This window comes from Niabella yanshanensis (assembly GCF_034424215.1).
Taxonomy (GTDB): domain Bacteria; phylum Bacteroidota; class Bacteroidia; order Chitinophagales; family Chitinophagaceae; genus Niabella; species Niabella yanshanensis.
Window position 1 is genome coordinate 2,133,841 of the sequence record NZ_CP139960.1, and the last position, 57,671, is coordinate 2,191,511.

53 protein-coding genes and 1 tRNA gene (2 of these 54 only partly in view) are annotated in these 57,671 nt (G+C 43.1%); 31 read left to right on the top strand and 23 right to left on the bottom strand.

Going from position 1 to position 57,671, the window contains the following annotated elements; translation table 11 throughout:
* Together U0035_RS08575 and U0035_RS08580 are read right to left on the bottom strand one after the other, a co-directional pair.
* Window positions 1-1,392 carry the 5' portion of a M20/M25/M40 family metallo-hydrolase gene (locus U0035_RS08575; protein WP_211316346.1) on the bottom strand. Its footprint begins 189 nt before the window's first position, so the window shows 1,392 of its 1,581 coding nt (coding positions 1-1,392); the start codon lies at window positions 1,390-1,392; its stop codon lies beyond the left edge, outside the window.
* 199 nt (window positions 1,393-1,591) lie between these two features.
* Window positions 1,592-2,086, bottom strand: coding sequence for a DinB family protein (locus U0035_RS08580; RefSeq protein WP_114789582.1), 495 nt, complete (start codon window positions 2,084-2,086; stop codon window positions 1,592-1,594).
* Window positions 2,087-2,209: 123 nt separating this feature from the next.
* Here U0035_RS08580 and deoC point away from each other — a divergent pair, with 123 nt between their 5' ends.
* From deoC to U0035_RS08595, 3 genes are all read left to right on the top strand, one after another.
* Entirely contained in the window at window positions 2,210-2,878 is a 669-nt protein-coding gene (gene deoC / locus U0035_RS08585) for a deoxyribose-phosphate aldolase (RefSeq protein ID WP_114789583.1), read from the top strand.
* A gap of 44 nt (window positions 2,879-2,922) precedes the next feature.
* On the top strand, window positions 2,923-3,390 hold the full coding sequence (gene tnpA / locus U0035_RS08590; RefSeq protein WP_114789584.1) for an IS200/IS605 family transposase: 468 nt from the start codon (window positions 2,923-2,925) through the stop codon (window positions 3,388-3,390).
* 467 nt (window positions 3,391-3,857) lie between these two features.
* Window positions 3,858-4,367, top strand: a complete 510-nt coding sequence (locus U0035_RS08595; protein WP_114789585.1) for a hypothetical protein — start codon at window positions 3,858-3,860, stop codon at window positions 4,365-4,367.
* 3 nt (window positions 4,368-4,370) lie between these two features.
* Here U0035_RS08595 and U0035_RS08600 read toward each other — a convergent pair whose 3' ends face one another.
* The gene (locus U0035_RS08600; RefSeq protein WP_114789586.1) at window positions 4,371-7,058 is read right to left on the bottom strand and encodes a 4-alpha-glucanotransferase; all 2,688 of its coding nucleotides are present in this window, start codon (window positions 7,056-7,058) and stop codon (window positions 4,371-4,373) included.
* A gap of 426 nt (window positions 7,059-7,484) precedes the next feature.
* Between U0035_RS08600 and U0035_RS08605 the strand changes: the two genes are divergently transcribed.
* Genes U0035_RS08605 through U0035_RS08615 form a run of 3 tightly spaced genes read left to right on the top strand, consistent with a single transcriptional unit; the run spans window position 7,485 to window position 9,608 of the window.
* Window positions 7,485-8,003 carry an LVIVD repeat-containing protein gene (locus tag U0035_RS08605; protein ID WP_114789587.1) on the top strand — a complete coding sequence of 173 codons (519 nt, stop codon included), beginning with the start codon at window positions 7,485-7,487 and terminating at the stop codon, window positions 8,001-8,003.
* A gap of 24 nt (window positions 8,004-8,027) precedes the next feature.
* Window positions 8,028-8,774 carry an LVIVD repeat-containing protein gene (locus U0035_RS08610; protein WP_114789588.1) on the top strand — a complete coding sequence of 249 codons (747 nt, stop codon included), beginning with the start codon at window positions 8,028-8,030 and terminating at the stop codon, window positions 8,772-8,774.
* Window positions 8,775-8,777: 3 nt separating this feature from the next.
* Window positions 8,778-9,608, top strand: coding sequence for a hypothetical protein (locus U0035_RS08615; RefSeq protein WP_114789589.1), 831 nt, complete (start codon window positions 8,778-8,780; stop codon window positions 9,606-9,608).
* 76 nt (window positions 9,609-9,684) lie between these two features.
* On the opposite strand, the gene U0035_RS08620 is transcribed toward U0035_RS08615, so the two are convergent.
* The 6 genes from U0035_RS08620 to thrS form a co-directional block, all read right to left on the bottom strand.
* The gene (locus U0035_RS08620; protein ID WP_114789590.1) at window positions 9,685-10,521 is read right to left on the bottom strand and encodes a sugar phosphate isomerase/epimerase family protein; all 837 of its coding nucleotides are present in this window, start codon (window positions 10,519-10,521) and stop codon (window positions 9,685-9,687) included.
* A 67-nt stretch (window positions 10,522-10,588) separates the two neighbouring features.
* Entirely contained in the window at window positions 10,589-11,224 is a 636-nt protein-coding gene (gene infC / locus U0035_RS08625) for a translation initiation factor IF-3 (protein ID WP_114789591.1), read from the bottom strand.
* Window positions 11,225-11,471: 247 nt separating this feature from the next.
* Window positions 11,472-14,609, bottom strand: coding sequence for an efflux RND transporter permease subunit (locus U0035_RS08630; RefSeq protein ID WP_114789592.1), 3,138 nt, complete (start codon window positions 14,607-14,609; stop codon window positions 11,472-11,474).
* A gap of 69 nt (window positions 14,610-14,678) precedes the next feature.
* The gene (locus U0035_RS08635; RefSeq protein ID WP_114789593.1) at window positions 14,679-15,788 is read right to left on the bottom strand and encodes an efflux RND transporter periplasmic adaptor subunit; all 1,110 of its coding nucleotides are present in this window, start codon (window positions 15,786-15,788) and stop codon (window positions 14,679-14,681) included.
* Between the two features lie 28 nt (window positions 15,789-15,816).
* Complete coding sequence (locus U0035_RS08640; protein ID WP_114789594.1) at window positions 15,817-17,166, bottom strand: TolC family protein; 1,350 nt, start codon at window positions 17,164-17,166, stop codon at window positions 15,817-15,819.
* A gap of 254 nt (window positions 17,167-17,420) precedes the next feature.
* Window positions 17,421-19,361: a threonine--tRNA ligase gene (thrS, locus tag U0035_RS08645; protein WP_114789595.1), complete on the bottom strand. Its 1,941-nt coding sequence runs from the start codon at window positions 19,359-19,361 to the stop codon at window positions 17,421-17,423.
* A gap of 169 nt (window positions 19,362-19,530) precedes the next feature.
* Here thrS and U0035_RS08650 point away from each other — a divergent pair, with 169 nt between their 5' ends.
* The 8 genes from U0035_RS08650 to U0035_RS08685 all read left to right on the top strand — a co-directional run bounded on the left by U0035_RS08650 (window position 19,531) and on the right by U0035_RS08685 (window position 28,987).
* Complete coding sequence (locus tag U0035_RS08650; protein WP_114789596.1) at window positions 19,531-20,229, top strand: outer membrane beta-barrel protein; 699 nt, start codon at window positions 19,531-19,533, stop codon at window positions 20,227-20,229.
* A gap of 142 nt (window positions 20,230-20,371) precedes the next feature.
* Complete coding sequence (locus U0035_RS08655; RefSeq protein WP_114789597.1) at window positions 20,372-23,392, top strand: sensor histidine kinase; 3,021 nt, start codon at window positions 20,372-20,374, stop codon at window positions 23,390-23,392.
* A gap of 85 nt (window positions 23,393-23,477) precedes the next feature.
* Window positions 23,478-23,699: a hypothetical protein gene (locus U0035_RS08660; RefSeq protein WP_162817763.1), complete on the top strand. Its 222-nt coding sequence runs from the start codon at window positions 23,478-23,480 to the stop codon at window positions 23,697-23,699.
* A 5-nt stretch (window positions 23,700-23,704) separates the two neighbouring features.
* On the top strand, window positions 23,705-24,334 hold the full coding sequence (locus tag U0035_RS08665) for a response regulator transcription factor (RefSeq protein WP_114789599.1): 630 nt from the start codon (window positions 23,705-23,707) through the stop codon (window positions 24,332-24,334).
* Window positions 24,335-24,402: 68 nt separating this feature from the next.
* Window positions 24,403-25,956, top strand: coding sequence for a hypothetical protein (locus U0035_RS08670; protein ID WP_162817764.1), 1,554 nt, complete (start codon window positions 24,403-24,405; stop codon window positions 25,954-25,956).
* Between the two features lie 29 nt (window positions 25,957-25,985).
* Complete coding sequence (locus U0035_RS08675; protein ID WP_162817765.1) at window positions 25,986-27,269, top strand: hypothetical protein; 1,284 nt, start codon at window positions 25,986-25,988, stop codon at window positions 27,267-27,269.
* 16 nt (window positions 27,270-27,285) lie between these two features.
* Entirely contained in the window at window positions 27,286-28,380 is a 1,095-nt protein-coding gene (locus U0035_RS08680; RefSeq protein ID WP_114789602.1) for a serine hydrolase domain-containing protein, read from the top strand.
* Window positions 28,381-28,390: 10 nt separating this feature from the next.
* The gene (locus U0035_RS08685) at window positions 28,391-28,987 is read left to right on the top strand and encodes an outer membrane beta-barrel protein (protein ID WP_114789603.1); all 597 of its coding nucleotides are present in this window, start codon (window positions 28,391-28,393) and stop codon (window positions 28,985-28,987) included.
* Between the two features lie 76 nt (window positions 28,988-29,063).
* On the opposite strand, the gene smc is transcribed toward U0035_RS08685, so the two are convergent.
* The 6 genes from smc to U0035_RS08705 all read right to left on the bottom strand — a co-directional run bounded on the left by smc (window position 29,064) and on the right by U0035_RS08705 (window position 36,981).
* The gene (gene smc, locus U0035_RS08690; protein WP_114789604.1) at window positions 29,064-32,597 is read right to left on the bottom strand and encodes a chromosome segregation protein SMC; all 3,534 of its coding nucleotides are present in this window, start codon (window positions 32,595-32,597) and stop codon (window positions 29,064-29,066) included.
* A 368-nt stretch (window positions 32,598-32,965) separates the two neighbouring features.
* The gene (locus U0035_RS22940; protein ID WP_211316357.1) at window positions 32,966-33,238 is read right to left on the bottom strand and encodes a GNAT family N-acetyltransferase; all 273 of its coding nucleotides are present in this window, start codon (window positions 33,236-33,238) and stop codon (window positions 32,966-32,968) included.
* Between the two features lie 19 nt (window positions 33,239-33,257).
* Entirely contained in the window at window positions 33,258-33,512 is a 255-nt protein-coding gene (locus tag U0035_RS22945) for a GNAT family N-acetyltransferase (RefSeq protein ID WP_394365417.1), read from the bottom strand.
* A 25-nt stretch (window positions 33,513-33,537) separates the two neighbouring features.
* Entirely contained in the window at window positions 33,538-34,113 is a 576-nt protein-coding gene (locus U0035_RS08695) for a hypothetical protein (protein WP_114789605.1), read from the bottom strand.
* A gap of 718 nt (window positions 34,114-34,831) precedes the next feature.
* On the bottom strand, window positions 34,832-36,331 hold the full coding sequence (locus U0035_RS08700) for an APC family permease (RefSeq protein ID WP_211316347.1): 1,500 nt from the start codon (window positions 36,329-36,331) through the stop codon (window positions 34,832-34,834).
* 95 nt (window positions 36,332-36,426) lie between these two features.
* A complete protein-coding gene (locus tag U0035_RS08705) occupies window positions 36,427-36,981 on the bottom strand; it encodes a DNA-3-methyladenine glycosylase I (RefSeq protein WP_114789607.1) in 555 nt (184 codons plus the stop codon).
* Window positions 36,982-37,077: 96 nt separating this feature from the next.
* Between U0035_RS08705 and U0035_RS08710 the strand changes: the two genes are divergently transcribed.
* The 14 genes from U0035_RS08710 to U0035_RS08770 all read left to right on the top strand — a co-directional run bounded on the left by U0035_RS08710 (window position 37,078) and on the right by U0035_RS08770 (window position 47,638).
* Window positions 37,078-37,152, top strand: a tRNA-Val gene (locus U0035_RS08710).
* A 165-nt stretch (window positions 37,153-37,317) separates the two neighbouring features.
* Window positions 37,318-37,890 carry a Crp/Fnr family transcriptional regulator gene (locus U0035_RS08715; protein ID WP_114789608.1) on the top strand — a complete coding sequence of 191 codons (573 nt, stop codon included), beginning with the start codon at window positions 37,318-37,320 and terminating at the stop codon, window positions 37,888-37,890.
* Window positions 37,891-37,982: 92 nt separating this feature from the next.
* Window positions 37,983-38,207: a hypothetical protein gene (locus tag U0035_RS08720; protein ID WP_211316348.1), complete on the top strand. Its 225-nt coding sequence runs from the start codon at window positions 37,983-37,985 to the stop codon at window positions 38,205-38,207.
* A 43-nt stretch (window positions 38,208-38,250) separates the two neighbouring features.
* Window positions 38,251-38,511 (top strand): YceI family protein, encoded by a 261-nt coding sequence (locus U0035_RS22950; protein ID WP_394365418.1) that lies wholly within the window; start codon window positions 38,251-38,253, stop codon window positions 38,509-38,511.
* A gap of 104 nt (window positions 38,512-38,615) precedes the next feature.
* Window positions 38,616-39,716, top strand: coding sequence for an NAD(P)H-dependent flavin oxidoreductase (locus U0035_RS08725; RefSeq protein ID WP_114789609.1), 1,101 nt, complete (start codon window positions 38,616-38,618; stop codon window positions 39,714-39,716).
* Between the two features lie 182 nt (window positions 39,717-39,898).
* Window positions 39,899-40,072, top strand: a complete 174-nt coding sequence (locus U0035_RS08730; RefSeq protein ID WP_162817766.1) for a hypothetical protein — start codon at window positions 39,899-39,901, stop codon at window positions 40,070-40,072.
* A 294-nt stretch (window positions 40,073-40,366) separates the two neighbouring features.
* Entirely contained in the window at window positions 40,367-42,127 is a 1,761-nt protein-coding gene (locus U0035_RS08735; RefSeq protein WP_245957617.1) for a sulfatase family protein, read from the top strand.
* Window positions 42,128-42,208: 81 nt separating this feature from the next.
* Window positions 42,209-43,303: a glycoside hydrolase family 43 protein gene (locus tag U0035_RS08740; RefSeq protein WP_114789611.1), complete on the top strand. Its 1,095-nt coding sequence runs from the start codon at window positions 42,209-42,211 to the stop codon at window positions 43,301-43,303.
* Window positions 43,304-43,451: 148 nt separating this feature from the next.
* On the top strand, window positions 43,452-43,883 hold the full coding sequence (locus tag U0035_RS08745; protein WP_114789612.1) for an RrF2 family transcriptional regulator: 432 nt from the start codon (window positions 43,452-43,454) through the stop codon (window positions 43,881-43,883).
* Between the two features lie 48 nt (window positions 43,884-43,931).
* A complete protein-coding gene (locus tag U0035_RS08750) occupies window positions 43,932-44,327 on the top strand; it encodes a group III truncated hemoglobin (protein WP_114789613.1) in 396 nt (131 codons plus the stop codon).
* Between the two features lie 37 nt (window positions 44,328-44,364).
* Window positions 44,365-45,081: an iron-sulfur cluster repair di-iron protein gene (gene ric / locus U0035_RS08755; protein WP_114789614.1), complete on the top strand. Its 717-nt coding sequence runs from the start codon at window positions 44,365-44,367 to the stop codon at window positions 45,079-45,081.
* A gap of 34 nt (window positions 45,082-45,115) precedes the next feature.
* A complete protein-coding gene (azu, locus tag U0035_RS08760) occupies window positions 45,116-45,631 on the top strand; it encodes an azurin (protein WP_114789615.1) in 516 nt (171 codons plus the stop codon).
* A 170-nt stretch (window positions 45,632-45,801) separates the two neighbouring features.
* Complete coding sequence (locus tag U0035_RS08765) at window positions 45,802-46,392, top strand: Crp/Fnr family transcriptional regulator (RefSeq protein ID WP_114789616.1); 591 nt, start codon at window positions 45,802-45,804, stop codon at window positions 46,390-46,392.
* Window positions 46,393-46,396: 4 nt separating this feature from the next.
* Window positions 46,397-47,638 carry a hypothetical protein gene (locus tag U0035_RS08770; protein ID WP_114789617.1) on the top strand — a complete coding sequence of 414 codons (1,242 nt, stop codon included), beginning with the start codon at window positions 46,397-46,399 and terminating at the stop codon, window positions 47,636-47,638.
* Between the two features lie 11 nt (window positions 47,639-47,649).
* On the opposite strand, the gene U0035_RS08775 is transcribed toward U0035_RS08770, so the two are convergent.
* The 6 genes from U0035_RS08775 to U0035_RS08800 all read right to left on the bottom strand — a co-directional run bounded on the left by U0035_RS08775 (window position 47,650) and on the right by U0035_RS08800 (window position 52,487).
* Complete coding sequence (locus U0035_RS08775) at window positions 47,650-48,099, bottom strand: CopD family protein (RefSeq protein ID WP_211316349.1); 450 nt, start codon at window positions 48,097-48,099, stop codon at window positions 47,650-47,652.
* Window positions 48,100-48,101: 2 nt separating this feature from the next.
* Window positions 48,102-48,467 carry a group III truncated hemoglobin gene (locus U0035_RS08780; RefSeq protein WP_114789619.1) on the bottom strand — a complete coding sequence of 122 codons (366 nt, stop codon included), beginning with the start codon at window positions 48,465-48,467 and terminating at the stop codon, window positions 48,102-48,104.
* Window positions 48,468-48,733: 266 nt separating this feature from the next.
* The gene (locus U0035_RS08785; protein ID WP_114789620.1) at window positions 48,734-49,501 is read right to left on the bottom strand and encodes an ABC transporter permease subunit; all 768 of its coding nucleotides are present in this window, start codon (window positions 49,499-49,501) and stop codon (window positions 48,734-48,736) included.
* Window positions 49,498-50,208 (bottom strand): ABC transporter ATP-binding protein, encoded by a 711-nt coding sequence (locus U0035_RS08790; protein ID WP_114789621.1) that lies wholly within the window; start codon window positions 50,206-50,208, stop codon window positions 49,498-49,500. Before U0035_RS08790 ends, U0035_RS08785 begins: the two co-directional genes overlap by 4 nt.
* Window positions 50,205-51,452 carry a nitrous oxide reductase family maturation protein NosD gene (locus U0035_RS08795; RefSeq protein ID WP_114789622.1) on the bottom strand — a complete coding sequence of 416 codons (1,248 nt, stop codon included), beginning with the start codon at window positions 51,450-51,452 and terminating at the stop codon, window positions 50,205-50,207. Before U0035_RS08795 ends, U0035_RS08790 begins: the two co-directional genes overlap by 4 nt.
* A 6-nt stretch (window positions 51,453-51,458) precedes the next feature.
* Entirely contained in the window at window positions 51,459-52,487 is a 1,029-nt protein-coding gene (locus U0035_RS08800) for a nitrous oxide reductase accessory protein NosL (protein WP_114789623.1), read from the bottom strand.
* Window positions 52,488-52,878: 391 nt separating this feature from the next.
* Between U0035_RS08800 and U0035_RS08805 the strand changes: the two genes are divergently transcribed.
* The 3 genes from U0035_RS08805 to U0035_RS08815 all read left to right on the top strand — a co-directional run bounded on the left by U0035_RS08805 (window position 52,879) and on the right by U0035_RS08815 (window position 56,086).
* Complete coding sequence (locus U0035_RS08805; protein WP_162817767.1) at window positions 52,879-53,088, top strand: hypothetical protein; 210 nt, start codon at window positions 52,879-52,881, stop codon at window positions 53,086-53,088.
* Between the two features lie 73 nt (window positions 53,089-53,161).
* Window positions 53,162-54,001, top strand: a complete 840-nt coding sequence (locus tag U0035_RS08810) for a FixH family protein (protein ID WP_114789625.1) — start codon at window positions 53,162-53,164, stop codon at window positions 53,999-54,001.
* Between the two features lie 87 nt (window positions 54,002-54,088).
* A complete protein-coding gene (locus U0035_RS08815; protein WP_114789626.1) occupies window positions 54,089-56,086 on the top strand; it encodes a TonB-dependent receptor in 1,998 nt (665 codons plus the stop codon).
* Between the two features lie 96 nt (window positions 56,087-56,182).
* Here U0035_RS08815 and U0035_RS08820 read toward each other — a convergent pair whose 3' ends face one another.
* Both U0035_RS08820 and nosZ read right to left on the bottom strand, forming a co-directional pair.
* Complete coding sequence (locus tag U0035_RS08820; RefSeq protein ID WP_114789627.1) at window positions 56,183-56,560, bottom strand: GxxExxY protein; 378 nt, start codon at window positions 56,558-56,560, stop codon at window positions 56,183-56,185.
* 487 nt (window positions 56,561-57,047) lie between these two features.
* Window positions 57,048-57,671: the end of a Sec-dependent nitrous-oxide reductase gene (gene nosZ / locus U0035_RS08825; RefSeq protein ID WP_114789628.1), read on the bottom strand. The gene runs 1,350 nt beyond the window's last position; only the last 624 of its 1,974 coding nucleotides appear in the window; its start codon lies off the right edge, out of view — the gene reads right to left on this strand; its stop codon occupies window positions 57,048-57,050.

Genomic DNA, 57,671 nt, shown 5'->3' on the forward strand with positions numbered 1-57,671 from the left:
AGTATCCCGGTTAGTATGCCAGGTTATGGTACCATAATCCCAGCTTAGAGAACTTAATGAAAATGCGGGAGCGCCGGCCATTACAAAAGATGCAAAATCAGATCCGCCTGTACCAGGCTGGCCGGGAAAGCTGGTTTCGATATACTGGCGAATGTTCTGAGGCACTTTGGTTAGCCAGCGGCCCAGGTAATCATAAGCATGCAAAAATCCCTGTCCCTGTAAACTGGTTACCCGGCCGGTACCATTATCCTGGTTAAATACAGCCTGTATATTGCCAACGATCTCCGGATGATCTTCCACAAATCCCCGGGAACCATTTAAGCCCTGCTCCTCGCTGCCCCAATGACCTACGAGGATTGTACGCTTAGGATTGGGATATACTTTTTTAAGAATACGCATGGCTTCCATCATTGTTAAAGTTCCGGTTCCGTTATCGGTAGCACCTGTGGCTCCATCCCAGGAGTCAAAATGTGCCGAAAGGATCACATACTCCTCAGGCTTCTCCACTCCTTTTATCTCACCAATAATATTGAATGCATCTGCCACGGGCAATTCTTTGGAATCAATCTTCATACTCAACCGGGGCATGGTACCCGATTGTGCCAGGCGGTACAATAATCCATAGTCTTCAAGAGAAAGATCTACCGTGGGAATCTTTTTGGTGTTAGCTCCAAATATTTTGTTGGCGCCCACAGCTTTCGACCAGTAGCTGCTGACAAGGCCCAATGCCCCGGCTTTTTCGAGCGCTGCCGGAAGTGTTCGCGTTGTATAACCGGTTCTGCGAATACGTTGTGCCCAGGCGTCTGTTAAAGCATCTCTTTCTTTATTCATTTTAATAACAGATTCTGAAGTGCCGAATTCCTTCCAGTTATTATCCGGACGACCGGTGGGTTGCAGCATGGAAATCATAACAAATTTTCCTTTTACCGCCGGTAACCATTTTGCAAATGTTATGGAATCTGTTACTTCGGGCAACAAAATAATTTCGGCGCTAATGGCTTTACCATTGGTTCCGGGACTCCAGGCAAGTTGTGTACCCTCTAAAGATTTAAGACGGGGGTACACCATGTCGATATGAGCCGGGCCACGCTGCCAGCCTCTCCACTCACCCCATTTTTCGCTGCGCGAAGCAATACCCCAACTCTTATATTTAGCCATGGCCCAATCACCTGCCTGTTTCATTTCCGGGGTTCCTACTAATCTTGGCCCGATTCCGTCCAGTAACTCATGCCCCAATTGTTCCAGCTGTGAATCTTGTTCACCCTCAGTAATAATAGCCTCAACAACAGTATCTTTGGGCAATTCTGCCGACTGCCTCCCGCCACGTTGCGCTATCATGGTAACGGGTACTAAAAAAAGAGGAAGAATAAGAGATTTCTTCAAACAAAGCATACAAATCAATTTAAACTTATTGTGAAATGAATTGACCACCGAATGTAAACATTTATCATGGTTAAAATGTACAAGATCTTACGGCCCTGTACGCTGCGATCCGATGCTCATAATCGCAGCTTACCCCCAATTATCCAACCGGGCAATGCAGAAAAAAAGCGGCTTATTACGGCCGCCTGTTTGCAAAAGTCTGCTGCACTTAAAATTTCTGATCATCTGCCGAAGGTCCGTAGCTTCCGGGTACTTTAACATCGTTCAAACGATAATAAACACCCAACTGTGCACGGTGATGCGTAACCTGGCTTAACGCATGTCTGATAGCAGCATATTTAGTCCATTCAGCCAGTTTATTGCCCTGGTAAGCCAGGAACCAATTAGGTTCCAGATCCGCCTCTGTAGCCCCTTCCAGCGCCTTCATCGATTCGGCATAATTTTTTTCAAAAGCGTCCTGTAGCTGCCGACGCGTTTCATAAAGCTCTGGTTTATCACCTTCAGCAAAATCCAGCCCTTCTGTTTTCAGCATATGCGCGGGCCAACCAAAAATTTCGGTGATATGTTGAGCCAGGTGCATCAGCTTCATACTTTTTTCGTGAGGTGTATAATCGTTTTTTCCTTCAGGAAATTCATCCAGGAATTTTTTTGTGGTGTTATACTCGGCCGTTAATTCTTCTCTTAATTGTTTTAAAGTATCCATAGTTTCCGATTTAAATGAACTGTAAGGTACAAAGTATTTGATACAAGGCTGTATGATTTTTTTGTGATCACACCTACTCGTTTGAAACAGGTATCACTTACTTTTGAGGCTAAATTTGTTTTTATGCAACTGAACTCATATATCGATCATACCATTTTAAAACCCACTACCTTAATCAGCGACATCGAAAAAGTTGGCGCAGAAGCCAGGCAATATGGATTTGCATCCGCATGTGTTCCACCGCCGTTCGTTAAAAAAACAAAAGAATTATTGCAGGGAAGTTCTGTAAAAACCTGTACAGTAATAGGATTCCCATTTGGATATTCGGCGATTGAAGCTAAACTGGCAGAAGTTCTTTTAGCTATTGTAGACGGTGCTGATGAATTAGATATTGTAATCAACCTGATCGCCCTCAAAAATAACGACTGGCAATACCTGGCCAATGAAGCTAACCACCTGATCCCTATTATTAAGGAAAAAGGGAAAACGGTTAAGGTCATTATTGAAAGTGGTGTATTGACCGATGACGAAATTATCAAATGCTGTGAATTATATGGTCCTGCCGGTATCGACTACCTGAAGACCTCCACCGGCTATGCCGAGAAGGGTGCCAGCGTTCATGCCGTCGAATTGTTTAAAAAACATTTACCGCAACACACCGGTATCAAAGCAAGTGGTGGTATACGCGACTATGCTTTCGCCAAACAGCTGGTGGAAGCAGGTGCTACGCGCCTGGGCTGCAGCGCCAGCGTTGCGATCATAGAAGGTGGTAAGGGCGAAGGAAATTATTAGTTTTGTTCGGGTAAGTGACAATAATAATAAGATGAGCGTTTATTATGGCCGGAACATTTTCTCAGGTATACATTCATATTGTTTTTGCGGTTAAAGCGCGCCAAAGCCTGATCGATCCGGCATGGGAAGAAGAGGTTTATATGTATATATCAGGTATTATCAGAAATAAGGAACAAAAACTGCTTTGTATTAACGGAATGCCAGACCATATTCATATTTTAATAGGAATGAAGCCCAATTGTTGCATATCCGATTTGGTCAGGGAGGTGAAAAAATCATCCAACGATTTTATAAATCAGAAACAATTTTTAAAACTCAGATTTCAATGGCAGGAAGGTTATGGTGTGTTTTCTCATAGTCATTCCTCGTTGGATAATGTGATCGTATATATCAAGAATCAAAAAGAGCATCATAAGAAACAATCGTTTAAAGAGGAGTACAAGGATCTTTTAAACGCCTTTCAAATAGACTATAAAGATGAATATTTATTTGACTGGGTTGAGCCGGAATAGACTTTCATCTTAAAAACATTCGACTCCTTCGGAGTCGGTCAACATATCCAATTCTTCTATAAATATTCGATTCCTTCGGAATCGTCAGTCCGACATTCTTTTAATCGCGAGATCTAAGGGTATAATCGGCATACTAAAGCCTACCAAGTAAAAATATACCTGAAAATGTCTCCGAAGGAATCATATACTTATAGAAAGATAATGCAAGCGGATAACGACCCTGAAGGGGTCGAATAAAATAAAGGTATAAGGTCCCTTTCTCCATATGAAGTTATAAGCTGCAATCGCGAATCAAAAAGGACACTTTATTGAAGAGGTCTTCTCCGAAAAAATGACACGTGCTAATGCGCCGGGAGGGCGCGCATAAAGGCCGTTAAATTTCCTGCCTGCTGTTGCGTTTGGGATAATAACACGTTCTACATTAGAACAGTAACCTTATGGTTCAAAACGCATTGAAACGAATCTCTATGAAATTAATAACCCTGCTGGCTGCTTCTGCATTAATTATAGTTGTTGGATGCTCTAAAAAAGCACACTCCAACAGGAAAGAAAAACCTAACAGCGATTTCACGTTCAGAGCTAAAAAGAATGGAACAAACTGGAGGGCTAATTCTATATCCGCTACTTACAACCCCAAAGACAGCATGATGCATGTGATGGCCCTGGGAGACAATAACGAAAGGTTTACGATTTCCTTTTTTAAAAAGCCCGAATACACGGGAGAGGCAAAACAATTTAATGCTGGAACTATTATTCCTACCTGCGAATACTGCGCCAGCATTGCTCAGCGATACAGCCTGGATTCGCTCAAACGGAACTCGTTCCAGATTTTGGGCTTCGACAATACCGGCAACCGTATTCTTGGCAAATTCACGGTTTACCTGAAAAAAGACAGTCTATACCAGGGAACCTTTATTAAAGACTCTTCCTTATATGAAGGAGTGTTTAGCGTTCGTTATGAAACAGTTTCTTTTTAGCCATTAACGGCCGCTATGTTGCACATATCCTTTTAGCTCATCGTTGAACGCTCTCTCTTTGATCAATTGTTCCAGGCTGATATGCATACGGTAGCGCCAGTAATGTTGCGAATTAGCCGGAACATTGATACGCTCGTCTTCGGGATTTTCCCGGCGTAATTCGGCGCTCATTCCTAATATATCCTGTAGCTGAAAGATGCTCCACATAGCCGGTGAATATAAATGCTGCAATACAATGGCACGATTGATCCAGGGTTCGCAGAAATATGGAGCTTCTCCACTCTGGCCTAGCTCTGTGTTATAAAACTGCTGGGTTAATGCCCTGTTTTCCTGCCACCATCCGCGTATGGTACTCATATCATGGGTAGAGGGTGTAACCACCGATAAATATGGGGCGTTAGCCGGGTTAAAGAAAGTCAGCTCCTGTTGCTTGGGCATACGCTGAATTTCCAGGCTCAGTATTCCCAATTGCTTCATTACACCAGGAACCGTATCAGGTACCATGCCCAGATCTTCGCCACATACCAGCATATTAGTTACTGCTTTCAGCCGGGGTAATTTTTTCAGCGATTCCTTTTTCCAGAAATGATTTTGCCTGCGATAGAAATAATCGATATATAAGGCCCAGATTTTTTCTTTCAACTGTGGCGATAAGTAACGGAATGAACTCGTATGATCTAAGGCGATCCTGAAATGAAATTCCGTTTTACCAGTCCCCTCCTGTTCAAATAAAATCACATTGCTGATCAGGTCATACAAACCATCACGCAGTAAAATATGCTCGCTATCCGCCTGTCCCCGAAAATAAGCTTCTACCTTCTTTTGTGTATCAAATGCAGGACGTAATACATATTGCTGAGGACCGTGCTTTTGCAAAAAATGTGCTTTTACATGATCGGCTTTTTCCCGGAACAATTCGTGCAATACCCCGTCGGTAATATACGGCAGGCAAAACCTTTCATAGTCGAACCATATCCCCCGTTCACCCAGCTCACTCACACGCACGGGAATGCAGGGATCAAACTTCCCCATAATGCCCTGAACAGCATGTATCGGGATACTCCATATACGGAAGAAACCCAAAATATGATCTATGCGAAATGCATCAAAGTAGTAACTCATTTGCCTGAAACGCTCTCTCCACCAGGCAAAATCGTCTTCCTGCATGCGTGTCCAGTTATAGGTAGGAAACCCCCAGTTCTGCCCCTTCACCGCAAAGTCATCAGGAGGCGCTCCGGCCTGTACATCCATTTTATACAATTCAGGCGCTACCCAGGCATCAGCCCCATAGCGATAAATACCAATAGGTATATCCCCCTTCATCACCAACCCTTTCTTGTGCGCATAGACCACTGCATCTGTTAATTGAAGGTATAACTGGTATTGTATATAGCAATAAAAATTCACCTGTTTCTGCGCCTCGGTGTCTCCATCAAAGAGGCGATTGATTTCGGCATCTTCATAAATGCTGTTTGTCTCCCAATCCTGGGGATTAGGGGAATTGAATTTATCTCTCAGGTAACAGAACGCTGCATAAGGTTTCAACCATTGCTGATTGGTGTCAAAAAATTCTTTATAATCAGATCCTTTGAGATTACCGGCTCCATGCTCCTCATAGAGTTCTTTTAAAGCTGCCATCTTAAATTCCATTACGGCTTCGTAATCGATATGGGCCAGTTCATTTAATTGCTTTTTCTTAGCTTTAATAGCCTCTTTTAGCTCCCTGCTTTTTTTACCATCAACGGCATCCAGGTTGATATAAACAGGGTGCAAAGCAAAAGCAGAGATAGCCGCATAAGGGTAAGAATCCAGCCAGGTGTTGGTTGCTGTAGTGTCATTAACCGGCAGTATCTGTATCAGCTTCAGCCCGGTTTTCACCGCCCAGTCGGCCAATAGTTTCAAATCACTGAATTCGCCCACGCCCAATCCCTCTTTACTCCTAAGACTAAACACGGGTATCGCTATACCGCAGCCTCTCCATTGCTTATCATCCATCCGTATAAAACCATCCTGCAAAATGACTTTTTCACCGGAAGCAGCAGGCTCAAAACAAATCCGGTTACCACCCGCCTCAAAACCCTTAAACTGTCCGTTCACCTTATCGTAAATACCATATTTATAGGCAATGGGAAATTGCACATTGTCCATCTGCAAAGTGGCAATCCACTGTTCGCCATCAAATTTCAGAAGAATGGGCGCTCCAATATTCCACATCCCCAACACGTCGCTGTCACCTAAAAGACATACCACTTCATCTTTTTTGATCAAAGGCGCTTTTACTGCAAATACATGGGTGGTATCCTTGTTGAGTTTTACAGCCGAAGCCTTGCGCTGTGGCAACAGCACTTTTTGGAAAGGTGCCGTGGAGAATGTGTTAACTACATCTCCGGCATAGTTCCAGGTATCATATATCTTTAGAATTATAGCCGATTTTTCACCAAGTACCAGTTTCCGGGGACACTGGAACTCTTCTGTACGGATACCCTCCTCATCAATAAATATATACTTGTATTGCAGCGTTTGTCCGGCTAAATCCGCCGCATTAATATTGGCTTCCAGCTTCCAGTATTCATCGTTCAAATACTGCATATACATATAGCCATTTTCAGACTGAAGCTCTTTTGCATTTGCATCGATAGCCAAACGCTCACCAAAGCGGGTATGATATTTTATATAGAAAATGACCTTCATGTGATACAATGGCATTTACGTTATTGTGTACAAAATACACAAAACGAAAATAGGTGAATATCTATTTATTTCAAAAAGTTTCTAAAGCATATTGCATATATGCATTTCAACACTTAAATTTGCACCAAACTATAAAAATATGTCTTCAGGTACAAAGAATAAAGGTTTAATGTGGATTTTATTTCTTGTTTTTACAGCATGGTTTGTATTTGCATGCTTTACACACTGGCCCTGGCTTACTTTGATCCTGCCATTTGTTACTACCTTTTTCGTTAAGGCGATGGATATTATATAAAAGATATTGATACAAAAAAGCCCGTGGTTTCAAACCCACGGGCTTTTTTTGCGTATAACTGTTGCGTTAAGATAGCAGATCCCGTTAGAAAGAATATCTAACTTATTAACTGAATCTACTTAACGTACACAATGAAACACAACAAACTGCTGATTGCGCTGGCCTTACCATTGCTGGTATTGTCCTGTAAAAAAGAAGACAGTAAGGAAGTAATAGGATATGCTCCTATATATGGGAACGAAGCCGAACTCAATACCATTTCATTAACCCAACCTCAAGCCATTGAAAGCGGAGGCAAGATCTATGTATGGGGCCATTCACTCTTCCAGGTGGAGAGTGGAAAAGGCATTCACGTTACAGATATTTCGAACCCCTCCTCGCCGGTGAAAAAAACATTTATTAAAGTGGCGGGCAGCCAGGAGGTGGCGGTAAAAAACGGGCTGATCTATACCAATCATCTCAACGACCTCGTCATATTAGAGATCAGTGGAACAACTGTTAACACGGTAAAAAGATTACCCGCATTTAAGAGTATGGACAACCGGTCGGTTCCACCTGAAAGAGGTGTTTTCGAATGCCCCGACAAGACCAAAGGAACTATTATAGGCTGGCAGAAAAAAATGCTGCAGGATCCCAAATGCCAATACTAACCCTTTACTTAACCTATTACAATTATGCAACCCAAATATCTTTTATTCGTACTGATCCTTGTACTCGGCCTTAGCTGCTCAAAGGGCGACTCTAATTTTTCAGGCGATGCCGGAGCTGGCGGCTCTATTGCCAGGATGACCATATCAGGTAACTATCTTTACATAGTGAGCAATACCTCTCTTTACACATACGATATCACCCATCCGCAAACAACTGTATTAATAAGCGAGCAGCCTATCAGCTGGGGCGATATAGAAACCATATTTCCTTACCGCGACAAGTTATTTATAGGGTCGCAATCAGGTATGTATGTATTTGACAACAGCGATCCAAAGAAACCCAAACTACAAGGGAGAGCTCAGCACCTGCGTGCCTGTGATCCGGTTGTAGCCGACGACAATTTTGCCTATGTAACACTTAGAAATAACAATATAGGTTGTGGTGGAACGGTTAACCAATTGCAGGTATATGATATCAGCGGCACTCATGTGCTCACACCTAAAATAACCGGAACGCTGGACATGCCGGAACCTTACGGATTAGGCTATTCGGGTAACACACTATATGTATGTATGGGCGCCAAAGGATTAAACATAGTCAATACTACCGACAAGGCAAAACCGGTATCGCTAAAAATACTTACCGGCGAACACTTTATAGATGTCATCCCTTACAATGATCTGCTGATTGCCTATGTTGAGGGAGGTATTGCTTTATATGATATTTCTTCCCCTGCTGACCCACAAAAATTATCCACCATCCAAAACTAACGCATGAAAAAAATAATTACAGTTCTTGTTCTTTGCCTTGCAAGCTATGGGCTACAGGCACAGGATCTCATCTATACTAAAAGAGAAGGCGTACTAAAAGCCAAAGTTATTGAGATCACTCATGCATTGATCCGGTTTAAAAAAGCTGAAAATATTGACGGGCCTAATTATACGATTGCTAATCGTTATGTCGACTCTATTCGATACGAAAATGGCAGCAAAGAATTATTTTCTTTCAGGGGCAAACGGTTACCTGAAAAATATATCAAAGAATTAGAGCAATTCAATGCATTACCCAACAACCTGGTTTCGACGGGATTTGAGCTATCGGCACATACGATACCTTTTATTTCCCCTTCTGACAGGCAGGATCAAACACCATTTGCCGCCTGGTACGTTGCGTACGAAAGATTAATTGTTCAACAAAGAATAGGCATCTCAATGAGTCCCTTTGCAGCGAGTAACCGCAGGTATTATGGCGCCTCCGCAGCTATCCAGTTCTATCCTAAAAATAAAGGCAGAATGCGGTTAGGTTTAGGACCCGTGTTTAACTATAGTGTGCAAAACAGGCAATTCCGCTACTTTCAGCCTGTCGAATATGGAGGAAACCGGATGAGAATGGAAACTAAAACACATGTAACCTCTCTTGCAGTCAATCTCTCCATACTTGGGAATCTCAACCGGCGCATATTCATTGACAGCGATCTGTTTCTGGGTGCTAAGCTAAAGGAGAAGCCTTTTAAACATCATTTACCCGATCAATGGCAGACCTCCCTCTCCAGCCATCCCGGGCCTATGATGGGCTTCAGACTGGGTGTGGGGTACCGGTTTTAAAAATTCAAATTTATCAAATTTAAACAGGCCGCTCTATTTCAGATGCGGCCTGTTTACTTATAACTGTGTTTTTAATTTATTTGTTTTTCGTGGTTCGGATCACTCCCCTGATATAACCGATTGACTCCGCAATACCAGCGAACGGCGCCTTCATATTACGTTCGTGTTCGAGACTCAGCATACCAGAATAGCCTACTTTCCGCATCATTCTTACGAAAGCCGGGAAATCGATAATGCCTCGTCCTACTTCTACCGAATAGCCTTGTTTGGTTGGAGCCGTAACATCTTTCAGGTGCATGTCGAAAACACGGGTATGGTATTTTTTAAGATCGGCTACAGGGTCCTTGCCATTGCGGGTATCGTGCCCGATATCCAGGCACATACCCATGCGTGGATCCAGGTCTTTCACATTGTTCCACACATCTTCTGCATCAGGGTAAAGCTTAATATCCGGACCATGAATATGAATGGCATACCTCATGTCGTACTCCTGCACTTTCTTATTTACATAAGGAAGCAGTTCATAGTTGGGCACGCCTACGATCAATTTTACGCCAACACGTTTGGCATACTCAAACCCCCTGTCTACCTCGGCTTCAGTCTTCATATAAATGGGTCCTACCGCGTAACCTGTTACTCCTTTCAACTTTAATTTTTCGTGGAAGGCAGCAATAGCAGCAGCATCGCTGTTAAGCGGCAAATGAAAATCTTTGATGCACAGGTAGTGTACATCGCTTTTTTCCATAGTAGCGAGGGCAGTGTCAATACCAAAATGTACAAATGTGTAGCCTGCCATGCCCACTTTGAATTTCTCGTAGGTATCGACAGGCGGCTGAGGGTCTGGGCGCTTTTCCTGGGCCTGCACCAGGCTGCTTATTAAAAAGCAACAAGCAATTATTAGATTTTTTTTCATACTCAGGCTAAAATAAAAAAAACCATCTGCAATTGCAGATGGTTCTGTATAAATATTTCAAATATTCTTATTTGCTTTTCTTTACACTTCCTTTCGGAGCTATCATTGCAAGCATTCTACGGCCTTCCAGCTTGGGCATATTTTCTAAAGTTCCAAACTCGGCAAGACGTTCTGCAAACTTCAACAACAACAGCTGTCCACGATCCTGAAACTGGATAGCGCGGCCTTTAAACTGTACATAAGCTTTCACTTTGTTGCCTTCTTTTAAAAAGCCTTCAGCATGTTTAGCCTTGAAGTCGAAGTCATGGTCGTCGGTATTAGGGGTAAAGCGGATCTCCTTGATCTCAGTCGCCTTACTCTTGGCCTTCATCTCCTTTTCCTTCTTCTTCTTATCGTACAAAAATTTATTATAATCGATGATCTTACAAACGGGAGGATCAGCGGTAGGAGATATTTCTACCAGATCCAGTTCCTGTTGCTGGGCAATCTTTAATGCTTCCTGGGTAGAGTAAATTCCTACTTCAACATTGTCTCCAACCAATCGTACCTGTGGTACCCTGATATGATGATTAATGCGGTGTTCTGCTTCTTTCTGTGGTAAGCGTCCTCTGAAGTTTCCCCTGTTTGGTTTATTGCCACCTGGCCTGAAAGGACCACCCGCACCGGGCGGACGGTTAAAAGTTGGTTTTTGTGGTACTGCCATCTAAAAATGATTCGTTATGCTCCTTCCCCGTTGAGAAGCATTGTTTATTTTGCTTTTTTTAATGCCATACGGGAATGGCATGTTAAAAAATTTTTACAAAGATGGGAATTAAACTTAGTATTTCAATTTTATTTTTAACAGATTCATATCAGCAACTATCTTACCAAATTGCTTAAAATCCTCTGTCAGACATAAAATTGCCGGAAACTGTAGTTTCCGGCAATTTCCTTTTATTTAAACCTGACTATCAGGCAGTTTTAGCTTTCTTACGGTACGCCATTTTGGTAATGAGTACATATAATACCGGCACAATAAATATCGCAAGCGATGTTGCGGCCAGCATTCCTCCAAAAACGGTCCAGCCAATTGTTTGACGACTAACGGAGGCGGCTCCTGTAGCAATCATCAGCGGTACTACCCCTAAGATAAAGGCCAGTGAGGTCATGATGATCGGACGCAGACGCAACCTAACCGCCTGCAGGGTAGCCTGTACTACATCCATCCCTTTATCCACCCGCTCTTTGGCAAACTCCACAATTAAGATAGCGTTTTTAGCAGCCAACCCGATGAGAGTAATCAACCCGATCTGTGCGTATACATTGTTGGACAATTTCGGTAATAATGTCAACGCCAATATTGATCCGAAAGCACCAATTGGCACTGCCAGTAATACAGAAAAAGGAACCGACCAGCTCTCATACAAGGCCGCCAGGAACAGGAATACAAATACGATCGAAATAGCGAAAATGGTGGTTTGCTGATCACCAGCTGCGATCTCCTCCCGGCTCATGCCCGAAAATTCGTAACCATAACCCGCAGGCAATGTCTTGGCCGCTTCTCTCAGGGCTTCAATTGCTTCACCACTACTAAAACCATCTTTGGGCGAACCGTTGATCTCCACCGAACGGTAAATATTGTAGTGAGATATCACTGCAGGAGCTTCAATCAGCTTGGTGTTAACCAGCATATTTAAAGGCACCATGCCCCCCAAGCTGTTACGTACATAGTAATCTTTTAAATTATCAAGCGAGCCACGGTAAGTGTAATCCGCCTGTGTCATAACACGGAAATTACGCCCATAGATATTAAAGTCATTTACATAACTACTTCCGAGGAAGTTAGACAGCGTTGTATATACCTCAGCTACATTAACGCCCATTTTCTTTGCAAGCTCTTTATCCACATTTACCTGGTAACTTGGAGTGCGGGCATTAAAGAAAGTATAAGCCCTGCCTATTGCCGGCTGAGAATTGACCGTTTGCAGGAATTTGTTAGCTACAGCCTCAAATTTATTAACATCATCGGTAGAACCTGTTTGTTGCAGCTGGAAGGTAAATCCGGCAGTTTGCCCCAGACCCGGTATCGCAGGCGGTGCAATGGGCATTACCCTGGCTTCCTTAATATCCCTGGTAGAAGCTATTATTTTACCAATTACTGCGTTTACATCATGTTCGCTTCCTTTACGGTCATCCCATTTCTTTAATTTAACGAACATCGTACCTACATTCGATTTATTACTGAAGCTAATGATGTTCAACCCTGCCAGACCACCCACTACATCTACTTCGGGTAAAGCTTCAACGCGCGTCATAATATCTTTGATCATATTAATGCTACGTGTAGTACTGGTACCCTCAGGTAATTCGTAGGTAACGAACATACGCCCCTCGTCTTCTGTAGGAATAAAGCCCGTTGACTTGGTTTTGAACAGGAAGATCATAGCTGCGATTACCACTATCAAAAGCGTAACTACATACGGTGTTTTCCGGATCCACTTGCCCACACTCTTCGTATAACCCAAGGTTACTTTATTAAACCAGTTATTAAACCTGTCGAAGAAACGATCCAATAAATTCTTTTTCCTGTCGCCGGGAGCTGCAGTTGGCTTTAGCATTAACATACTCAATGCAGGAGTAAGCGATAAAGCCACAAATGCAGATAATAATACTGACACCGCAATAGTGATCGCAAACTGCTGATACAGCCGCCCCACGATGCCTGGTATAAAACCTACCGGAATAAATACCGCTGCCAATATCAGTGCGATAGCAATAACCGGCGCCGAGATTTCTTTCATTGCTTTAATGGTCGCATCTTTCGGCGACATCCCCCGGCTATCAATATTATGCTGAATGGCTTCCACCACTACAATGGCATCATCCACCACAATACCAATTGCGAGTACAAAGGCGAAGAGCGTAAGAGTGTTGATCGTAAAGCCCAGCAGGTTAAAGAATATAAACGTTCCGATCAATGATACAGGAATAGCCAAAACCGGGATTAACGTAGCCCTCCAGTTTTGCAGGAACAGGTACACCACCAATACCACGAGTATAAGGGCCTCCACCAGCGTGTGCATTACCTCATTAATAGACACCTGTACCACTGTCGCCGTTTCCAAAGGCACTTTAAAGTCGATGTCCTTAGGGAATGTAGGACGTAGCCTGTCCAACGCCTCATTGACCCCCTTATAAGTATCTAATGCATTAGCACCGGGTGCCTGGTAAATAAGTAAGAACGCCGCAGGTTTACCGCTTACAAACGCATTAGCTGTATAATCAAATTTACCCAGCTCTATTCTTGCTACATCTTTCAGGTAAACAACAGCACCATCTTCAGGCCGGGTGCGCACAATAATATTTTCAAACTGCTCTGGTGTATTGATACGGCTATTGGTTAACAGGCTATACTCAAAAACCTGCTCACCACTTTGCGGGTTACCTCCAATGGTGCCTGCAGCTGCCTGTAGATTTTGCTCCTGCAAAGCTGCGTTCACTTCAGCCGGGGCAACACCTAATGCTGCCATCTTGGATGGATTGAGCCATACCCGCATACTAAAATCATCTGCCCTGGAAAAAATATCACCCACACCCTTTACCCGGGCGAGGGCGTCCTTTACATACAGGTTCACATAGTTACCGATGAAAGTGGCGTCATGTGTACCATTAGGCGAATAAAAGGCCAGCGCCATCATGATACTGGGGTTACGCTTACGAACCGTGAGACCCAGTCTTTTTACGGCGTCCGGCAAAGTTGGTTCGGCCACGCTCACCCTGTTCTGTACATCAAGCGTCGCAATATTGATATCAGTGCCCACCTGGAAATTCACAGTAATGCTGCTCTGACCACTACTGGTACTGTTACTGGTCATATAGGTCATACCGGGAGTACCGTTGATCTGGGTTTCCATAGCAGTGGTAGTTGTTTGTTCTACCGTTTGCGCATCAGCGCCGGTGAAGTTACCTGCTATCTGAACGGTGGGGGGCGAAATATCAGGGTACTGGGCAACGGGTAAAGTAAGCATCGATATAATACCTACCAACACAATTACGATCGATACCACGATGGCGGTTACCGGTCTTTTTATAAATACGTCTGCGATCATTGAATACTATTTTGAACGACAGGCAACAGGTGCAACAACAAAGTCACCTGCTTCCTGCCAACTGTCAACTTATTTTTTTGCTTTGGTAGTATCTGCTGTAATAAGAGATCCTTCTCTCAGGTTCTGTACGCCTTCTACAACAATAGATTCCCCCGGCTGCAACCCCTCTTTAATTAAAACATTAGGACCTATCTGTGTGCCGAGTGTTATTTTACGTTGGGACACTTTGCTGCTATCTCCTACCACATATACAAAGAACTCACCCAACTGCTCCACTACAGCTTTATAAGGTACCAAAGTAGAACGCGACGGCGCAGCATTTAATACACGAACGGTTCCGCTCATACCTGCTTTCAACATTTGATTATCATTGGGAAATACCAATCTCACCTTAATGGCGCCGGTTTGCGGATCTACCGCACGATCAATGATCTGTATTTTGCCATGCTGGGGATATACATCTCCTGCAAAAGCCAGGGAAAAAGTAGAATCAACCAGGCTCTTTTCATTCTGCAGTTTGGAAAACCGGTAGATTTCTTTCTGATCGATTACAAAATCTACTGCCATCGGGTTATCGGTTGAAACCGTATTTAATACTGATTGGCCGGCAACCACCGAAGTACCTAAACGCACCTGCGAAATACCGATAGTTCCACTGAAAGGCGCATAAATAGTAGCAAAGCTTACGTTCGCCCGCACAGCATTGGCCTGTGCCCTGGCTGCTGCTACCTGTTTCTGCGCCGCAGCCAAAGCCGCATCCGCATAATCTACCTGCTGTTTGGCTATTGCATCCTGTTTATCCAAAGCATGGTACCTTTCAGCATCTTTTTGCGCTTTCACCAGGTTAGTTTCCTGTACGGCTACCTGGGCCAAGGCTGCCTGATAATTAGCCTGGTAAGTTTGCTGATCAATGGTATACAGCTTTTGACCCTTTGAAACTTTAGCACCATCTTTAAAATGAATACCCGTTATATAGCCTGTTACCTGTGGCCTAATTTCCGATTGATTTAAGGGAACCAGTGTGGCGGGATATTCGTCATAATAAGATGCGTTGCCGCTTTCTGTAACTTTTACCACTACTACCGGAACGGGAGCATTTGCGGGTGGCGGGGCCTGTTGCTTGCTTTTACATGCCACCACTGCAAGCACTACAAACATATATATTGAAAACCTGGTCATACTTAAGGGATTTCGTTTAGTTTAAGTTTTATTTGGGTTGAATGGATCCTTCTGCTCTCTGAACATCTATTTTGCTGCTTAACAAACCGTACACGGCATTGAAATAATTGATCTGTGACGCACGGAGATCGGTTTGCGCTGTTATCAGCTCCAGGTAGGTTTTAATCCCCTCCCTGTATTGCAGCTCTATAATACGATGCACTTCTTTGGCTAGCTCCATATTTTCTTTCAGAGCCTGGTAATTAGCCATACTGGCCCGATACTGTGCCATAGCTGTTTTATACTCACTGCTGGCCTGGTTGCTAAAATTAATCAGGTCCAGGCGGGTTTGCTCTACCTGGCGCTCCGCAATAACGATATTGTTCTTTCTTTTGCCGCCCTGAAAAATGGGAAAACCTACTGTAAGTCCTGCGTAAGAATTGGGGAAGCTTTGATTAAACAGTTTTGCAAAATCATCGTTTAAAAAATTACGGATGTAAGCCCCGTTAGCAGACACCGTAGGGATATAACTCCATTTATTATAACGAACGTTTGCTTCCTGTAACCTAAGCTGCGCCTGCAACTGCTGGTATTCGACCCTGCGTGTATAGGCAGGAGCCTGCAAGGTATCCAGGAATATTTCCTGCTCCAAAGTGGCGCTGTCATACATTAGCGACAGCTCCTTATCGCCTGGATAATTGATCAGGAATTTAAGATTGGCCTCCTTGGCATTTAATGCTTCCTCAATTTCCTTTTTTGAAGCCATTGCATTGTTTAAAGCAATAGTAGCCCGCTGATAATCGGTTTTATCTGTTACACCGGCATCAAACCTGGCGCGCGCATCTCTAAGGCTGCGCGACAACATGGCTATATTCTCATCGGTAATCTTTCTCTGCTGATCCGTTGCCAACAGGTCATAAAAATTCTTGGAAACATTGGCCACCAGGTTAATCCTGGCATTTTCTGTTTGTTTGGCGGCCACTAATCTTACATCTCCTTTAGTCCGGCTCGCTAATAAGGCGTCCCGGTTGAAGATATTCTGGGTAGCCGTAAATTGTAAGGCGGAGGTATTAAACACCCCGAACCTTACCTGGTTACCACCAATAATATTAACAGGTAACTGAAAATTACGCTGGTAATTATAGTTGAAGTTCACCTGGGGATACCAGTCTGCCAAGCGATTTTTTATCTGCAGGTCAGTAATTTCCTGGTTGATCTCAGCCTGCCTGACACCCGGTTGATGGGTTAATGCATAATCGATAATACCTGCCAGGGTTGCCCGTTGTAAGGTGGTGTCACCAGTTTGCGACTGGGCATTTAAATGAACACCCAAAAAACAGGAGAGGCCGGTTATAGTTAAACCGATCCGGCGTTTCCATTTCTCAAAACAAAGAGTCATAAATTATTATTTATCCAACATTTTTATTGAATAAAGTCTTCAATAAAAAATTAAAAACAACAACAGATCGAGTGGATTGTTTAATAAACTGATCTGTATCAAACACTTTTTTTCGCAGACAGGCAATGTTTTAGCAACGGAGAAAGTTTAGACGTTCTTTATTTTCAAAGATTGCGCTGCCGAAAAAAAAATTAAACAATTGTTTAAATCGTAACAAAAAAATAACCCGGAGCGCTTTGACCCCGGGCTAAATATTATTGTTGATCGGTCTTTTCTTTTATCTCCTGTTGCAGGCTTCCTGTAAATTCGTCTATCGTTTTAGCGCCTTCATCACCGGTACCATGTTTACGCACAGACACAATACCCTCATTCATTTCCTTTTCACCCAACACCAGCATGTAAGGTATTTTTTGCAGCTCAGTATCCCGTATCTTCTTACCAATTTTTTCCTGGCGTTCATCTATCTCTGCCCTGATATCTGCTTTTTTAAGGGCAGTCAGCACCTGCGCCGCATACTCCTGGTACTTATCAGAAATAGGTAAAATTTTCACCTGGGTGGGCACCAGCCACAGGGGCAGTCTGCCTGCACAATGCTCTAATAACACCGCCACAAAACGCTCCATGCTACCAAAAGGTGCCCGATGGATCATCACAGGGCGTTTTTTGGTATTATCGCTATCAGTGTATTCCAGTTCAAAACGTTCAGGCAGGTTATAATCTACCTGTACGGTGCCTAACTGCCAGCTTCTGCCCAATGCATCTTTTACCATAAAGTCAAGCTTTGGACCGTAAAACGCTGCTTCGCCGGTTACTTCAACAGTGGTCAACCCTTTTTCCGAAGCAGCCTGGCGAATGGCGTTTTCTGCTATTTCCCAGTTTTCATCCGATCCGATATACTTGGTCTTGTTTTCTTTATCGCGTAGCGAAATCTGTGCAGTATAATCTTTAAAGCCCAGGGCATTAAATACATACAATACCAGGTCGATCACTTTTTTAAACTCTTCCAGTACCTGGTCGGGACGGCAAAATAAATGCGCGTCGTCCTGCGTAAAACCACGCACCCGGGTTAAGCCATGTAATTCACCTGCCTGCTCGTAGCGATACACCGTACCAAACTCTGCATAACGAACCGGTAAATCTTTATACGACTTAGGAGAGGTTTTATATATTTCGCAGTGATGCGGGCAATTCATGGGCTTTAAGAAAAACTCCTCCCCTTCATGCGGAGTTTTTATAGCCTGAAAACTATCGGCTCCATATTTCTCATAGTGTCCGGAAGTTTTATACAAATTAATATTACCGATATGTGGCGTAATCACCGGCAAATACCCCACCTCCAGCTGAGCTTTCTGTAGAAAGTTCTCCAAACGCTGACGCAGCATAGCGCCCTTAGGCAGCCACATCGGTAAACCCTGTCCCACTTTCTCAGAAAAAGTAAACAGCTCCAATTCCTTTCCTATTTTCCTGTGGTCGCGTTTCTTTGCCTCTTCCATCATGATATTATATTCTTCCAGTTCTTTATTGGAAGGGAATGTAACACCATAGATTCGCGTCAACATCTTGTTTTTCTCATCACCACGCCAGTAAGCTCCCGCAATATTGGTTAGCTTGATAGCCTTAATAAAGCCCGTATTGGGAATATGAGGTCCCCGGCATAAATCGGTGAAGTCTCCCTGTGTATAAAAACTGATGCTCCCGTCCTGCAGGTTTTCAATCAGCTCCAGCTTATAGGGGTCCTGCTTCTCGGTAAAGTACGTGATAGCATCTGCCTTTGAAACTGCTTTCCGCTCAAACCTGGATTTTTTTGAAGCCTTCTCCTTCATTAATTTTTCGATCTTCAGGAGGTCTTCTTCTGTTATTTTGGTCTCCCCCAGGTCAATATCATAGTAAAATCCTCTTTCGATGGGCGGACCAATCGCAAATTTGGTATCGGGAAATAATTCCTGTATCGCCTCTGCCATCAAATGCGCTGACGAATGCCAGAAGGTGGATTTACCTTCGTCATTAGTCCATGTAAGTAATTTCAGGCTGGCATCTGTGTCAATAGGCTTAAAAGCATCTACCACCACACCATTCACTTCTGCTGCGAGAACATTCCTTGCCAAACCTTCAGATATCGACTTTGCCACGTCTAAAGCAGTTATACCTGCTTCAAACTCTTTTTGCGCGCCGTCGGGTAAAGTTATTTTGATCATCTACAGTATCAATTTTAAAAAGTTTGCTAAAATACTAAACTATTACGAGCAGGCAAAAGACAAACTCTTCAATTACATCATTATCGCCCCTACTGGAAATTGAATTTTGTGATTTTTGGCATGGTTTTGTTAGATTTTATTAAATCCTAAACCTTTAAACCATTATTTTATGAAATTTTCTTATATCATGGCCGGTCTGCTAAGTATGTCTCTGGCCAGCCAGGCACAGCAAGGCTGGGCTGTTAGCGATAAAGTGATGATAGGTCATAGCTGGACAGTAGGTAACCGTGTTAGCGAAGATATGAAGTATGCCTTCCATCCCACCGTTCAGTTTGGCCGTACCGCTATGTATAATTTCAATAGCAGCGTAGGTATTGGCCTTGGCACATTCTTTAGTACGGAGGGCGTACGTTTTAAAGTGGATGAAGGTGCCGTTGACCGCTTTGAGCAGCGCATGAATTATATCCGTATCCCGCTGGGCGCCATGTTTACATTTGGTGATCCGGCCAGCAAAGTAAGGCCACGCCTGGGCATTGGCGGTTCCGTTGGCTTCCTCGTAGGTGGTAAAACTTACGGCTTATCAAACGAGGATGCTATCATTGGCCTGAAAACAACAAAAGCGATGAGCACTAAAGTTGACGCCGGTGCCAACGCTTCACTCGGGTTCAGCGTACGGGTGGCAGACGGCTTCCTGATCAACCACGATATTAATTATTACCATGGGCTTGTTACCAATGAATATGCAGCAGATATCTTTAATGCCGCTTCTTTCACCCATCGGAATATAGGATTAAGTATGGGCTTCAACATTACCGGCGACGCCATGAAAAGATGGAAAGGCAAAATGAAGGGTATGCATCACAACTAAAGTACCGCAAGATATCCATAAACTTATCCCTGAAAACTCAAAAGCCGCTATGTATAACTACAAGCGGCTTTTTACTTACAAATACCACTGCCATCGCATGTTTATGCGATGACAATTTTGGAATTTAATTTACCTTAGTGGTATGGTCCTCCGGCTGCTGTTATCTTTCGCATTACTGGTTGCTATGTGCAATACAGGGCATTCGCAACATTTTATTTTCAACCGCTTATCAATAACTGACGGGCTCCTTTCTAACAATATACTCACTGTAGCACAGGACCAACGCGGATATATCTGGTTGGGAACAGAAAACGGTCTGCAGCGATATGATGGAACACGGTTCAGAACAATTTGGAATGAGCGCGCAGATCAGATATTGACTGGAAACGACGGCCTGCTTTGGGTGCGGTCGGGCAAACGAATAGGGAGGATCAACCCTGGTAATTTCACGTTCACACCAACCCCCTACGAAGGCAGCAACGAGGTTTATGGCAACTCGGGAATGTGGCTAAAGAAGGATGCTTCCGGAAGGGTTTTTCTGTTGATAACAGGCAAAAGCTGCCAGTATTACAGCGAAAAGAGCGGCGGCTTTTCCCAGGCTAATAATCCGTTTTCAATACCGGCGAGCTTGAAAATAAAAGATGTTGTTGAGGACAGGGACCAGAGTAGGTATTGGATCATTTCCGGAAATGATTTTGGCTACTGGGATCGGCAAACGCGCCAATACTATAACCTTTCGAACAACGGCCAGGCCGATCACCTGCTCTATACAATGGCTGCATATGCACCTGTGGCCAGCTTTTTTATCGATGATCAAAAACGATACTGGATCCAAACCGGCAGTAAATCAAACGCCACCTTTCTTTGTTATAACAGTGCACTAAACCGGTTCACAAGTGACACTTCGGGCCTCAATGGCATGGGAGCCGGAAGCTATTTTGAAGTGTATGGTTTTAAGCAACTGAAAGAGGCAGCTCCCGCTGTATATGGCTTGAACTGTTTTGGCATCTACAATGACCACCGTTTTAATGAGATCAAAACTCCCGCCAACAACCCTTATGGCATTCAATTCAATTCGGTGGAAGACCTGCTTCAAAGCGACGACGGTACAGTATGGGTAGCAACAGATAACGGCCTTTATTTTACCAGCAGCGTGCGTCGTAATATTCACATATTATTTAGCCAGGAAAAGGGGCGGGCCTCTATCAGCAGCCTTTTCGAGGACAGCTACAACAATATTTGGGTTGGCACCTGGGGGCGGGGAACTTTTCTTTTGAACAATCCCCAAAAGAGCCAGGGAGTTATGGTTCTTAAGGCTATAAATGATCTGGATGCTTATACAAAGCTGGTTTGGACTATTTGTGAAGATAAAAGCAAGCAGGTATGGATAGGCTGTCAGGAAGGTCGGCTGGCACAGTATGATCCCGAAACAAAACGCGCTATCCTTCATAAGCTTAAAATATTTAACAACAGTGCTATCCGGCAAATAATAAAAGATGAAGAAGGACTGCTATGGCTGGGACTGCAGGATGGCAGGCTGTTAACTTACAACCCCTCCACACCTGCCGTCAATAGTTCGTTTCGGGAAATACTTTCTTTAAACGGCCTGATAAACCGGATGGGTTTTATCAATAACCATCAGTTATGGATTGCTGTTCATAACAAAGGGATTTGTATTGCTGATATAAAAACGGGAAAACTGGTTCAGTCGATAACCGTCGATCAGGGGCAGCCATCGTTTATTGCAAATACCAAAGAGCTACTAACTTTTAATGATACATTGTGTTTGATCGCCGGGGAAAAATTAGGAATTTTGAATCCGCAGAAGTTCAAGATAAATTACAGCAACTTGCCCGGCAGCCAATTGCCCGGAAGCATATTTACCCTCCAAAAAGACCAGTATGGAAACTGCTGGGCGGGAGGCAGCAGCGGTATTTACAAGTTGAATATGGCTAGCCGGACGATTACAAGACTTACACAACAAGATGGTCTTATTACCATTCACAACAACAGCTATGTTCCCGAAAGAAGCATGCAGTTGCGAAATGGCTGGCTGGCGTTTGGAGGTAACCAGCACCTGGTATTATTCAACCCGGCTGAATACAATAATTCCATGGTTCCTCCGTCTGTAAACATTACGGGATTTCAGTTAAACGGAAGGTATCTCCCCGAAGATTCTCTAACAGCGTTAAATACCATTAACATCCCTTACGAACACAGGGTTTTCAGCATTGAGTTTGCTGCTATTAACTTTATGCAAAAAGGCAGGCTGATATACGAATACAAACTGGAAGGATTAAACGACGAATGGATCTCTTTAACAACGCCCACATCAATCAACTACAACTTTTTACCCCATGGTCATTACCGCTTCCTGGTAAGGGCTAAAAACGAGCTGGGACAGTACTCCCCTACCATAACCTCATTGCGCATCTACATAGCGCCTCCTTTCTGGAAAACAGCATGGTTTTATATCCTGGTCGGACTAGCTATTGTATCCCTGTTATTCTACCTGCACCGTTTAAGATTACAAAAATTACTTCATATTGAAAAAGTAAGAAGCCGCCTGGCCAGGGACTTGCATGACGATATGGGCTCCACCCTCAGTACTATTAATATCCTCAGCAATATGGCCTTGCAGCAACCATCGATCGATGAAGCCAAAAGCAAAGCTTATATGAGCACCATTAGCACCAGCACCTCCCAAATGATGGAAGCTATGGACGATATCGTGTGGAGTATCAATCCTGTTAACGACAATATTGCAAAAATGGTGGCCCGTATGAAAGAGACAGCTGGCGCTGTACTGGAACCCAAACAGATTGACTATCGCTTCGAAATCGCGCCGTCTGTAACAGACGTTCATCTTTCGATGGAAGCCAGGCGCGAAGTATTCCTGATATTCAAAGAAGCTATTAATAACATTGTAAAGTATGCGGCAGCAACTCTTGTAACCTTAACTTTTAAAAGGAAAGGCCCGAACCTTTTGCTCACCATTGAAGATAATGGTATCGGATTCGAAATGGCGGTTCCCGGCTCGACAGTTAGAGGCAATGGTTTAAAGAATATGCAAAAGAGGGCAGCCGCGCTGAAAGGGCAATTATCGATCAACTCTCAGCCGGGAAGCGGCACTTCCTTAAAACTGGTAATGCCCATCGCATAAATATGCGTTTGAAGTGATCAGCAGGTAAATGATATTTGCATTATCAATCAATACAGATGGCCCCTTTAATAAAGAAACAAAAAAAATGAACCAAAAACTCTACTCCACATTTCGCCTGGCGCTCGGCATTTTTATCATGCTCGGTATTGCAGAAACCGGTAGCGCACTACCCCGTCACTATCGCCAAAAGCTCAAAACCATCAGCTCCCATCCTATGGTTACGCTGCAGAAAAAACCTCAATCAATGCAACTGATCATAGCTTACTGGTCACAATTCATTGAAGCTACCAAAAATCATTTAGGCTGATAACGATGATAAAAGTATTATTATACGACGACTCAGATCAGTTTCGCGAAGCCATAGCCTTGTTGCTCGGCGGCTCGGACGGTTTTGAAGTGGTGGGTAGCCTCAACAATTGTGAAACCGCGGCAGCAGACATAAGTGTGTTAGAACCTGATGTCATTCTAATGGATATTGATATGCCAGGCGCCACCGGTATAGACGGCGTGAAGATGATCAGGAAGAAAAACGATAGGGTCAAAATTATTATGCTGACGGTGTTTGATAATAACCAGAATATTTACGATGCAATCCGTTTTGGCGCCAACGGTTATGTATTAAAAAAGTCTGCTCCCGATGCCATTATCCATGCTATTAAAGATGTATTTGAAGGTGGTGCTCCCATGAACTCGTCCATTGCAACGCAGGTTTTACAAATGTTTGCAGGTATGTCTCCGGCTACTCAAAATTATGGCCTCTCAGAAAAAGAAAAAGCCGTGTTACAATCGCTGGTGGATGGGAATAGCTATAAAATGGTAGCTGCTGCGCTACATATATCCATTGACACTGTTCGTACGCACATTCGCAATATCTACGAAAAACTGCAGGTCAATTCAAAAAGCGCGGCGGTGGCCAAAGCCCTGAAAGACCGCATCCTCTAATATTTATATTATCAAAAAAAATGAAACGGCAAGCCGTAAGGGCATTGCTATGTTCTAAAATAAAAAATATGAAATCATATACCATTTTTTCAATTATCTTCTTTATTTGCCTGACGCTCATGTCCTGCAAAAAGACAGTTATTATTTCACATGACCCGGCTTCACCAGCGCCAACGGATCCTGCTAACCAGCGTAGCTTTACAATTGCGTTTGAAAGCCTGCCCGATTATCATAATACTCTGGAAGGTCTTACAGTTGCTATTACCGTTGAACCCTCAGGCAGTGGTAAGGCTATCCACATTTCAGCAAACCTGGCATACGACCAGCAATACCGTACGTCTGCTATAAATTTACCCAAGGGTACTTACAGAATTAAAGGACTGATCATTAAAAACCAACAGGGCTACACGCTCTTTGCAACACCCGTTGCGGGATCTGCTAAAGCAAACCTGGTGAACAAGCCACTTAGTGTAAACATGGTATTAGATCAAAATGCAGAACAGCTTATGTTACTACAGGTGCTGGCGGTTAACGCAACGGACATACCGCAAAGCTTTGGTTATAGCGAGGGCAGCTTTGGCAACAGAACGGGCGACCCTGATTCCGAAATGGATAGGCAGATACTGGTACGTCCCATTATCAGAGTAGGACATATTATATACGATAGTATACCCGCACAACTAATCGTAAAAAGCTGGAATGCTAAAAATGAGATGACTTATAATATTCATTTCCTGAAAGGCGGTGCACAGGGTATTTACTTGTCGGCTAAAGCAATCAAGCATCAATTATCTATATCCAAATGGGGTTCTTATGACGAGTTCACCTTAAATAAAGAAGATATACAGGAAGGAAGTGTTTATGATATTGGTGGTGATGTGGAAGCCAAAAAGCTGAAATCAGTGTTAGAATACAAAATCGTAAACGGGATTTCTACCCCTATAACAAAAACAGATTACGAGTATCACAGTAATGGTTTAGCCAAACAAAAACAGGTATGGGGAAAGCGTTCTGATTTTTCGACCCACCTCGTACAAAAAGATATTTATGAGTATATCAATAACAAAATCGGCATTATTAAAAGCTATGACGAAAACAATGTCCTGATAAAAACGACCACCGTACAGTATCAAAATACAGCAAATAAGATTTCCTCGATAGAGGAAAAAACCGGTAATCAGACCATACACACGGAGGTAACCTATACACCACTGGAAACAAGATCGGGGATCACCCAGGACTATCGTATAGATGCCGCCACCAACAACGGCCCCGGTTTCCCCATGACTTACCTTAGTAAAACCATGCGTGGGGGCTCGGTACTCACGGACGTTATCGCTACCGAAAACGGGCCTCACGCTGAAGGCTTATATGAATATGATTTCTGTGTCAACCCTTATGCCCACCTTGGAATTCCTGACCGGCAATTTCTTTTATATGAAAAGCACAATCTGAAATTTCAATGGAAAACCTGGATCCGCGGCTACCCTGAAAATGAGCCCTATACTTTCAACTATACGTATGACGGCGATGGGTATCCTAAAGATCTCCTGAACCAATACCGAAATTTCCAAACCAAAAAAGACACTTACGCTATCCGTACTATGTACGTGTATTATTAATACCAATTTCAACATATAAACAAAAAATAGTGAAAGCAACAATTCATCAGGCATTTCTATGTCTGCCCCTGAGCATGATTCTTATGTTCACATTCATCGCCTGTAAGAAAAATATTAACCCTCAAGACCCACCTGTTACCATAACACCGTTAGTGCGGCCCAAAGGCACTTCGACCGGAATGGCTATTTCTAAAGAAATCGGTATAGCCGGTGGCACCATTCAATGGCCGGGCGGGCAGGTTCGCGTACAAATCCCGGAAGGTGCTTTAAGCAACCATACCGCAATTGGTATCGAACGCCTTAGTAACACCAATATCGCAGGTATCGGATACTCTTATAGGCTTACACCGCACGGACAGATATTTAACAAACCAGTAACCGTTACGTTCTCGTGGGCTGACATAGCCGATAGCGTAGGACTGCTTCAGACTTTAGGTCTTTCTTATCAAATGGATGATGGGATTTGGAAATTCGTAGGCGCAGATGCCGTAGATACGGAAGCAAAAACGGTCAGTTTTAAATCCACTCACTTCAGCGACTGGTCTTTAATGAACCGTATCTCCCTTTCACCTTACCGGGCCGACCTGGAAACCGGAGAAAAGAAAACCATACAGGCGATGATCTTTACTGAGGCCGGCTGGGACAACCTTTTTATACCGTTGGTCAATAATCCTAACGGCCCCTACAATGAGCCCGGCTATCCGGTGGGCAATCCGGCCCCGCTCCCTTCGAAGTTTATTAAATCGTGGGAATTGACCGGCCCCGGCAGCCTGAATAAAAGCAATCAGCAATCGGTCGAGTACCAGGCTCCTGCATCCGTTAACGGAACAGCTACTGCAAATGTCAGCCTCGAATTAAATGCACCTGTGTCTGGTAAATTTCTGCTAACGAGTACTATGAATATTATGGGCGACGGATGGATAGAGTTAAGCATTAACAATAGCGCACCGGTACGTTTTCCCGCAACGCCCGTAGTAAAAATGGGATCAAGATATATACTTTCTAATCCGGAAGATGAAGGTGGCGGTCATTTCCTGCTTACCTGGAAGGGCGAACTGGGTAGCCATGCTTTTGACCTTGCTGCCGATGGCACCCGTTTTCATTTCTTAACAGCTACTACGGGATACAATGCTTTTTATATGCCCGGCCCCGATATGCCTCCCCAACCCAGCGAAGGAAATGTAACGGTTACCAAACTGGGAAATGGCCGTGCTGAAGGCAGTTTTACTATTAGCAATGTTGGGGTTGGTGATAAGTTCAAACCAGAAGCTACCGCAAAGGGCAGCTTCAGCGCCAAATTATTTATTCCTTAAACCCAATATCTAAACAATGAAAGATTTAACAACCATCCTGGCATTAGCCATATGCCTGGTTTATCAATCCTGCGAGAAACACGACCGGCCGGTCAAAAACCAAAATCAACTAAAGGAGGATGTTGCAGCGTTAATCAACACACGTACACAAAAATTATCCTTCAAAGCCCCTATTGCCTGGGCACTCCTGCAGAGCGGGACAGTTATAAGCAGCTACCAACAGGGATTTGAAATACCGGACGGTAATACAGCAGTATCAGACGAAAGCCTTTTCTTGCTGGCTTCTGCATCTAAAATGATCACGAGCGTAATGGTAATGAAAGCTGCTGAAGAAGGGAAGATACAGCTCAAGGCTAAAGCATCTGATTATGTGAGCGAGTTGCCCGCGGCCTGGGAAACTATTACGATCAGCCAACTCCTATCCCATACCGATGGTATGGCCGATGTAACAGATAATGAAAACTACAAGGCACTTTCTCCGGCTGTGACAGAAGGTTTAGACCGTTGGAAATACCTGACTTATGCCGCAGCGCCGCCGGTATACTTTAAAGCCGGAACACAAAGCCGTTATGGTCAAACCGGATTTGTACTGCTTTCGCTTATACTGGAAGAGGTTTATGAAATGCCTTATGAAACTTTGATAGCACAAAAGATCTTTATGCCATTGGGTATGCTTCGTACCCATTTCTTTACGGAGAGTGATGTCATAGGTAACTATAAACCGCAGGTATTTGAACCCGCAGGCAATAGCTTTACGAAAGTTACTCCCCCTTATGTATATGCCGACTTTGCAACCGCAGGTATTTGTACCAATATGAAGGACATGATCCGTTTCATTAGTGCGCTCCAAAAAAACGAATTACTGAACGCTCAAAGTTTCAAGCGGCTGTATACACCTATAGAGGGGAAATCCGGTTTTGCATTGGGTTGGCAGTTTCAACATAAAGATGGACAATTAATGACGGGTCACACCGGCGGCTGGTCGGTAGTAGTGATGCATTTCCCGGCTACCAATGCTACCAGTATTTTCTTGTCCTCAGTAGCAGACGAATCGATTTTAAATACCGGCTACCAGGTAGCAGAAAAGGCCCTCGCATTCACCCGGCAATAAAATTAAATAAATGAAACATCTACTTATACCAGCCATTTTCGGCTTATGCCCGCTTCTTTTACATGCGCAGGAAAAACCGGCCAATCGTTGGGCAGTGAAAGTTGATGCCCTGGCGCAGACAACAGGCGCCTACTCCGAATCTATTCGAATGCCGGGATTAAAGAGACAACTATCTGACGGCAAAGGTATTCAGCTAAGTATTGAATATTTATACATTGATCATAAAAACTGGCAGCTTTTTCAAAGCGCTGGCTTGATACAATACAGGCATCGCAAACAGGAACAGGGATTAGCGCTCCATACCTCAGTTGGCTACCGCAGAAAAATTCGTGCAGCTTATATTGAAGGGCTGATAGGGCCCGGCTATATGTCAACAAAATTTTCGGGTGGACAACAAGTTCAAACCCCGGCCGGTGAAATACATACAAAGCCCTTCAACCTTACCGGCTTTACACCAACACTGGCATTGGGAGCGGGGTATCGCATCGATAAAAAGTGGAGCGTATATGCCCGCTACCATCATCTGGGACAACTACAGGATGCTGCCTCTACGCAAGCTGTAAGGCTTCACCGGACCATAAATGCAGGCATCGGCTTCAATTTATGACAGGTATTGGTTTGAAAAGGAAAAGCCGCAAGTTGAATAACCTGCGGCTTTTATATTGCTACTTATTAAGACAATTTTACCCCGCAGCTGCCAAACTTCTAAAGTCTACGCTCACCAGCTTACTCACACCGGGCTCCTGCATAGTTACGCCATAGATCACGTCTACCGTGCTCATGGTTGTTTTATTGTGGGTAACAATAATAAATTGTGAGTTATCACTAAACTCGCGGATCATATTGGTAAACTTGCCCACGTTCGCGTCATCCAGTGGCGCATCTACCTCATCCAGTATACAAAATGGTGCAGGTTTAATAAGGTAGATAGCGAATAACAATGCGGTTGCAGTCAGGGTCCTTTCTCCCCCGCTCAGCTGCGTTAGAGAAGTGGGCCTTTTGCCCTTAGGCCTAGCCATTACATCAATACCCGTTTCCGCAAGGTTTTCAGGGTTTTCCAATACCAGGTCGCACTGGTCATCTTCGGTAAATAAAGACTTAAATACTTTCTGGAAATTTTCCCGTACCTGGTTGAAGGTATCGAGGAATTTCTGGTTAGCTGTAGATTCTACTTCTTCAATTGTTTTCAGCAAACTTTCCTTTGCATTTACGAGGTCATTCTTCTGTTCCACAATAAACTCGTAGCGCTTCTTCATCTCGGTGTAAGCTTCAATCGCCGTTGGGTTTACCTCGCCCAGGTTTTCGAGGCGTTTTTTCAAACGATCCGATTTTTCCTGCAGCTCTTCGGTACTGGTTTCTGTAGTACGCTCTTCGTCCAATATATCTTCTAACTGTATCTTAAACTCTACGTTCAGGCGCTCTTTAGTCCCCGCAAGCTGTAACTTCAATTCATTCAGCTTATCCTTTATAGCTGCCAGTAAATGATCTAACTGCTCTTTTTCTTTTGTTTTATGGCGCAGTTCGCTTTCTTTTTCACTCAACTGGTTACGCTGGTTGTAATAAGCCTGATCAGCCTCATCTAACACTTTCTTATCGGCTTCACGGCTATGCATCAACTGCAATAATTCTTCCTCAACCGCCACCAGGGCCGCTGCGTTCTGCTCAATGTCTTCACTCGTGCTCGATAACTGCTGCGTACTTTGCTCTACCTGCTTTTGTAGTGCATCCAACTGGTTATTTTTAAAGTTCAGCTCCTGCTTTAACGCATTGATCTTACTTTGCTGGCGTGTAACATTCAGGTTAAATTCGTTAAAGTAACCCTGCGATTCTTCATGGGCGCCCTGAGCTGCTTTAAAAGACTCTTCTGCCTCGGCCAGCTTGTTTGTGTTTAACTGAGACACTTCATTAAATTCCTGCAATTCCCGCCGAACACTTTCAACGGCAGATTGCGTTTGCTGCAATTGTTCGTTTAAGTCTTCCAGGCGGTTGCGGGCAGTACTTTGCTGGCCCTGCAGGTTCTCCAATTTATTCTGCAACGAAAATACCTGGTTCGATATTTCCTGTATCGCTCTTTCTGTTTCTTTGATCGCACTTTCGCGCAGGTCTTCATTAAAAGCAATCACCTCGTTGTGTCTTGTCTGAATTTGCGATCGAAGGTTTTGTACTATCTCATCCTGACCTGCAATATCCTTCTGCAGCTTCTCAAGATTCTTAGCACGGCCGATCTTTTTACCTTCAATCAACCCCACGCTTCCGCCCGTAAGCGTATGTTTCCCTTTTACGTAGCGGCCGGTCTTTTCAATTACTGTAAAACCATTGGCATTCTCCAAAGCCTCTTCGCCTTCTGCTATAAATACATTACCTAAAAGATGCTTCGCAAGATTGCTGTATTTCTCATCTACTTCTACCACACTTAATGCAGGTGTAGCATTTTCCAGGGTATGACCTGAATTTGCTGATAACGCTTCGCCTATCTTATCCAGCAGGAAAAAATTTGCCTTTCCTTTTTTATGATTGCCTAAAAGATGAACCGCTTCCAAACCCTGTTGCAGGTCATTGATTACATAATAGTTCAGGTAGGGTTCCAAAACATTCTCCAAGGCAGTACGATATTCTTCTTTAACGTAGATGATGTCTGATAATATCGGAGCCTGGTAATTCCAGTCCTTATTTTTATGAAGGAACTTGACGCTATCCGGATAACCTTCCATCGAATCGATCATCGACCTTAACAGGTCGTGTTCATTCTTTTTCGCATCCAGCTTGCGGCTTTCCTCCGCCATTTCGTTCCTTAGCGCATCTAATACGCCTTGCGTTTGAAGGATCTGCTCTTTGGTATGTTCGTTATGTGCTAATAATTGCTCCAAAGATTGCTTATGCTCGCTCAGCACCTGCTCCTTCTGCTGACGCTCTGCATCCAGGGTTTCAAAAGTTGCGGCCCTCTGTTCAGTTTCCTGTTCAATTTGCTGTATTGCTTTCTGCAGGTTCTGAATGGAGGTATCGGCTACAGCCACTTTCTTTTCCGCCTCAAACTGGCTCCGTTGCACCTGCTGGTTTTCCATACGGATCTCTTCCAATGCATTGCGTCTTGAATCAAGTATACCACGCTTTTCATCGGCCTCTATCTTCAGGTTTTCCAGCTGCTCACTCAAACCTTCGTAAGCGCTCTGTTCTTCATCGAGCTGTAATTGCGTAAAGCCAATGCTTTCTTCGATGCCTTTTAACTGGGCGCCCGATTTATCCAAAAACTCCTGTAAGCCTGCGCCTTTTTCTTTTAGATACTGAAGGCGCTGAACAGCCAGGTTTTTGTCGCCTTCTTTAGTACGAACTTTTTGCTGCAACTCATTAAAAGCATGCTGCATGCTTTGTAAAGCGCGCTCCCTTTCTATAAATACCAGCTTCTCTTCTTCCAATGCAGCCTCGCCGGTGGCTACCGCTGCCTCTAACTGGGCAATACGCTCAGACTCTGACTCCTGCTTTTCAGTAAGGTCTTTATAGGTAAGATTGAATCCTTCCAAAGCTGCTTTTGCCAACTCAATGCTAACCTCGCGGTAATCGCGCTTGATCTCATGATATTTCTCTGCTTTCTTCGCCTGGTTTTCCAGGGCTTTGAGCTGGTTATTGATCTCGAATAAAAGATCTTCAATCCTGTTCAAATCCAGCTCAGTAGCATCCAGCTTTGTCTTAGCTTCCTTTTTCCTGGTTTTATAAATGGAAATACCCGCGGCCTGCTCCAGCATCTTACGCCGGCTGTTTTCTTTATCACGAATCAGGTCATCCACCATGTCCAGGGCTATGATCGCGTAAGAGTCGGTGCTGATACCCGTATCCATAAAGAGATTCTGGATATCCCGTAGCCGGCATTGAACGTCATTCAACCGGTATTCGCTCTCGCCGCTTTTATAAAACTTGCGGGTGATACGAACAGTATTAAACTCCGTGGGTAACAGGTTTTTCGTATTCTCAAAAGTGAGACTCACTTCCGCCAAACCACTGGCAGAACGGGTTTTAGACCCGTTAAATACCAGGCTATCCAGGTTTTCGCTTCGTAAATTGCTGATACGCTGCTCACCGATCACCCAACGGATACTATCCACGATATTGGATTTACCACAACCATTCGGTCCCACGATCCCGGTGATATTATCATCAAAATTCACGATGGTTTTATCGGCAAAGCTTTTAAACCCTTTTATTTCTAAACTCTTTAATCTCACGCTAAAAAACTTTTATTGCAACGGCGAATATAGACCAGTAAACGCTAGTGAGGGCTTTGTTTTATGCACAGGTTTTAAAGAAGGCTTGTGGAAAATAGCCCGTTGAAGAACTTGCTTTTTTTTGTGACTACAGATCGTGACAGTTATAGCTTTTTGTGTGGAAATAGTCTATTATGGCTTTAATTTCACGGGTTTAAGTGCTATTTCATCGTTCTAAAACTCCATAATCTAAAATCATCACTTTCGCTTTTGGACTCAAATTACCACAGCAGAGCCTGAGTTATCCACACACTATTCACACAATCGAGCATTCAGAGTAGTCGCCATACTAACAACTGTTACTATTACATTGCAGAAAGTCTTTAATCCTATATAGATAGGATCGACGGATTCCCGATTTTATTCAGCACGCAAGTTTTCAATCGTTCATCATTGGATAATAAAGGATGTGAAAATTCGTATTCCTTTTTCATCCCAATCTTAGTCATGATATGCTGCGATTTCACATTGATTTTAGGAGCTATCGCATATACCTGTTCAAACGCCAAATCCTTAAACGCATATTCGAGGCATCGTCCCGCGCCCTCCGTTGCCAATCCCTTACCCCAATCACGGCTTTTTAATCGCCAATCGATGTCAATACATGGCGTAAAGTCAGCATCATAAGTTTATTCGGAGAGTCCTATAAATCAATAAATGCTCCGTTGAAAGTTGATCAACTGCGAAATAGCAAAACGCATTCTGTTCAAACTGGCTTTTCATCCGTTCAATGAATTGTGCCGTTTGCTCTTTCGTTGCCATGCATGGAAAGAACTCCATGACCTGCATATCAGCATTTATCTGAACCACAGGATTGATATCAGCCGATTCCCAATTTCGAAAACCAGGCCGGTCAGATGTAGACAGGTATTTTATAGTCTTGCGACATTAACATGCTCTTTTATTTTACTATTTGATCAGCCAGTAACCCCAGTACTACCCCGCATATAATCCCAAAGGCACCCAGTAATATCAAGGGAATCGCCAGGAAAATAAATAACGGCGACTGCGAAGTTCTAACTTCTATAAAGTATTTCGTTAAATCAATTTTCGGGAACAGTACAGCGTTCGCTAACAAGCTTTCCCATTTCGACAAACTCGTTCCATGCCCTAATTCCAACTTGTAATTGCCCGGCTCAGCACGAAAGGTAGCTATCTGGATACGCCCTGCTGAAAAGCTATTAACCTGTGGGCGCATTAAAGAAAAGTTGAGCATTAAAGTCTCATTGGTTAGTTCATTATAAACATAAGGCCTGAATTGATCAACAGGCGTCCGTTTCAGTAAAGTACCTTTTTGCCAGATCGAAAAATATCCTGCTTTAACAACTGTAAATTGTCCGGTCTTCTGCAGGTAGGGAATCTCTAAAAGAACCGTACCGCTTAGAGATTTCCCAACCAGTCGAATACCTTTTATCAAAAGAAAAATCCCTATTGGTATCAGGCAAAAAAATAAAACCCGCCAGTATATGATTTCCATTTCTTTCAATTTAATATGGCGAACAGCTTTTATTTGCCATTACTAATTTATCTTTTTGAATAGGCGAATAGTCGGCTTTTGTTTCTCCATTTACTATGATCTTATCAAAGTAACATTTAATACCTGTTGCTGTATTCATATCTTCTGCATTTTGAATATGGAAATGCAGATGTGGTTCAGATGAATTGCCGAATTGCCTGGCACATAAACCGGGTTTATCGTTTCGGATACATTGTCTTTACGCCATCAACCACCAGCACCACTTCCCCGTTGCAGGGCGCCAGGATCTCCTGGCCAAAAGTGTAACAGTCTTTATTAGTAGTACCATCTGTTTTGAAAGATCTCCTTATGCATCGTAATTACCAAATCAAAAGCATTCCTCCGCTCCGTGCAGGCTGGTTAAGAACTCCCTGGTTTTATCAATGGGTAAGCCGCTTTTGCATCTCTGGTGAAACTTCATCATAGCGGCCTATCGATATTTACTTAAACTATATTTTCAATTAAAGGCTGCAGCATTTCCGGATAATAGTTTCACCCAACTTCTTATCAAGTTCTGCAATACGTTTAACTACTTCAAAACAGTGAGAAATGCTGCTTTAATCCTATACTCAATCGACACAACTGACATATTAGATCTAACAGAGAATGCTAACAGTTATTGGGCTAATCAATACCATTAATTTGTTTCAAAATTTCCAGTATTTAAGTAACCGTGCATCTATTCTACTGCCTTATTCCTGCTCATAAACACATAATAAATTGGGATACCAATCGCCACGATCACCAAACCAAACAATGAGGTGGTAGGTTTGTAGAACAATAATCCCAATGCCATAGTGCCTGCCATTAGAATATAAACAATGGGTATAAAAGGATAGCCAAAAGCTTTATAAGGCCGTTCCGCATCCGGCCTGGTTTTACGCAGGCGGAATACTGCTAAAATAGTGAGTATGTAAAAGATCAGGGTAATGAACACTACGTAATCGAGCAGCAGCCCGTACTTGCCACTTAAACACAGCAAACTGGCCCAGATGCACTGTGCCCACAATCCCCAGGCGGGAACAGCATTCTTATTTAAGCCAGCTGCCTGCGGCAGGAATAATTTATCCTGGGCCATGGTGTAAAATACCCTTGCACCGGTGAGCACCAGGCCATTATTGCAGCCAAAGGTCGAGATCATGATCATGATAGCAATAATGGCAGTACCATAAGTACCAAATATATTGGTGGACGCTGCTGTAGCAACACGGTCCTGCACAGCAAAAGCAATGTTTGGATCTGACACCTCCGTTGCATAAGCCGCTGCTCCTGCTGATGCTGCCGGCGTGAGGGGCAGCACTGCGGTGTACATCACATTGGTCAATACATAGATAATAATTACGATTAGCGTACCAAGGAACAGGCTTAACCCTACATTTTTCTTGGGATTCTTAATCTCCCCTGCGATAAAAGTTACATTCTCCCAGGCGACACTGCTAAAAACGGACCCTACCATAGCCGAGCTGATCAGACCTATGGCAAGAAATATGGAAGAGGGCTCCTTAAATAATGACCATCCAATTTGATTGCCTGTTTCATCTTTTACCGCTTCTGTAAACTTAAAATCAAAGGCATTACTCCAGTTATTATTCCAGATATCGGCCTTGGCTGCCAGTAAAAAACCAAATAACATTAAGCCAAAAAGGGAAAACAATTTTACTACTGTAAATACAGACTGTATGACCTTGCCTTCCTTCACGCCCCTCGTATTCACATAAGTGAGAAAGATAATCAATGCAATAGAAACCAGCTGTGCGGGGTACAACTTAAACCAACCTGCCTGGAAAATAATATTTTCATCAGCCAGGGTTAAAGCCGGTATAAAGTAACCTGCAAACTTGCTGAAAGCCACCCCTACGGCGGCAATAGTTCCGGTTTGTATTACTGAGAAAAAACTCCAGCCATATAAAAAACCTGTAAAAGGATTATAAGCCTCTTTTAAGTAAACATATTGCCCTCCCGCTTTAGGAAACATAGATGATAACTCTCCATAAGTTACGGCAGCAAAGACAGTCATCAGACCTGTAATGATCCATAAAGCAATGAGCCAGCCTGAGCTTCCCACGCTTCGGGTCATGTCTGCACTAACTATAAAAATACCGGAACCAATCATAGATCCGGCAACGATCATGGTACCATCAAAAAGGCTTAAGGACTGTTTAAACTTTTCAGCAGACATTGTATTGATTTAGTGAAGGACTACAAGATAGTGTAAAATGTAAAATATTAAATGATAAAAATGCAGACCGGACGATTCCTTCTTACCCAAACACACTAACCCTTAATTTTCATCCACATCGGCTTTAACCTGGCTATCTTTTTATAGGTAGGACAGGTTTCGCTATGACAACCCGGCAAATAGCCCGTGCTCATTAAAAACTCGTTTACAATTTCGCCGCCGGTAAATTTAAAAGTTCTTTTAAACAATTTCATCCATTCTTCTTTGGTTTTAGGATGGTGCTGGTCGAGCCAGTTTTTAAAAGAGCCGAATTCCTTCTGCAGTCCTTTGATTGTTTTGGCGTTTTCTATTGCTGCATTTATTTTCAACCGGTTCCGGATAATACCCGCATCCAGCATCAATGCGTCAAACTTCTTTTGCTTGTACCGGCTTACTTTTTCAATATCGAACTGGTCGAAGGCCTCGTAAAAATTGTCTTTCTTTTTCAGGATAGTTTCCCAGCTCAAACCGGCCTGGTTGATCTCCAGCACCAGTCGGGCAAAAAGTTCGTTATCCGAATGCATAGGAAATCCATATTCATGGTCATGATAATGCTCATGCACCGTTCCCTTACCCTTTCCTTTCACAAACTCGCAGTAATAATTTGACATGACTGCAATTTGCAAAAAAAATCTGTATTTTTTTTTGCTGGTAACAAATCGGCTCTTATATTTGCACTCCCAATTACGAACAAAGGGAAAACAAAAGGGAGTTTAGCTCAGTTGGTTCAGAGCATCTGCCTTACAAGCAGAGGGTCGGCGGTTCGAGCCCGTCAACTCCCACAAAACAAAAAAAGCAGTTACAATAATTTGTAGCTGCTTTTTTTGTTTGAGTTATTTTTATGTGGGCAATACCAAAGTTGGGGATCAAGGATCAATTCAAAAAGTTGTGGATCTAGGAGCCGTTTTTTTAATGAACTCAACCGGTTAAAAATAGCTTAACAATAAATGAGTACGCTCTTAAGACATCAGTTAGAAAAAATTACGCCGCTTTCAAATGAAGAATTTGAATATATTTTATCCCATTTCACTGAAAGAAAATTCAGGAAGCATCAGTTTTTAGTGCAAAACGGGCAACCGGTTAAGTTTGACTATTTCATTTTAAACGGCTGTATAAAATCTTATCACACCGATAACGAAGGTAAAATTCATATTATACAGTTTGGCATGCAGGACTGGTGGATCACAGACTACCAGGCTTATTATAATCAAATGACCGCCACGATGGATATTGATTGCATAGAAGACACTGAAGTACTCTGCCTGTCTTACGAAAACAGAGAAAAATTATGTTCTGAAATGCATAAGATCGAACATTTTTTCAGAAAGAAAACCAACACACGAAATGTTGCGTTGCAACAACGCATTCTTTCGCTGATCAGCAATAATGCAAAAGAACGATATAACAACCTGCTGGAACAATATCCCCAGCTTTTTCAAAAAGTTCCCAAACATTTAATAGCTTCTTATTTAGGAGTAACAAGAGAAACCCTTAGCCGCCTCAACGCTACTTCCAAATAATGTGATATACCTCACATTAAAATTGTGAGCCATGTCCTTTCCCGTCACCCCGGGGCTCCGGAATTTTGTACCATCATTTAAAATAAAAAATAATGGCAAAATTTCAAATTCAAAACGCGGCCAGCACCGTTAACTGGACAGGAAAAAAAATACTCGGATTACATACGGGAAAGATAAATGTAGAAAGCGGCTTCCTTGAGCTTACCAACGGCTTGATCACTGGCGGCGAAATCAAAATAGATATGACTTCTATTGTAATTACCGACATCGAAGACATGAAAACCAACAGCGATTTTTTTAGCGCACCTGCAAAATGATGATTTCTTTTCTGTAGACAAATTCAAAACTGCAAAACTGGGAATTACAGGCTCTCAAGAGACAGGAAACAACCAATTAAAAGTAAGTGGCGACCTTACCATAAAAGACATTACACATCCAATCAGTTTCGACGCAAAAGTTGAAATATTTACCGACCATTTATATTCACTGGGTGAAATAGTTATTGACAGAACAATTTACAATATCCGTTATGGCTCGGGAAAATTTATCGACAATCTTAGCGATAAACTGATTTATGACAATTTCGATCTACAATTTAAGCTGGTAGCACAAAAGGTTTAAAAGATAAAGAGAGGAACTGTTCTTAAACCCTCGCGTTAACCGGCGCATTAGGCAGCTCATTTCGAAGTACTGCTGCTGATTCACACGTAAAAAACAAAAAGAAAATGTGGAATGAAACAAAACTCACAAAACTACTGGGAATAGACTTCCCGATAGTTCAGGGCCCTTTCGGTGGCGGCTTGTCATCGGTAAAGCTTACAAGTACGGTTTCAAATGCCGGAGCACTGGGCTCCTTCGGCGGACAACCTTTTTCCGCAGAGGAAATTATCCAAACTGGTCGTGAAATACGAAAACATACTAACAAACCATTCAATATTAATTTATGGGTGAACGACCGTGACGGCCGTTTAGATAGCTTCGACAATGATAATTACAAAAAACTTACGGCAGTATTTAAACCCTATTTTGATGAACTTGGTTTATCAATTCCAGATATGCCAACAGACCTCGGGCCAAAATTTGAAGACCAGGTAGAAGCTATATTTGAAGTAAAACCAGCTGTATTCAGTTTTGTTTACGGTATTCCTTCTCAAAGCATTTTAGAAAAATGCAGACAACTTGGGATAAAAACGATTGGCGCTGCAACAACCGTTGACGAAGCTATAGCTTTGCAAAACGCAGGTGCGGACGCTATTGTAGCCACCGGATTTGAAGCAGGGGGGCACCGGGTTTCATTTTTACAGTCAGCAGAAGATTCGCTGACCGGCACATTTGCGTTAATACCACAAGTAGCAGATGCGGTAAAAATTCCAACAATAGCAGCAGGAGGGATAGCAGATGCAAGAGGGCTATATGCCGCATTAACATTGGGGGCTGATGCTGCACAAATAGGAACAGCCTTTTTAGCAACTGCACAGTCCAATGCAACACAAGAGCACAAAGAGCGATTGTTTTCTTCTGACGCCAGGTACACTACGCTAACGAAGATATTTACCGGCCGGCTTTCAAGAGGATTGCGTAACAGACTCACAGATGAATTAAAATCTTATGAACATATACTCGCCCCTTACCCCCTGCAAGGTAAATTTATGGGTTTCATGAAAGCCTACCCGGCAACTGCTGATTCAAACCCGGACATTAAATCTTACTGGGCAGGACAAGCAGCTCCTCTGTTAAAACATAAGGATGCAAGAGTCCTGGTTGAGAGTTTAGTGAACGAAATGAATAAAAAACTTCGTAGAAATAACCAGACATTCCGGAGATGAGGACCGTAGTTGGCTCACCTTTACTTTTCTATCTTACTGGCATTAAGCATTATCACGCCCCCCGAAAACGTCCATTTGTCACGTTAACGTAACAAATACACCAGTTTTGCCAATCTTAAGAATTCTTTCACAAGAAACTGGCATAAAAATGGTATATTACGGTGTTGATAAAAATTAATGATATGGAAAAATTGAAAGTAGGTGACAGAGTGAGAATTGCAGGTCCATTACGCTCTGAAAATGTGTACGAAGTTTTAAAAATAAGCTCTTTATATGTGAGTTTAGGAACGGATGGCTTTGCCACCCGCGTGATTAACAAAAGTTGCGTTGAAGCAATAGCTGAGGCTCAATCATAGAATCAGATACTTCTATCATATAAGCTCCACGTATAAGTGGGGCTTTTTTATTGCCCGACCTGATACAAAAAGATAAAAAGATGACCAGTAAATCCGGCTTTTTATACATTCTTTTGAGTTTTGCCGGTAACCGGAAGAAGCAATAAGCTATTATACCATTGATGTATTGCTTTTCATATTAGCTATAACAATATGACGACAGTCAAACATAAAATTCGATTGCTCATTGCAGTAACAACCCTGCTTGTCTGCAGCCTTTTCGCACCGCCGCTACACGCACAAAAAAAAGTTAATATGATCATCTTCCTCGCCGATGACCTGAACCAGCAGGATATCGGAGCTTACGGCAACCGCGAGGTAAAGACACCCTATATGGATCAGTTAGCAAGGGAAGGCATGCGATTTACCAATGCCTACGCGGCCTCCTCTATGTGCACGCCGTCGCGCAGTGCTATGTTCACAGGCCTTTACCCTTTCAGGAACGGCGCGCAAATGAATCATTTCACGGTTCGCGCCGGTATTAAAAGTCTTCCGCATTATTTGCAACAACAGGGATACAGAGTCATTATCTCAGGTAAAATCCATATGGCGCCGCTGAACAATTTTCCTTTTGAGCATATAGGGAAGGAGTTCGGGCAGTATAGTCCGGTTGAAAACCGCCTGGACCGGAAAAAGGAAACGGTGCAAGCCATAGAGCAGCATTTCAATCGAGATCCCGAACAACCCATTTGCCTGGTAGTAGCCCCATGGGTACCGCATGTACCGTGGTTTCCTAACCGCGACTTTAATCCATCTCAACTGAAATTACCGGGATACCTGGCAGATACCAAAGAAACTCGACAGGCACTGGCTGCCTATTATCAAAGTATTGGGGAAGCCGATAAAATGTTGGGAGAAGTAATGCAGGCATTAGATAGATCCGGCCAATCACAAAATACCATGTTTATGTTCCTGGCTGACCAGGGCGCCCAGTTTCCGGGGGCTAAATGGACAGTTTATGACCAGGGTATCAGGGTTCCCTTATTAGTACGCTGGCCCGGCCACATCAAAAAGTGTACAACTTCAGACGCGCTGATCTCACTGGTTGATCTTACACCTACGTTGATTGATATTGCAGGTGGCAGGGAGCGCAAAGAACTGGATGGACGATCTTTTAAGCAGGTGCTTACCGGTAAAACAACAAAACACAATCCCTATATTTTTGCCGAGACCTCTATGGAACCTCATTTCTGGTATAACTACACACCTGCAAGATCAGTTGTTACAGCTGATGGGTTTCATTATATACGAAATTACCATCCCGGCCTGCGCTTTATCACACATATTGATCAGGTAGAAAGAAATGAATTCTATTTTGATTCCTGGATGGCAAAAGCCAGAACCGATGCTAAAGCCAAGTTTCTGTTAGATCGCTACAGCTATCGTCCTCCCGAGGAGCTCTTCAACTTAAACAATGACCGCCTGTCGTTCAACAACCTGGCTGCTAACGCGGCGTTTGATCAAAAGCTAAAGGAGCTGTCGGCCACGCTTGACCAGGAATTAAAAAGACAGGGTGAGACGGAAGCCATGATCAGGGAAGGTACTTTACCGCAATTCTTTGACAACAGCTATACGGTGGTCCAAAAAGGAAGCGCGATGGATCTATCCTTCAACCGTCAACGCTGGAACCCGGATCTGCTGCACATTACAGGCTACCTGGAAGACATCCATAAAGGTGGCATTGTTTGCAGCTATTTTAATAATTTCAGACTGTTTGCCTATAACAGCAAAATAGGCATTCAATTAAGCGATAGCAGCATCAAAGAAAGTGCTTTACTTAAGGATACAGCTGGACATTTATGGCTGCAGTTATCTGATGACGGAAACCTATCGATACAATTTAATAACCACCCTGTTCTTACTGCATCGCTTGGTAAAGACCTGACCAAAATAGGTAATGGCTTCGTTACCTGCGGTATTTTACAGGGGCAGGAGTTAAGTGGCAGGCTGCAAAGCTACCAGGGACGGATCAGCGATCTCAGGTTCAGCATGAATGAATTAGCCGGAGCTCCATAATCTATTAACAGAACTTCTTATTTTTAAACAATTCTTAAAACATCAGAAGAAAGAATTATTATCATAAAAATTGACATGATCATGAAACGATTTTCACTGCTTGGCATTGCATTACTTTTAATAACGGCACTAAACGCTCAAACCGGCAAAACCTACAGCAATCCTTTGGATGTACAATTTGGAGACCCCTATATACTGCGCACTGCGGGTGGTCAATATTTTATGTATGGCACCGGAGCTGGAGCGAAAGATGGTTTCGCGGCCTACTCGTCGGACAATCTTGTAGACTGGAAACGTGAAGGGCAGGTTTATTTTGGCAATAATAAAAACGGCTGGGGAGCACACTCTTATTGGGCCCCCGAAGTGTACGAACGAAACGGAAAGTATTACATGTTTTATAGCGCCCACTGGAAAGTAAATCCTGATAACGAGGAAGAGAACTTTAAAATTGGTGTGGCGGTAGCCGATCAGCCAACAGGCCCGTTTATTGACATACAGGATAAACCTATTTTTGATCCCGGCTATCCTATCATTGATGCCAATGTATTATTTGCAGCAAACGGCAAAACCTATCTCTATTATTCAAGATGTTGTTATAAACATCCGGTGGAAAGTGATGTAGCGAAATGGGCGCGTAAAAAAGGATGGTATCAGGAGATTGAAGAAAGCTGGGTATACGGAGTGGAATTGAAAACCGATTTTAGCGGTGTAATTGGCGAACCGGTTTTGTTATTGCGCCCGCCTGTTAAAATGAATGACCCGCAGGCCGGATGGGAAAGCCTTTCTGTAACCTCGAAAGAAGTAAATCGCCGCTGGACAGAAGGCTCTTTTATTTTTAAAGAAGGAGATACCTATTACATGATGTATTCGGCTAATTATTTTGGCGGGAAAAACTATGCAGTAGGCTATGCCACTTCTAAAAGTCCGCTGGGCCCTTTCAAAAAAGCGGCTAACAATCCGGTGTTACAAAAGAATACTGCTAAAGGAGGCATTGTAACCGGTACAGGCCACAACAGCATTACCTGGTCGCCCGATGGGAAGACCATGTTATGCGTATACCACGGCCGTACCAGCAAAACCGGCGATGAAAGGGTTGTCTTTATTGATAAAATGAAAGTTTCGAAAGGCATTCTTACTGTAGAGGGTCCCACTACTCAAAAACAACCGGCCCCTTAGCCGGGAACATTTTCTTATAGTTAGCAGCCTGAATATCGCAAGTATTCAGGCTATTTTATCTCCGCCTGTACAGCACCAGAATAATAAAAGAGTTTTTTATCTTTTATTATTTTTTCTTCGTACCTTCGTAGTATAAAAGTTCGTCCATATGTTTTCGAAAACCTGCGAATATGCTATACGCGCTATGATCTTTATCGCTCAAAAATCAAGGGATGGTGAGCGCGTAGGTATTAAAGATATTGCAAGGGGAATAGAGGCGCCTGAATACTTTATCGCCAAGATCCTGCAGGAGCTTAGCCGGAAGAACCTGGTGCTGTCTGTAAAAGGCCCTAACGGTGGTTTTTACCACGATGCGGAATCGGCACAATCCTCACTGGCTGATATTGTAAGAACTATTGACGGCGATAAACTATTTCATGGTTGTGGCCTGGGATTAAAGGAATGTTCGGAATCGCACCCCTGTCCTATCCACCACGAGTTTAAGAAGGTAAGAGCGGGTATTCAGTGTATGTTAGAGAAAGCACGCATCGGTACATTTACCAGGGAACTTGAGAGCCAGCTCACTTTTTTAAAACGATAGTTTTTTTTAGAAAAATAAAAGACAAAAAGGTATTTTATTATCAATAATATGAACGCTAAAAACGATATACAAAACCTGGAAGATATACAGTTGTTGGTTGACAGCTTTTACGCTACGGTAAGGAGCAATGACCTCTTAGGTCCGATCTTCAATGAACGCATCGGTGACCGTTGGGCCGAGCACCTGCAGAAAATGTACCGCTTCTGGCAAACTATATTACTGGAGGACCACACTTATTTCGGAAGCCCGTTCCCTCCTCACGCACAACTGCCGGTAGACCAGATACATTTTGATACCTGGCTACAGCTGTGGCATGGCACTATTGACCAATACTTTCAGGGCAAGAAAGCTGATGAAGCTAAATGGCGCGGCGATAAAATGGCAGCGATGTTCTTATATAAAATAACTTATTACCGGGACAACAATGCTACGCCGCTGGTATAATATACAAATCATTTTTTAACACATCAATAAAAAAATCATGAATATCAATCAACAAACCATAGTGGGAGAGTTGGTAGCAGAAGACTACCGGACTGCATCCGTATTTAAAAGTCATGGTATAGACTTCTGCTGTAATGGTAACCGGTCTATACAGGATGCCTGCGAAAAAAAGCATTTGGACCCCGAAGCAGTTATTAAAGAGTTACAACAGGTAGCTGCTGCGCAGGGCGACAAAAATGTCGACTATCAGTCCTGGCCCCCCGATCTGCTGGCAGACTATATAGAAAAAAAGCATCACCGGTATGTAGCTAAAAGAATCGGGGATATCACACCCTTTTTGAACAAGGTAGCCAAGGTTCACGGCGATCATCATCCCGAACTATTGCAGGTGGAATATTTGTTTGCAGCTTCTGCCTCAGAATTGACCGAACATATGAAAAAGGAAGAAATGATCTTATTTCCCTACGTAAGAACGGTACTTTCAGGCGATCCGGGCAGCGCTCCTTTTGGAACCATTCAAAACCCCATCGGCGTAATGATGAACGAGCATGATAACGAAGGGGAACGGTTCAGAAAAATCGCAGCCTTAACTAATAATTACACACCCCCGGCAGATGCCTGCAATACGTATCGTGTAACGCTCGCCATGCTGAAAGAATTTGAGGAGGATCTTCACCTGCATATCCACCTGGAGAACAATATCCTTTTCCCAAAAGCAATTGAACTGGAAGCCGCTTACGCTCATCACGCATAAATTATCATCACATCGATTTAAATTCATTTATAAAATGAAAAAAATATTTCTTTTTGCAATTTCCGGACACCTGCTAACGGCTTGCAACAATGCCGACACATCTTCAACCGCCACAACCGGCACAACGGTTCCTGAAGTAACGGAAACACGGGCAAGCCAACCAGAAGACCCTGCTGTTGCTGTCATCACTTTGAACGCCGGAGACGACATGAAGTTTGATCTTGCCGAAATAAAAGTAAACGAAGGACAAACAGTAAAATTAACGCTGAACCATACCGGCAAAATGGCCAAAACGGCGATGGGTCATAATTTTATACTGCTGGCTCAAGGTGCTGACCTGGCCGCTTTTGCAACGGCTGCCATTAATTCAAAAGAAACCGATTATTTACCTGCGGGGAAAGAGAATGACATCATTGCTCATACCCGCGTAGTGGGTGGCGGCGAATCGGATTCGATAGAATTTACGGCCCCCGCCAAAGGCCACTACGAATTTCTATGCTCGTTTCCAGGGCACTCTGCTATGATGAAAGGAATCTTTACTGTTGAATAATTGCAGATGCAGGCTATTTTCAGCAATGCTGCGCCACCTGAAAATGCCTGCATTATTTAAACTTCCTGTACATCATTCTGCAGTAACAATATCTTTTACCTGCGAACACGCAAGATTTTACGAAAAGTGCCCCCTTGATAAAGTATCATGCAACACTTTATACCATTCATATGCACATAGACTATGATATACTGATCACCTACGGTGGTGTAGCCAGGAAGTTTGAGAAAGGCAGCTATCTTTTTCATGAAGATGCAATGCCCTATTATTTCTATCAGGTAGTATCCGGCTCTATAAAACTGTTTTCCACCAACAGCGAGGGCAAAGATCTGACCCAGGGTATTTTTACAGATGGCCATAGTTTTGGAGAACCTCCTTTACTGCTTGGAAAAGCATATCCCAGTACCGCCCAGGCATGTACAGACAGCGTTGTAATAAAGCTCAGAAAGGAGCACTTTCTAAGCATATTACATGATTACCCTGACTTAAACCAAAAGCTCATATACACTTTTGCGGGGCGCATTTACAAAAAAGCTACTGCAGTCCAGACCTGGGTTCAGCAAACGCCGGAGGAAAAAATCTCCCATTTTTTAAAAACCAATAAATGCGTTGATGCTTACGGGACCATGCAGCAGGTACCATATACCCGGCAGCAAATAGCCGATTTTACGGGGTTACGGGTAGAAACCGTAATACGGACGCTTATGAAAATGAAGACCAAACGCATGGTCAAAATCGTAGATCACAAACTGTACTATTAACCGGATGAAAAGCGGTCTGCACAAATGGTTCTATTGGGGTATCGTTAACCTGGCTATAGTGGCCCTGTATGGCGCTGTAATGCGATACAAAATCGCGTTCCATTTTCCTTTCTTTGAGCAAAAGAATCTTTTACATGCCCACTCGCACTTTGCTTTTAACGGGTGGACAAGCCATATACTTTACTGCGGGCTGACCGCATTCCTCGCCAGGCATATTGCTGCAGCCCCCTTCAAAAAGTATAAGATACTCCTGGGACTGAATTTGATTTGCTCGTTTGGCATGTTGTTTTCATTTACGATACAGGGGTACAAAGCTACTTCGATCACTTTCTCTACATTGTCGATTGCACTCGCAGTAACGTATGCCCTATTTTTCTTTAAAGATCAAAAACACCTCCCCATCAACGATGCCGTCAAACCCTGGTGGAAGGCAGCTTTGCTGCTCAATGTGCTTTCGTCGGCCGGACCTTTTGCGCTTGCTTACCTGATGATCACCCACATTCCCGATCAGCAGATTTACCTGGGTTCGATCTACTTCTATCTTCATTTTCAATATAGCGGCTGGTTCTTCTTCGGCAGTGTAGCAATGATAGTTTCCCATTTAAACGGGCATTTGCCGACTTTTAAAAAACATTTTACACTTTTTGCGATAACCGTTATACCTACCTTTTTCCTTTCCCTTCTATGGACGAGGCTCCCGCCCTGGCTGTACTTCGTGACAGCAGCAGCTACGATTCTGCAACTGGCTGCCTGGATATCACTACTTGTGAAAGCAGCGTCTATTGCAAGAAAAATCAGAACCACTGCCGCACCCAGCTGGATCAATTGGTTCTTCTATGCAGCAGGCCTGGCGCTCACATTAAAATTCGTACTGCAGGCTATATCGGTAATCCCATCCGTCAGTCAGTTAGTGTTTGGCTTCCGTCCCATAATAATCGCCTACCTGCACCTTGTATTGCTAGGCGTATACAGCTTGTTCTTTATAGGGCTGCTGATAAGCAGGAAAATAATACGCCCCACCTCTACCGCTAAAGTAGCCGCATTCAGTTTTTTATCAGGGGTGCTGTTAAATGAACTACTGCTGGGTTTGCAGGGCCTCGCGGCCTTTGCGTACCGGCCCATTCCTTTTATCAACGAAATGCTCTTCGGTGCTGCCTTACTGCTGCTGGCCAGTGCAATGGGATTGGTAATCGCTCAGTTCAACTGCAAAAAAAACACCAAACGGTCCAGGCCAACGATCCGGTAGGAAGCATCTCGTCAAATGCCGCCATATCTCACAAAGGAGCCTAACACCAGCATCGCAATGCCAATAACAGTTACCGCCACAATATGCAGCCCCATCTCAGGGAGCTTTGCAGGATTTTGTTTAAGTCGCGGGATCACCCTGGTTTGTGCACTTACCGCCAGCAATACCGTTAAAAAAAGCAGTAAAATTTTAGCTGATGTGATGCGCTCAACCGGTGATGAAAAAGACAGCCATTGATGCCAGCTAATGCCAAATTGTAACGTCATCCACAAACCGGTTATTACCAGCAATACTAATGCGGTCATACCTATCGGTTCATAGCTTTTTTCAAATCGGAGTAACCGGCTGGCATTCCTGTCTCGTAAAACTGTCGGCAATATTCCAATCGACAGGTAAAGATGTCCTCCTACCCATACAGTAGCGGCAAGAAGATGTATAATCAGTAAAAAATGGTGACTCATCACTAAATTTTTTCCATCATGACAGCCGCAATGGCTTTTGAACGTTGCTTCATTTTATCAGCATGGGGTCCGGCAAAAAGCCCATCCACTGCAGCCTCGAAAAGCTTCATCCACTGAGCAAAATGAGCTGGCGTAGTAGTATGCAGCCTGTTAAGATATCGATGCGTAGCTATCGGATTACCTTCGTACTCGCCGGTAAAAAATAAAGCGTTTTCCCAAAATGCGCACATTTTTTGCATATGGTATGGCCAGTTTACATGAACTACTTCAGAAAAAAAGAATCCAATTACCGGATCAGCTTTTACCTGCTCATAAAACTTTACCATTACAAGTTCTATATCCTCTTTATTGGAAATATCCATTTTCATATCCTGTTGGTTTAATATGCTTATTGGGTCTCACTCCCATTACACAGACTAGATAAAATATTTATTTGATGCCTGCCATCAGATACAAGCCAGCGCGGACAAAAGTATCCGCTCTTACAAGATACATTTCATCTTACTGACCAGGCACACTTACGCTTACAATCGCTATATCGCTTACTATTTATTTCAAGACAAGCCAATTACGGGCTTCACTATTCTCTGCTGGTTATGACTCCTGTCAGATCTTTTCTATGGAGGTCTCTCATTTACAAATCTTTCTTTTTAAACTTTTTCTGCGACCAGTAAAAAGGTATCACAATCCACAATAATAACAAGGCAAACGACAGTACAAGTCCTCCTGCATGACCGAAAAAATATTTAAAAATGGCACCCGTATAACCCAGCATCGCCGAAACATCCAACTTCAGCAGAACAAGAATACGGAAGAGATCAATGGGACTAAATGCGCTCAATACAACCACCGCTTTTTCGATAGGATAGTCGGCAAACTGGAAAAACAGAAATAGCACCAATGCATCAAAAAGTATAGCGAAATAAAGCCACAAAATAATAGAAGCACCGATACCCCTGGCTTTATCCCTGGTAATAATGCTACTTAAGAATGCAACAGCTACAAAAATAACTGATACCAAAGAGCCGGCAGCAATCATCATTACAGCTACATTCCAATCGGCGAATACCAGCAGCGGAATGCCTACTCCTATCCAGTAAGCCATCACCATGCTTAACGACAAGCCGGCGAATAACGCCTTCCATATCTTACTTCGCTTTACGGGATGACTGAGTAACAGTTCTATAAACTCGCTGCTGTTGTATACATAAATAGTGGGGAACAATACCGACATCAGCGGCACTGTGAGTAAAACAATATTTAAAACCGTGATCACTCCTTTTACCGGGTTATCTTCCAGGCTGAAAGCGCTCCAGGAAAACAATGCCAGCAAGAGCGCGTAAAACAGCACTACCTTATTTTTTAGAATATCTAAAGTCACATATTTTAATATTTTGATCATACCACCTCCGTCTTTAAGAGATGAACAATGGAGCGGGCAAGTGAGTCTTCACCCGTCAAATATTTCAACTCATCCACATTCTTATGCAGTATGAGCTTTCCCTCCTGCATAAAAACTACCTGGCTCACAATATCCTCCAGTTCGCTTAGCAAATGCGAGGTAATGAGTATGAGACACCCCCTGCTTCTGGCTTCTATAATTTTCGCTTTTAATATTTCTGCGGCAATAGGGTCAAGGCCGGCGGTAGGTTCGTCCAGTATAAGCACCCGGGGTTTAAAGAGAAAAGCCAGCACAGCGCTTACTTTTTGCGTGGTCCCGCCACTCAGCGTACGCATTCGCTTATGGAGCATATTGCCCAGCTCAAAACGGTTGTATAAATCGTAATCCTGTGCCTGTGCGGCATGGCGGATGCTTTTGATCATCTTCAGTACCTGCCCGATGGTCATATTTTCGGGATAGCGGCCGATCTGGGGCATATACCCGATATCATTTCTATAAAGATCGTCGTTTCGGATACTTTTTCCATTAAAAATGATGTCTCCCCTGGTTGGCAGCACCATACCCAATATGGACTTGATCAAAGTTGTTTTACCACAACCATTGGGACCAATTAATGCGATAGACTCGCCGGCATTCAACTGCAGGTTTAACCTGTCCAGGGCCATGAGCTTACCAAACTGCTTGCTGATGTTTTTAATTTCTATCATAATTTATAAGGGCTCATGCATGGCTGGTTATCTACAAAATTCTCCGGAGTCAGGCCCGGCATTATTTTTTCGGATTTATCTAAAAGGGTGATCATAAAACTTCGGTATAACAACATAGCCGGAGGGTTCTTTTCAACGATGACAGCAAAAAGGCTTAAAGGATGATAGGGTACATCACCCACCTTATCTTTATCAAGATCGTAGCCTTCATATTTATCCCAATAATTACCTTTAAACTCGTTGAGCGTGAGCGATCCGTTGGTAGCAACGTCAAAAGTGTTCCCGATAAAGTTATTAGCCGTTACGCGGTTGCCCATGCAATTGGCCTGCATTCTCATTCCCCACCCATTTGCCCGAAAAACATTGCGCTCGGCTACGATACGATTACTTCCATCCAAGAAGATCCCGGTAGTATTTCTTAAAAAATGGTTGCCCGATAAATAGCAATCAGATAGTTCTTTAAATAAAACACCATAAGCCGCATCGCCCCAATTATCCTCGAATGTGTTGTTTATCATAACCACTTTTTTAGTAAACATTACTGCCACACCGGCTCCGTTACTTTTAAAGTAGTTGGTAATATAGGCATTGCTATGCGAAAACATAAAATGCAATCCGTAACGTAAATTGTACTTCGAAATATTTCTCCAGATCACAGAAGCTGTCACAAACTCGAAGTAGATGCCATCTCTATGCCCTTCAATTTTGTTCCCGATAATCTGGAGGCTGTCGCTTTTCCAGCAATGTATACCATTGCCCGACTGATACTCCTGTTCCTGGGAGGCTTTAAGCGTGTTGTTTTTTATAATGCAATGTGTGGCATACTGCAGGTAGATCCCAAAATAATTATCAAGCAGAATATTATCCTCTATTACAATATGATCAACATCATACACTTTTATTCCTCCCGGATCATTTATTGCCGTTCTGCCCGAATTACGGATACAAAGTCCCTTGATGGTAACGTCATTGCTTTTAACAGACAATATCTCAAATTTCAATTCGCCATCGAGCACAGGTCTGCCTTCTCCTAAAATACACAATGCTTTATCCACTATAATGTTTCCTTCTTTATAAAGCCCTTTTGAGATCAAAATGGTATCCCCCTTCCTGCTTAAAGCCAGGGCGGATCTGATGCTCCTAAAATCCTTCCCGGCACCTACCGGAAGTGTCCGCGCATACACATTGCTCATCTGCAATAGTACCATGCAAAGCAGGCTATATAAATGAAAACGACGTCCCATATATTTTTATTCAGCTTCTAATATGCTCTTAAGGCCTGTCCATGTAAGCACTTTTGTATGGTGCTGCTGAGCATACTCGGCAGCTTGCTCTTTAAGAAGAAAAGCAGCAATACCTCCGCCCATCGGGCTTTTAATGCTCTCATGCCTTACAAAGAAGGCTGTTTCTGTACTAATCAGTTCTTCGTCTTTCAAAAAGTTACCTGTATAATAATTTCCAGGTTTCATATCGGGGTGCTTTTTGGTATGAGCGAGCATGCATGCCATATCATCGTATTTATAAACCCGGCCCTTTGATGTGATCCATTCTGTAGCAAAGCGGCTTTCAGAGATAGACATTTTGCAAAACTCGCAGGCATCTTTATTATATTGAACAGGTACAGGCCCGGTGTTCCCGCATGAGGATAACAAGACCGAAATTATAGCAAATACCGAAATCAACCTGCCTGGGCGTATCCGCTTACCCCGTCTCATTTCAATGTAAACAGAAACTATCAGCAGAAATCCGGCAGCTATAAAAAGCCATCCGCCAATATCCGGAATTGAATAGGCGCCGAAGTTAAGTAGCTGTTTAAATCCCAGTAAAGGTGGCTGATACGCCATTCCAGGTACCTTAATGGCTGCATTGGGATCGAGATTGTGTCCGTAATCGTACTCCCATTTCCAGAAATCAACCATGGCAACAATTCCAAATACAATAAATGCTGCCAATGCCAGGTAAAGCAGTTTTCTTTTTCCGTTGACGGCCGCCCATAAAAACAATAACGCATAAACTACTATTATGAATGGCAGCAACGTAAACTCCACAAAGTCGTCGTTATGTAAATTTTTCATACCAATATAATGGTTCAACCCGTTGATGATCTCTACATCTCCCGCCAGTTTGCCTGCCCATATCTGTAACCCCAAACCTTCGGGATATTGAGGTGCGTCCAGAGAAATGCTCCAAATGGGTACAAATAAAGAGGCGATCAAACAACAGGAGGCGATAACGAGCAAAGTCTTGGAAAGGCTAGATATTGTATGATTTTGATTCATTTAATATAAACTGTTTTAGTGATCAGATCTTTTACCTGTAAACTCACGCAAAGCTATTTCACCTTTCTTCCGGGTCTTATGACCAGGATCATATTTTATATGCACAACCATCGTGACCTTCGCCCAGGGTGTCAGAAAATTGAAGAGGCGGAGGTTGCGGCTTAACCCATTATCTCCTACATTTCACATCGCATTTTTAATAAATTTATAAGTGTCCGTATTTCTTAAAATAGCTGCGTTTATTATGTTCTCGCTAATGCTTTTCTGTGTTGCTAAAAACAGCGTGTTAGTAGCTTTATATGAATTGGACACCAGGGCATTTGTCAGCCTATTTTGCGAAAACAAAAACAGACCACAGCTAAATTGCAATGGTCATTGTAAATTGGCACAAATGGCCAAGGAGCAGGACGAGGAAAATGCATCGAAAACACTAAAAAATTTGCAACAGGAAATATTCCTTTATTACCAGGAACCAACCCTGACTTTCAACGAACTTTCGTACAGTACCGTATCGACACCTACTTATGCTCGTTTACTGGGCAATAATTATTCATTTATATACCTGTTCCGCACCGACAAGCCTCCGCGGTTTTTAAGCTGATTGAAAGACTGATCTACATCTGTTTTGTACTCAATGAGCATAAACAGTATTCCTATTGCTTAAAAATCTTACAATGAAACTATTTACCTATAGCCTGCTGGCAATAGTACTGCTTGCAGTATCCTGTACCAAAGAAATCCCAACGCCTGATAATAAAAAAGAAACGGATGAACTAAAATTGGTAAAAACCTTTACTAATGCAACACACAGCGTTAACCTGTACACGGAAAACGGGAAAATACAGCAGGGCTATAACAAAATATACCTGCAAATAAAGAATAGCGACGGTACTGCGGTTAATAATGCCAACGCTAGCTGGAAGCCACTGATGCACATGATGAACATGTCACATGCCTGCCCGTATTCTGCTATAAGCAAATCGTCTGGCAGGCAGTCCCTGTTGGAAGGTTATATAATATTCCAAATGGCAGGCAACGCCTCCGAATACTGGGAGCTGGAAATCAATTACACTATAGGCGGAAAGGACTATACGGCTAAAAATACCATAGATGTACCTGCTACAGACAAAAGAAACGTAGCTTCTTTTAAAGGCTCGGATAATGTAAATTACATAATAGCATTGGTATCCCCTTCCAGCCCGAAAGTAGCGGTCAATGATATGCAGGCAATGATTTTCAGGATGCAGGACATGCTAAACTTCCCCGTAGTTAATAATTACAGGATAAAAATCGACCCGCGTATGCCGGGCATGGGCAACCATAGTTCTCCTAACAGCGTTGACCTTACACAGAATACTGGTGATAAAAACTATTATGGCAAATTAAGCCTTACTATGACAGGCTATTGGAGGATCAATCTGCAATTGCAAAATGAAGCAGGTGCCATTGTTAAAGGGGAACCCGTGACAGCCACTAATGAGAGTAGCAGTATCTTTTTTGAAATTGAGTTTTAAATGCATACCTCCTGCCATCGGATGATCAGCTGCGCTGTTTCAAGGGCGCTGCTACCACTTCCCGGCAGTCTTCAATAAAAATACTTTATGAAGCTTTTTTTCCTAGGCTCCCTGCTATATCTATGTATCCCGCTAATAAGCAAGGCCCAGCAGGATTCGCTCGTTACCGGGGATAGCTCAAGCCATCAATTGGCAAATGTCATAGTCATTGCCCAGCAAAACCTGGCTAATAAAAAAACAAAAGTGCTATCCTCTCTGGACAGCTACCTGGAATCGGATCATTCCATCAATATGATCAAGCGGGGCGCATATGCATGGGAGCCATTGTTGAATGGAATGGCTACCGAGCGATCTATTGTAACAATTGATGGCATGCGGATTTACGGTGCCTGTACCGATAAAATGGATCCGGTGACTTCCTATGTGGAGATTACTAATTTGAATAAAATCAATATCCACAGTGGTCAGTCGGGATCGGCAAACGGGACCACGATAGCCGGTAGCATAGATCTCGTAAGAAGACAATCGGGGTTTACCAACAAAGGATTGAATGGGCTAGTCTTCTCAGGTTTGGAAACATCAAACATGCAAAAAATTACGGGAACCACTTTACAATATGCCAACAGCCATTTCTTTTCAGATATAGATTTCACTTACAGAGACGCTGATAATTATAAAGCAGGAGGCGGCGGAGAAATTCAATACTCACAATTCACCAAATATAATATCTCGGGCACCGCGGGTTGGAAACCCAACGAGCACGAGGAATTAACCGCTTCACTTATTTATGACAAGGCTACGGATGTCGGCTATCCGGCTTTGCCCATGGATGTGTCGCTTGCGGAAGCCCTGATCGGATCGGTACAATATGAACGTCATGGCCTTACAAGCACTATTCAACATTGGGCAACAAAATTATACTACAATACTGTTACCCATATTATGGACGACACGAAACGGCCCGTTGTGCCTATTCGCATGGATATGCCTGGTTACACTAAAACAAGAGGTTTTTACTCCAAACTGAGCGGCGCTACCCACAATCATAGCTGGAGGCTTAATTTATCAGGTCATTACAACACCTCTTATGCGGAAATGACCATGTATGCCAACAACCCCGCTGAGAAGGATATGTTTATGTTAACCTGGCCCGGCATAAACACTATGTATAGCGGTCTTTTTGCGGAAGATAAAATCAGCCTGACTGATCATTTTAACGCCGCAGTAACCCTGGGCACCGGACTGCATCATAATATCATAAAAAGTGATTTCGGCCGGCAGAGCCTGGCCATCTTTTACCCGGGAATGCAGCAAAGCAAAACACGATGGCTTAAAAATCTTTCAACCGAACTTCAGTATCATCGTTCGGGATGGCAGTATAGCCTGGAGGCGGGATACGGAGAAAGAGCGCCTTCTGTTTCGGAAGGATATGGTTTTTACTTATTTAATAGCTTCGACCAGTTCGATTACATCGGCAAACCTGACATGAAGAATGAAAAATCACTAGAGCTGCATGCAGAATCTTCACACATAAGTTCCAGGTTTAACTTTAAAGCACAGGCCAGCTATTTCCATATCTTCGACTATATTATAGGCAAGCCCAATCCGGAGTTTTCGCCCATGACTATTGGCGCCAATGGCATTAAAGTATACGAACAACTGCCTGCTGCCACTATCATTAATACCAGCATTGATGCAGGTTACCGGCTGCCTTACCACTTGCTGTTGTCGGGTAAAGCTACTTATAGAAGGGGAAGATCAGGAGGGCTTAACCTGCCGTTGATTCAGCCCTTCAGCTATGGCACTACCCTGCAATACCAGCATCAGTTATTCATTGCCGAAGTAAGTGCAGAGGGCGCCCTGAAGCAAACAAAATACAGCCCTGAGTTCGGAGAAACAGCGGCAAGAGCTTACGCCCTGTTTAATATTTCAGCCTCACGCCAATTTAATTTGCAAAATCAGAAGATAACTGTTAAAGCAGGTGTTGAAAATTTATTGGATGAATATTACAGTACTTTTGCAGACTGGAACAGGATACCCAGAATGGGAAGGAACATCTTTATTAACCTACTTTATAGCTTTTAACCTATGCACCACCGGGAAAATTCACTTCGCAGATACTGCTGCCTACGCAGGTCCGTGGTTCTGTGAGAGTTCGTTTCTCACTAACTATTCTGTAACTTAGTTGATAATCCTGACTATGCTCCCTTTATCTATCAAGGAATCCACGTTAAAATTTACCAGGATACCAACTTTTAATCCTGACAATCTCAAATAGGTTAGTAATTGCTTTTTATGCACACTGTGCAACGTTTCAATAGATTTAACTTCTATAATTACGGAACTATTTACAATGATGTCAGCCCGGAATCCGATTTCAAGTTTGACATCTTTATAATATGCCGGGATATTAACCTGGGTTCGCATTTGAAGTCCCCTTTGTATTAATTTGTATGACAATGCAGCTTCATATACGGTTTCAAAAAGTCCCGGGCCTAATTCTCTAAAAACCGAAAAAATAGCGCCCCGAACTTCATAGGTTATATCATTGATGTTCATAACAGGTATTTTATCTAAGTTACAGCATTCTGTCATTATATCAGCAACTAACGATCAATCATTGCCGGCAAATTAAAAAACTACTCTGCGCATGTCCATGACTTCTGTGAGAGATTGTTCTCACAAATCACTCCGATAGCACAGACTTTTCACAATGCCATAAAGAAGCCTACCATTCTGTGCATGTCCGCGACTTCTGTGAGAGATTGTTTCTCGCAGATCACTCCGATTAACACAGACTTTTTTGACAACTACATAAAACACTAACTTTTCTGTGCATGCCCGTGACTTCTGTGAGGGATTGTTTCTCGCAGATCACTCCGATTAACACAGACTTTTTTGACAACTACATAAAACACTAACTTTTCTGTGCATGCCCGTGACTTCTGTGAGAAATTGTTTCTGAAGCTGCTGCGGACATTCGCCTATGCAAAAAAAGCAGTGTGCTATTACACACACTGCCTGCTTTTCTGGTTTTGGCCTACAGCTATTGCGCACCCTTACCTTTACCTAAACTAAAACTTAACGGAACATTACTCCCCTTAGGAGACACCCTTACATATCCCGACATTTCCTGGTGCAGGGCAGAACAAAAGTCTGTACAGTAAATAGGGAAGATTCCTGTACGATCCGGCACCCATTTCAACGTGAGTGTTTCCCCGGGCATGACCAATAGCTCTGCGTTGTTGGCGCCTTTTACACCAAATCCATGTGGTACATCCCAATCCTGCTCCAGGTTAGTTACATGAAAGAAAACCTCATCACCTAATTGAACGCCCTCAATATTGTCTGGTGCAAAATGGGAGCGCACTGCGGTAATATATACATGTACCTTGTTGCCATCTCTCGTTACTTTAGATTCTTTTTCCCCTTTAGTAACAAAAGGATGTTTATTGGCATTGATATCAAAAATTTTCAGTTGCTGATCCCTGATAAGTTCAGCAGGTACAGCCTGTGCATAGTGAGGCTCGCCTATCGTAGGAAAGTCAAGTATCAATTGCATCTTATCACCACTGATATCATACAGCTGGGCGCTCTGAGACAATTCAGGACCGGTTGGCAAGTAGCGGTCTTTAGTTATTTTATTATACGCAACCAGATATTTACCAAA

Bases quoted from the DNA above. Each gene is read 5' to 3' on its own strand.
- U0035_RS08685 (WP_114789603.1), top strand. From the start codon at position 28,391: ATGAAACATCTACTTATACCAGCCATTTTCGGCTTATGCCCGCTTCTT.
- tnpA (WP_114789584.1), top strand. From the start codon at position 2,923: ATGGCCGGAACATTTTCTCAGGTATACATTCATATTGTTTTTGCGGTT.
- U0035_RS08715 (WP_114789608.1), top strand. From the start codon at position 37,318: ATGAGTACGCTCTTAAGACATCAGTTAGAAAAAATTACGCCGCTTTCA.
- U0035_RS08735 (WP_245957617.1), top strand. From the start codon at position 40,367: ATGATCATCTTCCTCGCCGATGACCTGAACCAGCAGGATATCGGAGCT.
- infC (WP_114789591.1), bottom strand. From the start codon at position 11,224: ATGGCAGTACCACAAAAACCAACTTTTAACCGTCCGCCCGGTGCGGGT.
- azu (WP_114789615.1), top strand. From the start codon at position 45,116: ATGAAAAAAATATTTCTTTTTGCAATTTCCGGACACCTGCTAACGGCT.
- U0035_RS08635 (WP_114789593.1), bottom strand. From the start codon at position 15,788: ATGACCAGGTTTTCAATATATATGTTTGTAGTGCTTGCAGTGGTGGCA.
- U0035_RS08805 (WP_162817767.1), top strand. From the start codon at position 52,879: ATGGCCAAGGAGCAGGACGAGGAAAATGCATCGAAAACACTAAAAAAT.
- U0035_RS08725 (WP_114789609.1), top strand. From the start codon at position 38,616: ATGTGGAATGAAACAAAACTCACAAAACTACTGGGAATAGACTTCCCG.
- U0035_RS08795 (WP_114789622.1), bottom strand. From the start codon at position 51,452: ATGGGACGTCGTTTTCATTTATATAGCCTGCTTTGCATGGTACTATTG.
- U0035_RS08765 (WP_114789616.1), top strand. From the start codon at position 45,802: ATGCACATAGACTATGATATACTGATCACCTACGGTGGTGTAGCCAGG.
- U0035_RS08600 (WP_114789586.1), bottom strand. From the start codon at position 7,058: ATGAAGGTCATTTTCTATATAAAATATCATACCCGCTTTGGTGAGCGT.
- U0035_RS08790 (WP_114789621.1), bottom strand. From the start codon at position 50,208: ATGATAGAAATTAAAAACATCAGCAAGCAGTTTGGTAAGCTCATGGCC.
- U0035_RS08670 (WP_162817764.1), top strand. From the start codon at position 24,403: ATGAAATCATATACCATTTTTTCAATTATCTTCTTTATTTGCCTGACG.
- U0035_RS08695 (WP_114789605.1), bottom strand. From the start codon at position 34,113: ATGGAAATCATATACTGGCGGGTTTTATTTTTTTGCCTGATACCAATA.
- deoC (WP_114789583.1), top strand. From the start codon at position 2,210: ATGCAACTGAACTCATATATCGATCATACCATTTTAAAACCCACTACC.
- U0035_RS08640 (WP_114789594.1), bottom strand. From the start codon at position 17,166: ATGACTCTTTGTTTTGAGAAATGGAAACGCCGGATCGGTTTAACTATA.
- U0035_RS08595 (WP_114789585.1), top strand. From the start codon at position 3,858: ATGAAATTAATAACCCTGCTGGCTGCTTCTGCATTAATTATAGTTGTT.
- U0035_RS08780 (WP_114789619.1), bottom strand. From the start codon at position 48,467: ATGAAAATGGATATTTCCAATAAAGAGGATATAGAACTTGTAATGGTA.
- U0035_RS08605 (WP_114789587.1), top strand. From the start codon at position 7,485: ATGAAACACAACAAACTGCTGATTGCGCTGGCCTTACCATTGCTGGTA.
- ric (WP_114789614.1), top strand. From the start codon at position 44,365: ATGAATATCAATCAACAAACCATAGTGGGAGAGTTGGTAGCAGAAGAC.
- U0035_RS08580 (WP_114789582.1), bottom strand. From the start codon at position 2,086: ATGGATACTTTAAAACAATTAAGAGAAGAATTAACGGCCGAGTATAAC.
- U0035_RS08630 (WP_114789592.1), bottom strand. From the start codon at position 14,609: ATGATCGCAGACGTATTTATAAAAAGACCGGTAACCGCCATCGTGGTA.
- U0035_RS08750 (WP_114789613.1), top strand. From the start codon at position 43,932: ATGAACGCTAAAAACGATATACAAAACCTGGAAGATATACAGTTGTTG.
- U0035_RS08820 (WP_114789627.1), bottom strand. From the start codon at position 56,560: ATGAACATCAATGATATAACCTATGAAGTTCGGGGCGCTATTTTTTCG.
- U0035_RS08815 (WP_114789626.1), top strand. From the start codon at position 54,089: ATGAAGCTTTTTTTCCTAGGCTCCCTGCTATATCTATGTATCCCGCTA.
- U0035_RS08700 (WP_211316347.1), bottom strand. From the start codon at position 36,331: ATGTCTGCTGAAAAGTTTAAACAGTCCTTAAGCCTTTTTGATGGTACC.
- U0035_RS08810 (WP_114789625.1), top strand. From the start codon at position 53,162: ATGAAACTATTTACCTATAGCCTGCTGGCAATAGTACTGCTTGCAGTA.
- U0035_RS08785 (WP_114789620.1), bottom strand. From the start codon at position 49,501: ATGATCAAAATATTAAAATATGTGACTTTAGATATTCTAAAAAATAAG.
- U0035_RS08655 (WP_114789597.1), top strand. From the start codon at position 20,372: ATGGTCCTCCGGCTGCTGTTATCTTTCGCATTACTGGTTGCTATGTGC.
- U0035_RS08650 (WP_114789596.1), top strand. From the start codon at position 19,531: ATGAAATTTTCTTATATCATGGCCGGTCTGCTAAGTATGTCTCTGGCC.
- U0035_RS08740 (WP_114789611.1), top strand. From the start codon at position 42,209: ATGAAACGATTTTCACTGCTTGGCATTGCATTACTTTTAATAACGGCA.
- U0035_RS08665 (WP_114789599.1), top strand. From the start codon at position 23,705: ATGATAAAAGTATTATTATACGACGACTCAGATCAGTTTCGCGAAGCC.
- thrS (WP_114789595.1), bottom strand. From the start codon at position 19,361: ATGATCAAAATAACTTTACCCGACGGCGCGCAAAAAGAGTTTGAAGCA.
- U0035_RS08770 (WP_114789617.1), top strand. From the start codon at position 46,397: ATGAAAAGCGGTCTGCACAAATGGTTCTATTGGGGTATCGTTAACCTG.
- U0035_RS08615 (WP_114789589.1), top strand. From the start codon at position 8,778: ATGAAAAAAATAATTACAGTTCTTGTTCTTTGCCTTGCAAGCTATGGG.
- U0035_RS08745 (WP_114789612.1), top strand. From the start codon at position 43,452: ATGTTTTCGAAAACCTGCGAATATGCTATACGCGCTATGATCTTTATC.
- U0035_RS08730 (WP_162817766.1), top strand. From the start codon at position 39,899: ATGGAAAAATTGAAAGTAGGTGACAGAGTGAGAATTGCAGGTCCATTA.
- U0035_RS08620 (WP_114789590.1), bottom strand. From the start codon at position 10,521: ATGAAAAAAAATCTAATAATTGCTTGTTGCTTTTTAATAAGCAGCCTG.
- U0035_RS08705 (WP_114789607.1), bottom strand. From the start codon at position 36,981: ATGTCAAATTATTACTGCGAGTTTGTGAAAGGAAAGGGTAAGGGAACG.
- U0035_RS08610 (WP_114789588.1), top strand. From the start codon at position 8,028: ATGCAACCCAAATATCTTTTATTCGTACTGATCCTTGTACTCGGCCTT.
- U0035_RS08660 (WP_162817763.1), top strand. From the start codon at position 23,478: ATGAACCAAAAACTCTACTCCACATTTCGCCTGGCGCTCGGCATTTTT.
- U0035_RS08680 (WP_114789602.1), top strand. From the start codon at position 27,286: ATGAAAGATTTAACAACCATCCTGGCATTAGCCATATGCCTGGTTTAT.
- U0035_RS08720 (WP_211316348.1), top strand. From the start codon at position 37,983: ATGGCAAAATTTCAAATTCAAAACGCGGCCAGCACCGTTAACTGGACA.
- U0035_RS08775 (WP_211316349.1), bottom strand. From the start codon at position 48,099: ATGAGTCACCATTTTTTACTGATTATACATCTTCTTGCCGCTACTGTA.
- U0035_RS08800 (WP_114789623.1), bottom strand. From the start codon at position 52,487: ATGAATCAAAATCATACAATATCTAGCCTTTCCAAGACTTTGCTCGTT.